At 68.9% G+C, this 57,671-nt stretch carries 20 protein-coding genes and 2 pseudogenes (1 of these 22 running past the window's edge); 9 read left to right on the forward strand and 13 right to left on the reverse strand.

Features of this window, described 5'->3' with window-relative positions:
- Nucleotides 1-36 precede the first annotated feature (36 nt).
- Nucleotides 37-903: a hypothetical protein gene (locus tag FXN61_RS07985; protein ID WP_167971743.1), complete on the reverse strand. Its 867-nt coding sequence runs from the start codon at nt 901-903 to the stop codon at nt 37-39.
- On the opposite strand from FXN61_RS07985, the gene FXN61_RS07990 reads away from it, so the two are divergent.
- Nucleotides 890-2,047, forward strand: coding sequence for a tetratricopeptide repeat protein (locus tag FXN61_RS07990; RefSeq protein WP_167971745.1), 1,158 nt, complete (start codon nt 890-892; stop codon nt 2,045-2,047). The two genes, FXN61_RS07985 and FXN61_RS07990, sit on opposite strands and share 14 nt — an antisense overlap.
- Before the next feature lie 459 nt (nt 2,048-2,506).
- Nucleotides 2,507-2,827: pseudogene (locus FXN61_RS56195) on the forward strand (RICIN domain-containing protein); the annotation flags it as partial.
- A gap of 416 nt (nt 2,828-3,243) precedes the next feature.
- Here the strand turns inward: FXN61_RS56195 and FXN61_RS08000 are convergent.
- The 9 genes and pseudogenes from FXN61_RS08000 to FXN61_RS08020 form a co-directional block, all read right to left on the reverse strand.
- Nucleotides 3,244-3,444: an MbtH family protein gene (locus tag FXN61_RS08000; protein WP_167971797.1), complete on the reverse strand. Its 201-nt coding sequence runs from the start codon at nt 3,442-3,444 to the stop codon at nt 3,244-3,246.
- Nucleotides 3,441-4,676 carry an MFS transporter gene (locus tag FXN61_RS08005; RefSeq protein ID WP_167971747.1) on the reverse strand — a complete coding sequence of 412 codons (1,236 nt, stop codon included), beginning with the start codon at nt 4,674-4,676 and terminating at the stop codon, nt 3,441-3,443. Before FXN61_RS08005 ends, FXN61_RS08000 begins: the two co-directional genes overlap by 4 nt.
- Nucleotides 4,673-18,715, reverse strand: a complete 14,043-nt coding sequence (locus tag FXN61_RS08010) for a non-ribosomal peptide synthetase (RefSeq protein ID WP_312877594.1) — start codon at nt 18,713-18,715, stop codon at nt 4,673-4,675. Before FXN61_RS08010 ends, FXN61_RS08005 begins: the two co-directional genes overlap by 4 nt.
- Nucleotides 18,716-18,729: 14 nt before the next feature.
- Nucleotides 18,730-23,400: pseudogene (locus tag FXN61_RS51640) on the reverse strand (amino acid adenylation domain-containing protein); the annotation flags it as partial.
- Between the two features lie 15 nt (nt 23,401-23,415).
- Nucleotides 23,416-26,547: a non-ribosomal peptide synthetase gene (locus tag FXN61_RS51645; RefSeq protein WP_281360367.1), complete on the reverse strand. Its 3,132-nt coding sequence runs from the start codon at nt 26,545-26,547 to the stop codon at nt 23,416-23,418.
- Nucleotides 26,457-30,980 (reverse strand): non-ribosomal peptide synthetase, encoded by a 4,524-nt coding sequence (locus FXN61_RS51650; protein ID WP_312877595.1) that lies wholly within the window; start codon nt 30,978-30,980, stop codon nt 26,457-26,459. Before FXN61_RS51650 ends, FXN61_RS51645 begins: the two co-directional genes overlap by 91 nt.
- Nucleotides 30,977-33,544: a non-ribosomal peptide synthetase gene (locus tag FXN61_RS51655; RefSeq protein ID WP_312877596.1), complete on the reverse strand. Its 2,568-nt coding sequence runs from the start codon at nt 33,542-33,544 to the stop codon at nt 30,977-30,979. Before FXN61_RS51655 ends, FXN61_RS51650 begins: the two co-directional genes overlap by 4 nt.
- Nucleotides 33,541-41,022 (reverse strand): non-ribosomal peptide synthetase, encoded by a 7,482-nt coding sequence (locus tag FXN61_RS51660; protein WP_446684932.1) that lies wholly within the window; start codon nt 41,020-41,022, stop codon nt 33,541-33,543. Before FXN61_RS51660 ends, FXN61_RS51655 begins: the two co-directional genes overlap by 4 nt.
- Before the next feature lie 64 nt (nt 41,023-41,086).
- Nucleotides 41,087-42,376 carry a serine hydrolase domain-containing protein gene (locus tag FXN61_RS08020; protein WP_167971749.1) on the reverse strand — a complete coding sequence of 430 codons (1,290 nt, stop codon included), beginning with the start codon at nt 42,374-42,376 and terminating at the stop codon, nt 41,087-41,089.
- Between the two features lie 1,107 nt (nt 42,377-43,483).
- Here FXN61_RS08020 and FXN61_RS08025 point away from each other — a divergent pair.
- Nucleotides 43,484-43,801 carry a hypothetical protein gene (locus FXN61_RS08025; protein WP_167971752.1) on the forward strand — a complete coding sequence of 106 codons (318 nt, stop codon included), beginning with the start codon at nt 43,484-43,486 and terminating at the stop codon, nt 43,799-43,801.
- A 344-nt stretch (nt 43,802-44,145) separates the two neighbouring features.
- Nucleotides 44,146-45,708 carry a S8 family serine peptidase gene (locus FXN61_RS08030; RefSeq protein ID WP_312877597.1) on the forward strand — a complete coding sequence of 521 codons (1,563 nt, stop codon included), beginning with the start codon at nt 44,146-44,148 and terminating at the stop codon, nt 45,706-45,708.
- Nucleotides 45,709-45,737: 29 nt separating this feature from the next.
- On the opposite strand, the gene FXN61_RS08035 is transcribed toward FXN61_RS08030, so the two are convergent.
- A complete protein-coding gene (locus tag FXN61_RS08035) occupies nt 45,738-45,905 on the reverse strand; it encodes a hypothetical protein (protein ID WP_167971754.1) in 168 nt (55 codons plus the stop codon).
- Between the two features lie 836 nt (nt 45,906-46,741).
- Between FXN61_RS08035 and FXN61_RS08040 the strand changes: the two genes are divergently transcribed.
- Both FXN61_RS08040 and FXN61_RS08045 read left to right on the forward strand, forming a co-directional pair.
- Nucleotides 46,742-47,137, forward strand: coding sequence for a hypothetical protein (locus tag FXN61_RS08040; protein ID WP_167971756.1), 396 nt, complete (start codon nt 46,742-46,744; stop codon nt 47,135-47,137).
- Nucleotides 47,134-47,817: a hypothetical protein gene (locus tag FXN61_RS08045; protein WP_167971758.1), complete on the forward strand. Its 684-nt coding sequence runs from the start codon at nt 47,134-47,136 to the stop codon at nt 47,815-47,817. The genes FXN61_RS08040 and FXN61_RS08045 overlap by 4 nt, the downstream gene beginning before the upstream one ends.
- A 477-nt stretch (nt 47,818-48,294) precedes the next feature.
- On the opposite strand, the gene FXN61_RS08050 is transcribed toward FXN61_RS08045, so the two are convergent.
- Together FXN61_RS08050 and FXN61_RS08055 are read right to left on the reverse strand one after the other, a co-directional pair.
- On the reverse strand, nt 48,295-53,847 hold the full coding sequence (locus tag FXN61_RS08050) for a DUF7617 domain-containing protein (RefSeq protein WP_167971760.1): 5,553 nt from the start codon (nt 53,845-53,847) through the stop codon (nt 48,295-48,297).
- Between the two features lie 409 nt (nt 53,848-54,256).
- Nucleotides 54,257-54,937, reverse strand: a complete 681-nt coding sequence (locus tag FXN61_RS08055) for a hypothetical protein (protein WP_167971762.1) — start codon at nt 54,935-54,937, stop codon at nt 54,257-54,259.
- A gap of 30 nt (nt 54,938-54,967) precedes the next feature.
- On the opposite strand from FXN61_RS08055, the gene FXN61_RS08060 reads away from it, so the two are divergent.
- The 3 genes from FXN61_RS08060 to FXN61_RS08070 form a co-directional block, all read left to right on the forward strand.
- Nucleotides 54,968-55,498, forward strand: a complete 531-nt coding sequence (locus tag FXN61_RS08060) for a hypothetical protein (RefSeq protein ID WP_167971764.1) — start codon at nt 54,968-54,970, stop codon at nt 55,496-55,498.
- A 310-nt stretch (nt 55,499-55,808) separates the two neighbouring features.
- The gene (locus FXN61_RS08065; RefSeq protein WP_167971766.1) at nt 55,809-56,366 is read left to right on the forward strand and encodes a hypothetical protein; all 558 of its coding nucleotides are present in this window, start codon (nt 55,809-55,811) and stop codon (nt 56,364-56,366) included.
- Between the two features lie 659 nt (nt 56,367-57,025).
- Nucleotides 57,026-57,671 carry the 5' portion of a response regulator transcription factor gene (locus FXN61_RS08070; protein ID WP_167971768.1) on the forward strand. Its footprint extends 35 nt past the window's final position, so only the first 646 of its 681 coding nucleotides appear in the window; it begins with the start codon at nt 57,026-57,028; its stop codon lies off the right edge, out of view.

Here is a 57,671-nt window from a genome sequence, read left to right on the forward strand (position 1 = left end):
CAAGTACCGCAAGGACTTGCCGGCCGATCTGCACTCCTACCTGCCGAGCACGGCGTGATAGTCCACCGAGGACTCCGAGCCTTTCACTCGATCGTGTTCCCTGAACCCGTTGTGGTGCCACGGCAGCTGCCAGGGGCGCCGTCGTCGTTCGTCGGCAGGCACGATGCGCTGGAACGCTTCGGGGGCCATCCGGGGATCTTCGCGATCGCCGGTCCGGGCGGCATCGGCAAGACGTGGCTCGCGTTGCACTGGGCGCACGGCAACGCGGCACGCTTCCCGGACGGGCAGCTGTTCGTCGACCTGCGGGGGTTCGCCCCCGAGGCGGCGCCGATGCCACCCGAGGTCGCGTTGCGAGGATTCCTCGACGCGCTGGGCGTAGACCGATGTCCGGCCGACCTGCACGCCCAGACCGCGCTGTTCCGCAGCCTGGTGGTGGACCGGCGGATGCTGCTGGTGCTGGACAACGCCGCCGACACCGCCCAGGTCGTGCCGCTGCTGCCGGGCGGTGAGAGCTGCACAGTCGTCGTGACCAGCCGCAGACGGCTGCCCGGCCTGGTCTCCGGGCACGGCGCCCGGCACCTCGCACTGGATCGGCTGCAGGCCCCGGAATCCCGGGCTTTGCTCACCGACCGGCTCGGCTCGGCGCGGATCGCGGCCGACCCGGCAGCGGTGGGCGACCTCATCGTCCGGTGCGACGGCTTTCCGCTGGCGCTCAGCGTTCTTGCCGGGGACGCGCTGGCCCATCCGGAGATGCCCCTGGCCAGGTTCGCCGAGGACTTGCGCGAGTTCGGTCCGGTCGCGCTGGATGAGGACGATTCCGAGGCATGCCTGACCGCTGTGCTGTCGTGGTCGCTGCGCTGCCTGTCGCCCGAGCAGCTGCGGGCGTTCGATGCTGCTCGGCATCGCGCCGGGAGCGGACATCGGCCTGGCCGCGGCGGCGGACCTGCTCGGGCTGACCGCAGTCGCGGCCCGCGCGTTGCTGAACCGGCTGGAAACCCTGTCGCTGCTCACTCGCTGCGCGCAGGGCCGCTACCGCATGCACAACCTCATCCGCGGCCACGCGGCCGTGCACGACATCGATCCGGCGCATCGCCTGGAAGCGCTGCGCCGAGTCGTCGACCACTACACCCGGACCGCGATCGAGGCCGATCGCCTCATCGACCCTTCACACGCGCTGGACCTCTACCCTCCAGACCCGTGCCGACTGTCCAGTGTGGACGACGCGACCACCTGGTTCCGCACCGAACACGCTAACCTGCTGGCCGCGCACGACACCGCGATCGCACATGACTGGCACCTCCTCGCGTGGGGTCTGACGTGGTCACTGCAGACCTTCCTGGCGCGGCGTTCGCCGATCTGGGACCGCCACGCCGTCCTGCTGGCCGCGACGGAGTCCGTCGAGCAGCTGGCCCACCCCGTACTCCGCGCGGTGTTCGTCCGGACGCTCGGCAACGTGTGTGCGGACCTCGGGCTGCACGAGGACACCGACCGGTACCTGAGCCACGCGCTCGAACTGGCGGAGGAGCTCCAGGACCCGTTGCAGCAGGCGCACGTCCACCGGGTGCTCGCCCGGGCCACCGCACTGCGCGGAGACGACGAGCGAGCCCTGGCGCACTCGGTCAGGTCGCTGGAGCTGTTCCGGATGGTGGGCGTGCCGGCCTGGACCGCCGGCGCCGCCAACAACGTCGGCTGGTTCGCCGCACTGACCGGCGACCTCGACACCGCCCGTGAGCACTGCTCGGCCGCGCTTGCTCTGTTCCGGGAGGCGGGCAACCTCCACGGCGAGGCCAACACGCTGGACAGCCTCGGCTGGATCGCCCACCGGTCGGGCGACCACCTGGAGGCCGTCGACAAGCTGGGCCGCGCCGCCGTGCTGCTGCGTTCGACGGGCAGCCTGCTCGAAGCGGCCAACAGCCTCGCCAAGCTCGGTGACCCGCTCGCGGCACTCGGCAGGTCTGGTGAGGCACGTGCGGCCTGGGAGGAGGCGGCTGAGCTGTACCGGGCGCAGGGCCGCGGTGAGCAGGCCTCTGGGGCGTCGAAGCAGTAAGCATGATCGACGAGGGAATCGGGACGCTGGCATTCAGCGGCCGGTGCTCGACCGAGGACGACCAAGATCCGGAGACGTCGCGCGGCTGGCAGTTCGGCAACGCCCAGAAGTTCGTCGAGCCGCTCGGCGGAGCCATCGTCGAGGAGTTCTTCGACGTCGGTCAGTCGCGGTCCGTGCCCTGGGATCGACGGCCCGATGCGGCGCGGTTGCTGGAAGCGCTGAAGGACCCCAACCGGGGCTGGACCGGCGTTGTGGTCGGCGAAGGCACGCGGTGTTGGTTCGGCAACCAGTTCTCGTTGATCGCACCCCGGTTCGAGGCCTGCGGAGTCGACCTCTGGGTTCCCCGAACTCGGCGGGAAGTTCGACGCCCGCAACCCATCGCACAAGATGCTGATGAGCGTGCTCGGCGGCATGAGCGAGTCGGAACGACAGCACGTACACGCGCGCGTTCGTGCAGCGATGGATGCCCAGGTGGTCAACGAGGGACGGCTGCAGCGCTGGTTTCTCGACCTCCAGACCGATGGCAACTACAAGATCCAGTCCGCTGGCACCGGACTCTGCCTCGACGTGTGGAGGGCGAGCACCGCCAACCAGGTCCCGCTGCAGCAGGGGTGGTGCAATGGCCACCCGCACCAGCGCTTCCAGCTCAGGAGAGTCGCGCACCGCCAGTTCGAGATCCGCCCGGCGCACGCACCGGACAAGTGCCTCGACGTCGCCTTCGGCAGCACCGCCGAAGGCGCTCGAGTCCAGCAGCACACGTGCGTGCGGCAGACGAACGAACTCTTCACCATCGTCGCGCCGCGAGCCACGACCTCGGGCACGGGGAGCCGTGTCCCGTGCCTGAGGTCATCTCCGACCAAGTGGCCGGCAGGACTGCTCCAAGATCGGCACCTCCGTGCAGGAGTCGTGATCGACCGATCGACTGAACTCCTGGTGCGGAATTCGGCTCGCAGTTCAGGGTGCTGGGTCAACGTTGTGCCGCCGACAGGCGACTCCGGTGGTGAACCCACCGACGAGCGCCCGCCATGGTTCCTCCTCGTTGACCGAGCAGCTCGCCGACGTGAGGTCGACGACCACCCGGATGTCCTGACCGGACCGGCTCCCGCCGCCGCTCCAGCGGCAGGGAGCCGGTCTGCGTTTCGCGGCTGGGACTCGGATCCAGTCGTTCTGGTGGTCCAAGACCCGGAAGGCCGACCTCAGGACTGGTCGGCCATCGCCTCGCGGAGGCTGCGCGGGCGCATGTCGGTCCACACTTCGTCGACGTGGGCCGTGCACTCGTCCCTCGTGCCCCGGAAGCCGTCCGGCCGCCACCCCGCTGGGATCTCGCGGTCGGCGGGCCACAGCGAGTACTGCTCCTCGTCGTTGAGCAGCACCTGGTACTGGGCGTCCTCACTCATTTGCGCGCGTCCTCTCGTTCTTCGGTCTCTTCGTGGTGCGGGAAGTTCCGCAGGCTCGGGCTGACGGTCGCCAGCAGCGCGATCAGCGCGATCGCGGTGCTGATCAGCAGGACTGTCTGGTTGCCGGGCAACGCCTCCATGAGCAGCCCGCCGAGTGCGGGGCCGGTGACGGCGGCGATGCCGAGCACCACGTTCATCACGCTGCTCAACCGGCCGCGCAGCTCGTCCGGGGTCAGCAGGAGTTGGTAGGTGCTGATCGTGATGTTCGCCGTCGGTGCCAGCAGGGCCATGGCCGCGAAGACGGCGCCCATGAGATAGCCGTTGTGGATCACGATCGCCAGCGGGCACAGGACGGCGAGTGCCCAGAACACGCCGATGATCGACAGGTACGGCTTGAGCAGGCGGTGCAGCTGGGGAGCGACGAAGGCACCCAAGATGCCGCCCGCGCCGAACATCGCGGCCATGACGCCTATTTCGCCCGACGGCACGCCGCGTTGCTGTGCCAGGGCGATGATCACGATGTAGAACGCCGTGAAGAACAGGTTCAGTCCGACCGCGCAGAACGCGATGACTCGGATGAGGCGGTGCTGCCACATCCAGTGCAGCCCTTCCTGCACCTCGCGGCGAAGATTCGACTGGGGCGGGGTTTCGCGGCTGGGGCCGGGGATGCGGATGAACATCAGGAGCAGGAACGACGCGATGTGGGTGAGGGCCTGCAGGCCGAACGGCAGCCATGTCCGCAGCGCGAACAGGAATCCGCCGAGTGTGGTTCCGGCCAGCCGACCGAGATAGCTGCGCCCCTCGTTCAACGCGATGGCGGTCGGCAGCTGCTCGTCGGACACCAGGCGGGGCAGGCTAGCCTCCTCCGCCGGCTCGAACAGCGCGGTGCAGACGCCGGTGACCACGGCCACGACGATCAGGTGCGCGATGCTGGGCGCGTTGAACCAGAGCGCGACCACGAGGCTGCCGATCGCCACCGCCTGAGCGGCTTCGCAGGCGAGCATCACCTTCTTGCGGTCCCAACGGTCGACCAGCGCGCCGGCCGGCAGCCCGGCGACCAGCTGGGCGGCCGCGTCCACGCCCAGCACGATGCCCGCGAGACCGGGAGAGCCGGTGAACGCCAGCACCAGCAACGGCAGGGCGATGGTCGTCGCGCTGATGCCGACCTCGGACAGCGCCTGACCGATCCACAGCAGCCGGTAGTCCCGGTTCTTGGTCAGCGGCCTGGTCATCGGACCTCCTTCGCGATGTGCCGCAGAGCGTCGCCGAAGTCGTGCACGACACCCTCCACAGTGGACCGGTCGTGCACGTCCGGCTGGTAGTACCAGGTGAACCCGAGCCGTCCCGACTCGACGCTGCCGACGATCTCCAGCAGGTGCGACCCCCGGTCCGCCGGGTCGGCGTCCTGCCCGATCGACCCGTGCACGGCGCGGTAGAGGCCGCTTCCCGGCTCACCTGAGGTCCCGTCCCACTGGCCGAGGTAGTTGAACGCGACCTGGGGCTCCTGACCGGCGGGCAGGTGCCCGCCGAGGTGGCGCAGCGCGCCGAAGCCGAAACCGTTGCCCGGTACCGCGCGCAGCTGGCGGCGCACCGACTTCACCAGCTCGCGCCAGCCCGGCACATCCGGAACCTCGATCGCCACCGGGAAGACCGTGGTGAACCAGCCGACCGTCCGAGACACGTCGACACCGTCGATCACCTCCTCGCGTCCGTGCCCTTCGAGATCCACGGACACCGTGCGGTGCCCGGTCCAGCGGGACAGGCTCCACGCGAGCGCGGCGAGCAGCACGTCGTTGATCCTGGTGCGGTACGCGGCGGGTGCTCCGCGGAGCAGTGCTTCGGTGTCCGTTTCGGACAGCTGCACGGACACGGATTCCCCTGGCGTACCGGGCTGCTGCTCGGTGTGGTCCACCGGCAGCGCGCACCCGCCCAGTGCGGTGGACCAGTGGTCCAGCTCGTGGTCCAGTGCGCCGTCGACGACGTGCTCGCGGAGCCTGATGGCCCACTCCCGGAACGATGTGCTCTTCGGGCCGAGGTCGTCACCTCGATACGCGATTTCGAGGTCCTCCAGCAGAACGCGCCAGGAGACGCCATCGATCACCAGGTGGTGCGCCGCGAGGAACAGGTACGGCGTCCCGCCGGTGAACAGAACGGCCTTCAGCAGTGGACCGGTCGACAGGTCGAAGCTCGCGTGGACGTCGTCGGCGATCTTCTCCATCACGGCCCACCGCTCCGGCTCGTCCACATCGGACAGATCGCGGCGCACGAGCACCCGCTGCGGCTCGACCGGTGCGTTGTGCTGACGCCAGCCGTCGTCACCTCGCACGAACCGCATGCGCAACGCATCGTGGTGCACCAGCAGCGCATCGAGCGCGGTGCACAGTGCTTCCTCGTCCGGCTCGTCGGACAGTTCGACCAGCATGGACTGGTTGTAGTGGTGCGGGTTGGCCTCGTGCGTGCCGAAGAACCAGCTCTGGATCGGGGTGAGCGGGGCGTCGCCGACCACTGGTTCTCGATCGTCGGGCTGTGCCTCCGCGACCGTGACGGCCGGTGCGAGCGCGGCGATCGTCTGGTGCACGAAGAGTTCCTTGGCGCTCACCAGGAAACCTGCTTTGCGAGCCCGCGCGACGACCTGGATCGTCAGGATGGAATCGCCGCCCAGTTCGAAGAAGTTGTCCTCGACGCCAACCGGATCCACACCGAGGACCTGGCTCCAGATGGCGGTGAGCGCCTGCTCGACCGGACTGCTCGGCGGCACGTACCGGGACCCGGTCTCCACGTGCGGCTCTGGCAGTGCGCGCCGGTCGATCTTGCCGCTGGGCGTGAGCGGGACTGCGTCGATGGTGACGAAGGCGGACGGGATCATGTAGTCGGGTAGCAGGTCCTTGAGCCACGCGCGGCAGTCGACGGGTTCGGTCTGGACGGTGTAGGCGACGAGCCGGTTGTCGCGGGCGATCACCACCGCGTCGGTGATGCCGGGGTGTTTGCGCAGTGCGGTTTCGACTTCGCCGGGTTCGATGCGGTGGCCGCGGATCTTGACCTGGTCGTCGATGCGGCCGAGGTAGTCGACGGTGTGGCCGGTGGTCCAGCGGGCGCGGTCGCCGGTGGCGTACATGCGGCTGCCGGGTGGGCCGAACGGGTTGGCGAGGAACCGGTCGGCGGTGAGACCGGGGCGGTTGAGGTAGCCGCGGGCGAGTTGGGCGCCGGCGAGGTACAGCTGGCCGGGGACGCCGACCGGTACCGGGTTCAGCCGTTCGTCGAGGATGTGGGCGGTCATGTTGGCGAGTGGTGCACCGATGTGTGGTCGAGTGCCGGTGATGCGGCAGGAGAGTGCGTCGATCGTGCATTCGGTGGGGCCGTAGAAGTTGTGGCTCTCGGTGGCCGAGGTGGCCAGCTCGGTCCAGAGCGACTCGGTGAGCGCTTCGCCGCCGAGCATCAGAACCTGGGGTTGGTGCGCGAGCAGACCGGCGGGAACCAGCTGCTGCAGCCAGGACGGGGTCAGGTCGAGGAAGTCGATCCCGTGCTCGCCGACGTAGCGGGCGAGGGCGTCGGCGTCGCGTCGGGTGTCGTCGTCGATGAGGTGCAGTTCGTGGCCGTCGGCCATGAGCAGTGGTCCTTCGAGTGAGGTGTCGAAGGAGAACACGGCGGTGGTGGCCACCCGCAGTCGTCCGCGGCCGTTGAGGAAGTCGTTGCGGTGGTTGAAGAGCAGGTTGACCAGGTTGCGGTGCTCGACCAGCACTCCCTTCGGCACGCCGGTGGAGCCGGAGGTGTAGATGGCGTAGGCGGTGTTGTCCGGCCGCAGCGCGGTCACGGGGTTCGTGTCGGGTTGCTCATCGTGTTCGATGGTGTCGAGCATGACGACCGGCTTGGCGTCGCCGAGAAGGAACTGGATCCGGTCAGCGGGAAGGTTCGGGTCGACCGGCAGGTACACACCGCCTGCTTTGAGCACCGCGAGGAACGCGATGATCATCTCGTGTGTTCGCGGGAGTACCAGTGCGACGGTCTTCTCCTGGCCGACGCCGAGGCCGATCAGGTGGTGGGCGAGCTGGTTGGCGCGGGCGTTGAGCTCGGTGTAGGTGAACCGGGTCTCGCGGAACACCAGCGCCGTCTCCTCCGGTGTGCGGACGACCTGTTGTTCGAACAGCTGCGGGTAGGTCAGCGCGGGCACGTCAACCCGTGCACCTTGCGCCACAACGACATCCGCCGGCAGCACGAGTTCCGCCAGTGGACGGTCGGGGTGTGCGGCCAGCGACTCGAGCAGGGCCACCAGGTGCGCGGCCATCCGTTCGATCGTGGCCGCGTCGAAGAGGTCGGTGCTGTACTCGACCACACCGGTCAGCAGGCCCTCGTACTGGTGGAACTCAATGGTGATGTCACAGGTCGCTGTCGTCATCGGCAGTTCGACGTCCTCGGTCTCGAGACCGGCCAACGTGGCAGCCTCGGCCGGGACGTTCTGCAGCAGCACCATGACGTCGAACAGGGGGTTCCGGCTGGTGTCGCGCTCCAGGCGCAGCTCGTCGACCACTCGCTCGAACGGCACGTCCTGGTGGGAGAACGCCTCCAGCGCGGTCTGCCGGACGTGACCGAGGAACTCGCGCACGGTCAGCATTTCGTCCACGGTGGTGCGCAGTACGAGCGTGTTCACGAAGAACCCGATGAGCCCGGCCAGTTCGGCGCGTTCACGACCGGAGGTGACGGTGCCGATGGTGATGTCGTCCTGGCCCGAGTACCTGGCGAACAACAGTTGGCAGGCGGCCAGCAACGTCATGAACAGCGTGCCGTCCGAACGCAGTCCGTCGAGTGCGTCGGTGATCTCCGCGGGTACGACGAACTCGTGCACTGCGCCCGCCGACGTGCGCACAGCGGGTCGCGGCCGGTCCGTGGGCAGCTCGAGCGGAGGTGTGCCCTCCAGCTGTCGCGTCCAGTAGGCGAGTTGCTCGGACAGGTCGAGGGTTTCTCGTTGCCACACCGCGTAATCCGCGTACTGCAGCGGCAGCGGCGGCAGCTCCGCTCCCTGGTACAACGCGCTGAGCTCGCTCGCGAGCACGCCGGTCGACCACCCGTCGGTGATGATGTGGTGCATCACCAGGATCAGCACGTGGTCATCGGCAGCGACCCGGACGAGGTTGACTCGCAGCAGCGGGCCGCGACGCAGGTCGAACGGCCGGGTGGTCTCCTCCAGCAGGATCCGGTCCAGGTCACCTTCGAGGATCGGAACGCGCACCTCGTAGGGCTGCTGCACGATCTGCACGCCACGCCCGTCCACCGAGTCGAACGTCGTGCGCAGCGACTCGTGCCGGGCCACCAGGGCCGTGAGCGCGGCCTCCAGCGCCGTCACGTCCAGCGGACCGTGCAAGCGAACCGCGGACGGAGCCAGGTACTCGATGCTGTCCGGCTCGAACTCGTTGAGGAACCACAACCGCTGCTGCGCATACGACAGCGGGAGCGCGCCATCGCGCGGCACAGCCGGAATGTTCGACAGCTCGCTCGTCTCGGCCGGGATCTCGGCGGCCAGCCGGGCGACGGTCGGGTGGGTGAACACGATGCGCGGGGACAGCTCGACGCCGAACGCCTCGCGCAGCCCGGACACCACCCGGATGCTCAGGATCGAGTCGCCGCCCAGCTCGAAGAAGTTGTCCTCGACACCGACCCGTTCGACGCGCAGTGCTTCAGCCCAGACCCGCGCCACGACGCGTTCGACCTCGTTGCGCGGCTCGACGTGCCCGACGGCGACGTCCGGGGCCGGCAGAGCGCGCCGGTCGAGCTTTCCGCTGGTGGTCAACGGAAGCCGGTCCAGCACCACGAACGCCGACGGCACCATGTACTCCGGCAGCGACCTGCTCAGTGCGGCCAGGAGCTCGGCCGGATCACGATCGCCGACGACGTAGGCGACCAGGCGCTTGACGCCGGGCTGATCCTCACGGGCCACGACGGCGGCCTCACGGACGTGCTCCCGCAGAGCGGCTTCGATCTCGCCGGGCTCGATGCGATGGCCGCGGATCTTCACCTGGTCGTCCGTGCGCCCCAGGTACTCGATCATGCCCTCGGCGTTCCAGCGAGCGCGGTCTCCGGTGGCGTACATCCTGGTTCCGGGAGGGCCGAACGGATTCGCCACAAACTGCTGCGCGGTGAGCCCGGGCCGGCGGAGGTAGCCGCGGGCGACCTGGGCGCCCGCCAGATACAGCTCGCCGGGCACACCGACAGGCACGGGGCGCAGCCCGGCGTCCAGCACGTAGGCCCGCATGTTGTGCAGCGGCCTGCCGATCACGGGCGTGCCGCTGTCGTCGACCCGGCAGGACAGCGCGTCGACGGTGCACTCGGTGGGGCCGTAGAAGTTGTAGCTCGTGGTCGCGGGTGCGCCGGCCAGCTGCCGCCACAGCGACTCACCCAGCGCTTCGCCGCCGAGCATGAGCAGGCTGGCGTGGTCGAGCAGCCCGGCGGGCACGAGCTGCTGGACCCAGGACGGCGTGACGTCGAGGAAGTCGATGCCGTGGCGGGCGACGTAGCCGACGAGTGCGCTGGGGTCCAGCCGCACCGAGTCGTCGATCAGGTGCAGCTCGTGCCCGGCCGCCATCAGCACCGGGCCCTCCAGCGAGGTGTCGAAGGAGAACGCCGCGATCAACGCGACGCGCAGGCGCGCACACGGCTTCAGGAAGTCGTTGCGGTGGTTGAAGAGCAGGTTGACCAGGTTGCGGTGCTCGACCAGCACGCCCTTCGGTTTCCCGGTGGAGCCGGAGGTGTAGATGACGTACGCGGAGTTGTCCGGCCGCAGCGCGGTGACGGGGTTGGTCTCGGGCTGATTCCCAACAGTGGCAAGCAGATCGGGCGTGACCACGAGCACGGGCCGCGCGTCAGCGAGCAGGTAATCGACGCGGTCGCGCGGCAGCGCGGTGTCCACCGGCAGGTAGACACCACCGGCCTTGAACACGGCGAGCATCGCGATCACCAGCTCGGCCGACCGCGGCAACGCCAGCGCCACCAGGCGTTCCGGACCGGCGCCCATGCTGATCAGCAGGTGCGCCAGCCGGTTCGCCCGCGTGTTGAGCTCGGCGTAGGTGAACGTGGTGTCCCCGAACACCAGCGCTGTCGCGTCCGGCGTACGGGCCACCTGGTCCTCGAACACCTGGGGGAACGTCAGGTCCGGCACGTCGAGTGCCGTGTCGTTCCACAGGTCCACCACCTGACGCCGTTCGTCATCGGACATCAGGGGCAACTGGCCGAGCGAGGAGCCGGGGTTGTCCGCGATGCCGGTCAGAAGCAGCCGCAGGTGGTTCGCGAGGCGACTCGCGGTACTCGGGTCGAACAGCCTCGGGTCGTACCCGACTTCGAAGCACAGCCCGTCGTCGAGATAGGCGCTGAGCGTCAGCGGGAGGTTCGTGGTGTCCACGGCGTCGACACCGGTCACCCGCAGATCACTGGTCGTGGCGGCGGAGTCCAGCGGGTAGTTCTCGAACACCACGACGCTGTCGAACAACGCGGTTCCGCCGGCCAGGTCGCTGCAGCCGTGCAGCTGCGGCAACGACACGAAGTCGAAGCGCCGCGACTCGGTCTGCTGCAGCTGAAGGTCCCGGAGCCAGCGCAGCACCGGCTCACCGCCGCCGGCCCGGACGCGGGTCGGCACCGTGTTGATGAACATGCCGACCATCGACTCGACGCCGGGCAGTTCGTCCGGGCGACCGGACACCGTGGTGCCGAAGACGACGTCGGGCTCGCCGGAGTGCCGGGCGAGGAGCAGTCCCCAGGCGCCCTGGATGATCGTGTTCACCGTCAGGCCGTTCTGCCCGGCCAGCCGGTTCAGGCGGTCCGACTCGGCGGAGGTGAGCTCGACGCGGACCGACTCCGACGACTCCGTGTGGTGCGCTTCGGGGCGGCGGTCGTACGGCAGTGGAGTGGGCGACTCGACACCGGCGAGCACGCCGCGCCAGTACTCCTCCGCCTGCCCCTGGTCCTGGCGGTCGAGCCACGCCAGGTATTCGTGGAACGGCCGGCGGGCGACGAGTTCGGGCCGCCTGCCGCGCACCTCGGCCGCGTACAGCTCGCACACCTCGGCGAACACCTCACCGGTGCTCCAGCCGTCCAGCAGCACGTGGTGCGACGTCCAGATGACCAGAGCCTCATCCCCGGCCAGCCGGATGATCGTCACGCGCATCAGCGGCGGCGTAGTCAGGTCGATGCCGAGCGCGTGATCCTCTTCGATGATCCGCCGCACGTCGTCGGGCCGATCGACATGCTGCACCGGCACGGTGACCTGGTTGTGGACGACCTGCAGCGGCCGGTCGACACCCTCCCACACCACGCTCGTGCGCAGCACCGGGTTGCGGTCCACGACCCGTTGCCATGCCCGGCCGAGCGCCTCCGGGTCGGACACCCCGGACAGGCGGAGCTGCAGCTGGTTGAAGTAGGCGTCGCCGGTGTCCACGAGGCTGTGGAACACCATGCCCGCCTGCAACGGGGTGAGCGGGTAGATGTCCTCGACTGCGGGGCCGGCGATCCGGTCGACCTGCTCCTGGGTGAGCCGCGCGAGCGGGAAGTCAGATGGCGTGCGGCCGAACGCGCCCGGCTGGGCGCAGTGCTCGACGATCTCCCGCAACGCCACCAGCATCCGCTCGGCGACAGTGCGGATGGTGCTGTCGTCGTGCACGTCCGCGGAGTACGTCCAGCCGAGCTCGAGCTGCCCGTCGGCGACGATGCCGACGATGTCGATCAGGCAGGTGCGCTCACTGCTCGGGTCGAGATCCTGCCCCGGCACGTCGTGCCACGCCCGGTAGAAGCCGTCGGCCTCCGCACCGTCCCACTGTCCGTGGTAGTTGAAGCTGATCTGCGGTGCGGGGACGTCGCGCAGTTCTCCCTTGAGGTAGCGCAGCGCGCCGTAGCTCAGGCCGCGATGGGGAACGGCGCGCAGCTGTTCCTTGACGGACTTGAGGGTGCTCGCCCAGTCGTCGGGGATGATCAGCGCCACCGGGTACTCGATGGTGAACCAGCCAACGGTCCGCGACACGTCGACGCCGTCGAACAGTTCCTCGCGACCGTGGCCCTCCATGGCGACGAGGACCTGGTTGCGCCCGGTCCAGTCAGCCAGTGCACGGCCGAGTGCGCTGAGCAGGACGTCGTTGATCTGAGTTCGGTACACGTCAGGAACGTGATGCAACAACGCGTCGGTGTCCTGTGCGCTGAGCCGGACCGAGATCGTGCGTGCGGAGTCGGCGGTGTTGACACCGGTGCGGTCCACGGGCAGGTCCGCCGCGTCGGGAATCGCGGCCCAGTAGGCCATGTCGGCGGAGAAGTCGTGCTGGAGGAGCCAGTGCGCCCAGTACCGGAACGACGTGGTCGTAGGGGTCAGTGGTCGGCCGTGGTACGCCGATTCCAGGTCGTCGAGGAGGATGCGCCACGACACGCCGTCGATCACCAGGTGGTGGACGGCCAGCAGGAGTTGCTTGCTGTGCCGGGACAGCACGGCCTGCAGGAGTGGGCCGTCGGTGATGTCGATGGCCGTTCGAGGGTCCACATCGGACTCTTCGGCCACCCGGAAGATCTCGGCTGTCTCCTCCTGGACGACGTCCTGCGTCCCGTCACGGAACCGCATGCGCAACGCTTCGTGGTGCGCGACGACCGCGTGCACGGCGGCGCGCAGTGCGTTCTCGTCGACGTCCGGGGGCAATTCGACGCAGACGGACATCGTGTAGTGCCCGGTGATGCCGGAGTCGGTGAAGAACCAGCGCTGGATCGGGGTGAGGGGTGCCGGGCCGTCGATCGTGCGGTGCTCGACCGGTGCGGCGGTGCCGGTGGGCAGTTCGGCGATCGTCTGGTGCAGGAAGATGTCCTTGGACGTCAGCTTCAGTCCCGCTTGCCGGGCGCGCGACACGACCTGGATGCTCAGGATCGAGTCACCGCCGAGCGCGAAGAAGTTGTCGTGGACGCCGACCTGCTCGATGCCGAGCACGCCGGCCCAGATCTCGGCCAGCCTGCGTTCGGCGTCGGTGCGGGGTGCCGTGTATGTGTTCTCCGCCTGCAGATCAGGTTCGGGCAACGCGCGCCGGTCGACCTTGCCGCTGGGGGTGAGCGGCAGCTCGTCGAGCGCGACGAACGCCGCAGGGATCATGTAGTCGGGCAGATGGGGCTTCAGCCACTCGCGGTGCTCGACCGGTCCGGTTTGGACGGTGTACGCGATGAGACGTTTGTGGCCCTTGTCCGTGCGGGCGGTGACGACGGCGTCGGTGATGCCGGGATGCTTGCGCAGCGCCGTTTCGATCTCGCCAGGCTCGACGCGGAACCCGCGGATCTTGACCTGCTCGTCGACCCGGCCGAGGTACTCGACGGTGTGGTCGGTGGTCCAGCGGGCGCGGTCACCGGTGGCGTACATCCGGCTGCCGGGCGGGCCGAACGGGTTGGCGACGAACCGGTCGGCGGTCAGTCCAGGCCGGTTGAGGTAGCCGCGGGCGAGCTGGGTACCGGCCAGGTGGAGCTGGCCAGGAACGCCGACCGGAACGGGGTTGAGCCGGTCGTCGAGGATGTGGGCCGCGAGGTTCGCCAGCGGCCCGCCGATGACGGGACGGTCGCCGAGAACACGGCACTGGAGTGCGTCAACTGTGCACTCGGTCGGGCCGTACAGGTTGAAGCTGTCGATGCCCGGTGTCGCCGCCAGCTCACGCCACAGGGTGTGGGTGAGTGCTTCGCCGCCCAGCAGCAGCACCTCCGGCCGGTGGTCGAGCAACCCCACCGGGATCAGCTGCTGCAGCAAGGACGGCGTCAGGTCGAGCACGTCGATGCTGTGCGTGCCAACGTAGTCGACCAGCGCGTCGGCGTCGCGCCGGGTGTCGTCGTCGATCACGTGCAGCTCGTGGCCGTCGGCCATCATCAGCACGCCTTCGAACGAGGTGTCGAACGAGAACACCGCGGTGAGCGCAACGCGTAGCCGGTCGCGCCCGTGGAGGTAGCCGTTGCGGTGGTTGTGCAACAGGTTCGCGAGGCCGCGGTGATCGATCAGCACGCCCTTGGGCCGGCCGGTGGAGCCGGAGGTGTAGATGGCGTATGCGGAGTTCTCCGGCCGCAGCGTCGGTACCGGATTGGTGTCGGGCTGTGCGCCGTGGTCGATGTCCCTGAGCACGACGACCGGACTGGCGTCGTCGAGGATGAACTGGATGCGATCCGCGGGCAGGGTCGGGTCGACCGGCAGGTACACGCCGCCCGCTTTGAGCACCGCGAGGAACGCGATGATCATTTCGTGGGTGCGCGGCAGGACGAGCGCGACGATCCGTTCCGGGCCGACGCCCTGCGCCATCAGATGATGGGCGAGCAGGTTGGCGCGAGCGTTGAGCTCCGCGTAAGTCAGCCTGGTGTCGCGGAACACCAGCGCGGTCTCGTCCGGCGTGTGCTCGACCTGTCGCTCGAACCACTGGTGGTAGGTCAGGTCCGGAACGTCGAGCTGGTCACCCTGTGCGGCAACGAAGTCCGCGGGCAGGCGGAGATCCGCGATGGCGCGCCGCGGATGTCCCACGATCTGACCGAGCAACGCGACCAGGTGCGTCGCCATGCGCTCCATCGTGATGGCGTCGAACAGGTCGGTGTTGTACTCCAGCGCACCGCGGAGCTGTCCGCCGTCCTCCTGGAACTCGACGGTGATGTCGCAGGTCGATGTGTCGGTCGGCAGCGGCTCCTCCGCGACCTCCAGGCCGCGCAGCTCGGGCGGCCGGATCTGGTTGTTCTGCAGCATCACCATGACGTCGAACAGCGGGTTGCGGCTGGTGTCACGCTCCGGCTGCACCTTGTCGACGACTCGTTCGAACGGCACGTCCTGGTGCGCGAACGCGTCCAGAACCGTGCTACGGACGTCGCCGAGCAACTCCGTGAAGCCGCGCCGCCCGTCGACCTGCGAACGCAGCACCAGGGTGTTGACGACGAACCCGACGAGCCGCTCGAGCTGTGGGTGGTCGCGGCCGGACACGACGGTGCCGACCGCGATGTCGTCCTGACCGGTGTACTTCGCGAACAGCACCTGGCAGGCCGCGACGAGCGTCATGAACAGCGTTGTGTCGTTCCGCAGGGTTTTGAGCGCTCCAGTGATTTCCGCGGGCACGACGAACTCGTGCACCGCACCCGCGTCGGTGCGCACCGCGGGGCGTGGCCGGTCGGTGGACAGCTCCAGTGGCGGCACGCCGGCGAGCCGGTGCTGCCAGTAGCCGAGGTGGTCGTCCAGTTCCGCGTTCTCCCGCTGCCACACCGCGAAGTCCGGGTACTGCACGGCGACCTCGGACAGCGCGGATCCGTTGTAGAGCGCGGAGAGCTCCTCGACGAGCACACCCAGAGACCAGCCATCGGTGATGATGTGGTGCATGTCCATGACGAACACGTGCTCGTCGGGACCGACCCGCACCAGCCGCGGCCGGAACAGCGGGCCGGTGCGGAGGTCGAACGGCAGCACACCGTCCTCTTCGGACACAATCGGCACGCGCACCTCGTGGGGCGGATGCACGACCTGCACACCTCGCCCGTCGACGGAGTCGAACGTCGTGCGCAGCGACTCGTGCCGAGCAACCAGCGCCGTCAACGCCCGGTTCAGCGCGTCGACGTCCAGGCCACCGCGCAACCGCACGGCGAACCGTGTCGTGTACTCGGTGCTGTCCGGCTCGAAGTCGTGCAGGAACCACAACCGCTGCTGGGCGAACGACTGCGGCAGCACACCGTCGCGCGGTATCGGTTGGATGCTGCTGACCAGGCGGGTTTCCTCGGCGACCGCGGCGGCCAGAGCGGCGACAGTCGGGTGGGTGAACACCGCGCGTGGGGAGATGTGCGTGCCGAACGCCTCGCTCAGCCGCGACGACACCCGGATGCTGACGATCGAGTCACCGCCGAGGGTGAAGAAGTTGTCCTCGACGCCGATCCGTTCGACGCCCAGCACCTCGGACCACACCTTGGCGACCACGCGTTCGGCCTCGGTTCGCGGTGCGATCTGACCACCGGAGAACTCCGGCGCAGGGAGTGCCTTGCGGTCGAGCTTTCCGTTGCGTGTCAACGGCAGCTCGTCCATCAGCACGAACGCCGATGGCACCATGTGATCGGGCAGCGACGTCGCCAGGAACGCGCGCAGGTCGCCGGGGTCGTCCGCGACCACATAGGCAACCAGCCGCATGACGCCTGGCTGGTCCTCGCGCGCGATGACGGCGACGTTCGTGACCTGTGGGTGGGCGTTCAGCGCCGCTTCGACCTCGCCCAGTTCGATGCGGAAGCCGCGGATCTTGACCTGGTGGTCGGCACGGCCCAGGTACTCCAGCTCGCCGTCGCGCCAGCGGACGAGATCACCGGTGCGGTACATGTGTTCGCCGGGTGCGCCGAAGGGGTTGGCGATGAACCGGTCCGCGGTGAGTCCGGGCCGGTTGAGGTAGCCGCGAGCCAGACCCGCACCTGCCACGAACAGTTCGCCCACCGCTCCCGGCGGCACGAGGCGCAGGTCGCTGTCCAGGACGTACGTGCGGAGATCGGGAATCGCCACGCCGATGGTGCTCGCGGTCGCGTCCGCGGCCGAAGGAGCGTTCAGCGCGAGGTACGAGACGTGCACGGTGGTCTCGGTGATGCCGTACATGTTGACCAGCACCGGCTGGTCGTCGGGATGCGCGGCGTACCAGTCGCCGAGTCTCCGGAGGTCGAGTGCCTCACCGCCGAAGATGACGTACCGCAGGTTCAGGTCGGTGTGGTCTTCGCGCAGCAGCTGGTAGAACGCGGACGGCGTCTGGTTCAGCACCGTCACCTGCTCGTCCGCCAGCAGCCGCACGAAGTCACGCGGCGATCGGGAAACCTCGTGCGGCACGACCACGAGTCGTCCACCGTGCAGCAGCGGTCCCCAGATCTCCCAGACGGAGAAGTCGAACGCGTAGGAGTGGAAGAGCGTCCACACGTCGTGTTCGCCGAAGCCGAACCAGTGCTGGGTGGAGGTGAACAGCCGGACGACGTTCGAATGCGGGATCACCACGCCCTTGGGCCGGCCGGTGGAGCCCGAGGTGTAGATGACGTAGGCCGGGTTGTCCGGCGCCAGCGCGACTTCAGGTGAGGTGACGGGCAGGTCAGCGCAGTCCACACTGGACAGAACGGTGACCGGGCCGGTGTCCGCCAGCATCGCGTTGATCCGGTCTTCCGGGTAGTCCGGGTCGATCGGCAGGTACGCCGCCCCCGACTTCAGCACGCCGAGGATCGCCACGATCATCTCCAGCGACCGCGGCAGCAGCAGCGCGACATACCGTTCCGGGCCGGCACCGAGCCCGATCAGGTGGTGCGCCAGCCGGTTGGCGCGGGCGTCCAGCTCGGCGTAGGTGAGGCTCGCTCCCTCGCACGTCACGGCGACGGCGTCCGGAGTCAGCGACGCCTGTGCCGCGAACAGTTCCGGGATGGTCGCCTGGACCTGTGCGGTGCCGGTGCCGTTCCACTCGACCAGCAACCGGTGCCGCTCGGTTTCGCTCAGCATGGGCAGCTCGCCGAGCATGCGCTCGGGTCCGTTGATCATTGCCGTGAGCAGCGCTTCGAGGTGGTGAGTGAGCTGCTCGACGGTGCGCGTGTCGAACAGCCGCGGGTCGTAGGCGACCTCGACGTGCAGCCGATCGGCGAGATGGGCCCGGATGCTCAACGCGAAGTTCGTCGCCTCCATCCCGCTCACCTCGGTCACCCGGAGACCGGCCGCGGTCGTGGTGTCCTCGTCGAACGGGTAGTTCTCGAAGACGACGGCACTGTCGAAGAGGGTCACGCCGGTCAGGTTCTGCAGCTGTGCCAGCGAAACGAAGTCGAACTGCCGTGCCTCGGTCTGCGCGACCTGCAGATCACGCAACCACGACAACACAGTCCGGGTTCCCGAAATGTGAGTGCGGGTGGGCACCGTGTTGATGAACATGCCGACCATCGACTCGACGCCCGCCAGATCGGCCGGGCGGCCGGACACCGTCGTGCCGAAGACGACGTCGTGCTCACCGCTGTACCGGGACAGCAGCAACGCCCACGCGCCCTGCACCAGGGTGTTCACGGTCAGCCCGTGCTGCTTGGTCATCGCGTTCAACGCCGTGCTGCCGACGGCGATCCGCACCGACTCGGACGACTCGGTGCGGTGGGCCTGCGACGGCTGCCGGTCGTAGGGCAGGGGAGTGGGCGACTCGACGCCGTCGAGCACCGTGCGCCAGTACTCCTCGGCCTGCCGCTGGTCCTGGCGCCCCAGCCAGACCAGGTAGTCGCGGAACGCCGCCGCGTCACCAGCCGTGGCGGGCGCCCCTGCACGATTCCCGCGTACTGCTCGCACACCTCCTCGAAGATCTGCCCCATGCTCCAGCCGTCGAACAGGAGGTGGTGCGCTGTCCACACCAGCACGACCTCGTCACCGGACACCCGGACGATCGTGGCGCGCATGAGCGGCGCGGTGCGCAGGTCCAGTTCCTCCTGGCCGGGGATGTCGCCGTCGGTGTAACGCACCGGGACGGTGGCGCGGGAGTACACCACCTGCAACGGTTGCTCGACCCCTTCCCACACGGGTGCGCTGCGCAATGCGGGCGTGCGGTCGACGACCCGTTGCAACGCCTTCCCGAGCGCCAGCGGGTCGGTGACACCGGCCAGCCGCAGACAGGACCGGTTGTGGTAAGTGTCGCTGTCGACGAGGCTGTGGAACAACATGCCTGCCTGCAGCGGGGTGAGCGGGTAGATGTCCTCGACCGCGCGGCTCGCGATCCGGTCGACCTGGTCCTGCGTGAGCCGGGCGAGCGGGAAGTCGGACGGCGTGCGGCCGAAGGCGTCCGGATGGGCGCAGTGTTCGACGATTTCCCGCAGCGCCACCATCATCCGCTCAGCGAGGTGCCGCACAGTCTGCTCGTCGTGCACGTTCTCGCTGTAGTGCCAGGTGAGTTCGAGCTCGCCATTCGCCACGAGTCCCGTGACGTCGATCAGATAGGTGCGCGGCGATTCCGGCGTGATGTCCTGGCCCGTGTCGTCGCGCCCGCCACCGCCATCCCACTGGCCGTGGTAGTTGAAGCTGATCCCCGGCTGGGGCGCGTCTCGCAGTTCCCCGTGGAGATAACGGAGTGCGCCGTAGCTCAGGCCGCGGTGCGGCACCGCCCGCAACTGCTCCTTGATGGACTTGATCGTCTCGGCCCAGCCGTCCGGGACGGTGAGGGTCAGCGGGTACTCCGAGGTGAACCAGCCGATGGTCCGGCTGAGGTCGGCGCCGTCGATGATCTCCTCGCGGCCGTGGCCCTCCATGCCGATGAGGACCCGGTCGCACTGCGTCCACTCGGACAGGACCCGGCCGAGTGCGCTGAGCAGCACGTCGTTGATCTGCGTGCGGTAGACGTCCGGGACCAGGCGCAGCAGTGCATCCGTCTCGGCGGACCCGAGCTTGAGCGAGACCGTGTGCGTCGAACCTGCGGTGTTCGGACCGGTGTGGTCGACGGGGAGGCCGGCGTCGCCGATGCCTTGCCAGTACGGCAGATCGGCGGAGAAGTCGTGTTCGGCCAGGCGGCATGCCCACTCGCCTAACGAGGTGGTCGTGGGAGGCAGCGCCCGTCCTTCGTAGGCAGCCTGGACGTCTTCGAGCAGAATGCGCCACGAGACGCTGTCGATCACCAGGTGGTGCACGGTCAGCACCAGGTGGTTCCCGCGTAGCTCGGCCCGCAACAGCGGTCCGTTCTCGATGTCGAGCGCATGAGTTCCGAAGACGTCAGCGGTCTCTTCCGGAACGACGTCCTGCACGCCATCGCGGAACCTCATCCGCAACGCCTCGTGATGCGCGACGACCGTTCGCACGGCACGGCGCAGCCTGTCCTCGTCGACGTCCTGCGGCAGCTCCATGCCCAGCGACATCGTGAAGAGCCCGCTGATGCCCGAGTCGTCGAAGAACCAGCGCTGAATCGGGGTGAGCGGCGCCGGGCCCTCGACCGTGCGGTGCTCGATCGCTGCTACCGCGCCGGTGGGTAGGCCGGCGATCCTCTGGTGCAGGAAGATGTCCTTCGACGTCAGGCGCAGCCCGGCCTGGCGGGCGCGGGACACGACCTGGATGCTCAGGATCGAGTCCCCTCCCAGCGCGAAGAAGTTGTCCTCCACGCCGACCCGGTCGACACCCAGCACGTCGGCCCAGATCTCGGCGAGCACCCGTTCGGAGTCGGTGCGTGGTGCGGTGTAGGCGTCCTGCCGCAGGTCGGGTTCGGGCAACGCGCGCCGGTCGATCTTGCCGCTGGGCGTGAGCGGGACTGCGTCGATGGTGACGAAGGCGGACGGGATCATGTAGTCGGGCAGCAGGTCCTTGAGCCACGCGCGGCAGTCGACGGGTTCGGTCTGGACGGTGTAGGCGACGAGCCGGTTGTCGCGGGCGATCACCACAGCGTCGGTGATGGCGGAGTGTTTGCGCAGCGCGGTTTCGACTTCGCCGGGTTCGATGCGGTGGCCGCGGATCTTGACCTGGTCGTCGATGCGGCCGAGGTACTCGACAGTGCCGTCGGTGGTCCAGCGGGCGCGGTCGCCGGTGGCGTACATGCGGCTGCCAGGCGGGCCGAAAGGGTTGGCCGGGAACCGATCCGCGGTCAGCCCCGGCCGGTCGAGGTAGCCGCGGGCGAGTTGGGCGCCGGCTAAGTACAGCTGGCCGGGCACGCCGACCGGCACCGGGTTGAGCCGGTGGTCGAGGATGTGGGCTTGGAGGTTGGCGAGTGGTTCGCCGATGTGGGGTCGAGTGCCGGTGACGCGGCACGACAGTGCGTCGATGGTGCATTCGGTGGGGCCGTAGAAGTTGTGGCTCTCGGTCGTTGAGGTGGCCAGCTCGGTCCAGAGCGACTCGGTGAGTGCTTCGCCGCCGAGCATGAGGATCTGTGGCCGGTGGCTGAGCAGCCCGGCCGGGATGAGCTGTTGCAGCCAAGATGGTGTCAGGTCGAGGAAGTCGATGTGGTTCTGTCCGACGTAGCGGGCGAGGGCGTCGGCGTCGCGTCGGGTGTCGTCGTCGATGAGGTGGAGCTCGTGGCCGTCGGCCATGAGCAGTGGTCCTTCGAGTGAAGTGTCGAAGGAGAACACCGCGGTGGTCGCCACCCGCAGCCTGCCGCGGTCGGCGAGGAAGTCGTTGCGGTGGTTGAAGAGCAGGTTGACCAGGTTGCGGTGCTCGACCAGCACACCCTTCGGCACACCGGTCGAGCCGGAGGTGTAGATGGCATAGGCGGAGTTGTCCGGACGCAAGCCGGTCACCGGGTTGGTGTCCGGTTGTTCGCCGTGTTCGATGGTGTCGAGCACGACGGCCGGCTTGGCGTCCCCGAGCAGGAACCGGACCCGCTCGGGTGGCAGGGTGGGGTCGACCGGTAGGTAGACACCTCCTGCCTTGAGCACCGCGAGGAACGCGATGATCATCTCGTGGGATCGCGGGAGTGCCAGTGCGACGGTCTTCTCCGGGCCGACGCCGAGATCGATCAGGTGGTGGGCGAGCCGGTTGGCCCGAGCGTTGAGTTCGGCGAAGGTCAGCCGGATGTCGCGGAACACCAGCGCCGTCTCCTCCGGCGTCCGTTCGACCTGCTGCTCGAACAGCTGCGGGTAGGTCAGCGCGGGCACATCGAGTCGTACACCGTGTGCCACAACAACATCCGTGGGCAGAGCGGTCGTCGCCAGCGTGCGCTCGGGACGGCTCGTGACGGCGTCGAGGAGAGCGACGAGGTGGTTCGCCATCCGCTCGATGGTGCTCGCCTCGAACAGGTCGGTGTTGTACTCGATTGCACCGGACAACTGGCCGTGCTGCTCCTGGAACTCCAGCGACAGGTCGAACGTGGCCGACCGGCCCGGCACGTCGACCGGCTCGGCCCGCAACCCGGTGAACCCTGGCGTCTCGGGTGTGGCGTTGTGCAGCAACACCATCACGTCGAACAGCGGGTTGCGGCTCGGGTCGCGGTCGCGCTGCACCGCGTCGACCACCCGGTCCAGCGGTGTCTCGTCGTGCGCGAACGCGTCCAGCACGATGCCGTTCACCCGATGCAACAGCTCGCGGAACGTCAGCCGGTCGTCGACCTGCGAGCGCAGCACCACGGTGTTGACGAAGAAGCCGACGGTCCGCTGGACCTCCGGCCGGTTGCGGCCGGACGTGACGGTGCCGACCGCGACGTCGTCCTGGCCCGCGTACCGCGCGAGCAACACCTGGCAGGCCGCCACGAGACCGGCGAACAAGGTCGTGTCGGCGGACCTGGCCAGCTCAGCGAGGCGAGTGGTGACGCCGGCGGGCACCGTGAACCCGTGTGTCGCACCGTTGGACGTGCGCACCGCAGGCCGGGGCCGGTCGGTCGGCAGCTCCAGCGGTGCGACACCGGACAGCTGCCTGATCCAGTACGTCAGCGCCGCGTCGGACGGGCGCTTCCGTTGCCACGCCGCGAAATCCACGTACTGCACCGCGACCGCGGGTGGTTCGGTGCCGTTGTAGAGCGCGGCCAGTTCGTCCAGCAGCACGCCCATCGACCAGCCGTCAGTGACGATGTGGTGCGCGGTGAGAAGCAGGACGTGATCGTTCTCCGCGACGCGCACCAGCAGGGCGCGGAACAGCGGACCGTGCCGGAGGTCGAACGGCCGGGAGTACTCGGCCAGGAGCACCTCGTTCAGGTCATCGGTGAGGTCCGTGACCGGCACCGGCAGCTCGCCGGCCGGATGCACCACCTGCACCGGCTGCCCGTCCAGCTCGTCGAACGTGGCGCGCAACGACTCGTGCCGGGCGTACAGCGTCCACAGGGCATCGGTCAGTCGTGGCACGTCCAGCGCTCCGGACAGCCGCAGTGCCAGGCCGCTGTTGTATTCGGCGCCGCCGGGCTGGAACTCGTGGAGGAACCACAGCCGCTGCTGCGAGAACGACAGCGGTAGTGCGCCGGAGCGGTCGGCCGGCGCGATGGTGTCGGACTGCCCGTTTTTCCCGGCCAGCCTGCGCCGCAGCTGCTCCCGCAGGTCCTCCGGTAGCGCGGAGATGCGGCTCTGCTTCGATGACGGCATTTGTTCGCGTCTCCTTCAGAGTTCCGGTGTGTTGCCGTCACCGAGGGCAACCTGTTCCAGTTCCAGCAGGACCAGCTCCTCGACCAGCTCCGCGAGCGCGGCGACGGTCCGCGTGGCCAGCACGTCCCGCGGCGTCAGTGCCACGTCGAACACCGCCATCGCCTTCGACGAGACGTGCAGGCTACGGATCGAGTCGCCGCCCAGCGCGAAGAAGTTGTCCTCGACGCCGACCGGTGCCACGCCGAGCACCTCGGCCCAGATGCCGGCGAGCACCTGTTCGGTGTCGGTGCGCGGCGCCACGTACTCCGAGACCGTTGCACCGGTCGGGTCCGGCAGTGCTGACCGGTCGAGCTTTCCGTTCGGTGTCAACGGGAAGCTGTCGAGCAACACGAACGCCGACGGCACCATGTAGTCCGGCAGGGACTGTTCGAGGTGCGAACGCAGCTCCTCCACCGACGGATGGTTCCGCGACGGCACCAGGTAGGCGACGAGTCGCTTGTGCCCGTCGTCCTCGCGTGCGACCACGACGGCGTCACCGAACGCGCGCAGAAGAGCCTCGATCTCACCCAGCTCCACCCGGAACCCGCGGATCTTCACCTGGTGGTCGGTCCTGCCGACGAACATCAGCTCGCCGTCCGGCGTCCACTTGACCAGGTCGCCGGTGGCGTACATGCGCTCGCCCGGCGTTCCGTAAGGGTTGGGGAGGAACCGTTGTGCGGTGAGTCCTGGCCGGTTGAGGTAGCCGCGGGCGAGGCCGGCTCCGGCCACGTACAGCTCGCCGGGCACGCCGACGGGCACCGGCTGGAGATCACGGTCCAGCACGTACGTCCTGGTGTTCGGGACGGGTTTGCCGATGGGCGGAACACCGATCTGCGACAGCGGTCCGCTCCAGCTGGTGACCACAGTGGACTCGGTCGGCCCGTAGGCGTTGATCATGCGCCGGCCGGGTGCCCAGCGGTGGACCAGCTCGGCGGTGCACGCGTCACCGCCGACGACCAGCGTGCGGAACCGGGGAAGTGCGGCAGCAGGCACCGTCGCCAGCGCCGCCGGAGGGATCAGCGCGTGCGTGACCCCGAACCGCTCGATCACCTCGGCGAGGTGCTCACCGAGCAGCGGACCGGGTGGCGGCACGACCAGTGCCGCTCCCGCGGGCAGTGACATGCACAGTTCGAGCACTGAGGCGTCGAAGCTGGGGGAGGAGAACTGGAGAACGCGGTCGCCCGGCTGGACCTGGAAGTGGTCGATCTCCGCGGCGGAGAAGCTCGCGAGACCCTGATGGGTCACGACGACGCCCTTCGGCTTGCCGGTCGATCCCGAGGTGTAGATGACGTACGCGGGCTGTGCCGGCAGTGGCCGGACAGCGACCGGACCGTCCTCAGTGGAGTGTTCGGCGGCGGCGATCTCCTCGGTGACGACCAGCACCGGCTTGGCGTCGCCGAGCATGAAGGTGATGCGCTCCGCCGGGTAGTCGGGGTCGATCGGCAGGAGCGCCGCGCCGGTCTTCGCCACGGCGAGCTGGGCGACCACGATCTCGACCGAGCGCCGCAGTACCAGCGCGACGATGCGCTCGGGGCCTGCGCCGCGGAGGATCAGCCAGTGTGCCAACCGGTTCGCGCGCCGGTCCAGCTCGGCGTAGCTGATCCGGGTGTCGCCGGCGATCACCGCGGGCAGGTCCGGTGTCCGCGCGACCTGTGCCTCGAACAGCTCGGCCAGCGTGGCGGGCGCGACATCGACCGCGGTGTCGTTCCACTGGACGAGCAGCTGCGTCCGTTCGCTCTCGGGCAGTACCTCGACCTGTTCGCTGGGCAAGGATTCGAGCAGGTACACCAGATGCCCGGCCATCCGCTCGATGGTCGCCGCGTCGAACAGGTCCGGGTCGTAGCCCAGCTCGATCGACAGCCGCGCACCCGGACTGACCACCACGGTGAGCGGGTAGTTGGTCGTCTCGAACGCCTGCAGCTCCCGCAGCCGCAGCCCGTGCGTCTGCGCGGCCTCGTCGTTGATCGGGTAGTTCTCGAACACCACGATGCTGTCGAACAGGTTCACACCGCACCAGTTCTGCAGCTGCGCCAGCGACACGAAGTCGAACCTGCGCGCCTCGGCCTGTGCGTCCTGGAGCTTGCGCAGCCACTCCACGACGTCGCTGTCGCCGACCTGGACCCGCACCGGCAGCGTGTTGATGAAGATGCCGGTGATGTCGTCGACGCCGGGAATGTCGGCGGGACGGCCGGACACCGTGGCGCCGAAGCACACGTCGCGTTGCCCGCTGTAGCGCGACAACAGCAACGCCCACGCGCCCTGCACGACCGCGTTCAACGTCAGCTGCCTGCGCTTGGCGAACTCGTACAGCCCGCCTGGGTCCACATCGAGCACCAGCCATTCGGACGAGCGGGTGGTGTGGGTGGCGGCGGGCATCCGGTCGTACGGCAGGGCGGTCGGCGTGTCGAAGCCCGACAACACCTGCCGCCAGTGCGCCTCGGCCTGGATTTCGTCGCGACGGCTCAGCCAGTCGAGGTAGTCGCGGAACGCAGGGCGGTGTGGCAACGGCGCCCCGGCGTGCGCGGCGAACACGTCGGTCAGCACCTGGAAGACGCTCCAGCCGTCCAGCAGCACGTGGTGGAACGTCCACAGCACCTGCACCTCGTTGCCCGGCAAGCGCGCGAGCGTCACCCTCATCAGGGGCGCCTCGCCGAGGTCGATGCCTTCGGCGCGGTCGCGGGCGAGCAACGCCGGTAGCTCGTCCTCCCGGTTCGCGGTGGTCCAGTCGAGGTGGCGGACCGGCACGGTGACCGCCCGCCGCACCACCTGCAGAGGTGTGTCCTCCCAGACGATCTGGCTGCGCAGCACGGGTGTCTGGTCCACGACCCGCTGCCACGCCGCGGCGAGCACTCGCGGATCGGGCACCCCGCCGAGCACGAACGTGGCCTGCTCGAAGTACAGGCCCTGCTCGCCCTGCGACAACCCGTGGAAGACCATGCCCGCCTGCATGGGCGTGAGCGGGTAGACGTCCTCGACGTCCCGCCCGTCGCCGGCGATCCGGTCGACCTGCTCCTGGGTCAGCCCGGCCAGCGGGAAGTCGGACGGTGTGCGCCCACCGGCGTTCTGCTGCGCGCAGTGCCGGATGATGTCGCGTAGTGCGACAAGCATGCCCTCGGCCAGGTCGCCGATCGTCTCCTCCCGGTGCACGTTCGCCGAGTACGACCAGGTGAGCCGCAGGCAACCGTCCTCGACGGCACCCGCCACGTCGAGCAGGTGCGGCCGATGGGCGTCGGGGCTGATGTCCGAGTCCAGCGCGCTCGTCCGGCTCCAGAGCCGGTCGCCCGCCGAAACCCCGTCGAACTGCCGAGGTAGTTGAAACTGATCGACGGGAGTTGCGGGAGCACGGTGTCGGCGAGGTACCGCAACGCGCCGAAACCGAGGCCGTGGTGCGGCGCCGCGCGGAGCTGTTCCTTGGTGGACTTCAGGGTGGTGGCCCACTCGTCGGTGGTGCCCAGCGCGATCGGGAACATGGTCGTGAACCAGCCGACGGTGCGGGACAGGTCGATGCCGTCGAAGACGTCTTCGCGGCCGTGGCCTTCGAGGTCGACCAGAACGCGGTCGTGCCCGGTCCACCGGCACACCACCCGGCCGAGCGCGGCCAGCAGCACGTCGTTGATCTGCGTGCGGTAGACGCCTGGCACGTCCTGCAACAGGGCCCTGGTCTCCTCGGGCCCGAGGACCACGCTGATCGACCGCGCGGAGTTCAAGTCGTTGGCGCCGTGGTGATCGACCGGCAGCCCGGTCTGCCCCGTGACGCTTCGCCAGTAGTCGATCTCGTCGTCGAACCCGCCTGCGGTGACGTGCTCGGTCAGCCGGTGCGCCCAGTCGTGGAACGACGTCGTCTTCGGACCGAGGTCGACGGGCTCACCGTGAACGGCCTGGCCGTAGGCGGTGGCCAGGTCCTCCATCAGGATCCGCCACGAGACTCCGTCGACCACCAGGTGGTGCGCCGAGAGACGAAGCTCGTCCCCTGCCATGGTGGCGTGCAGCAACGGACCGGCGGCCAGATCGAACTCGCCGTCCTGCCACACGTCCGCGGGCTCGACCGGCACGTTGTACTGCCGCCAGCCGTCGTCGGTGCGGGTGAATCGGATGCGCAGCGCGTCGTGGTGCGCGAGCAACGCGTCCAGCGCGGTGCGCAACGCGGCTTCGTCCACGTCCGGCACCAACGTCAGCGTGACCGACTGCTCGAACCGTTCCGGCCGCACCGGGTTCACGGTGAAGTACCAGTGCTGGATCGGCGTCAGCGGCACGTCACCGACCACGGGTCCCTGGTCGATCCGGGCGGGCTCGGTGGTGGTGGCGTGTGCCGCCAGCGCGGCGACCGTCCCGTGCCGGAACAGGTCGCGCGGGGTGAGGCCGAGGCCGGCCTGCCGGGCGCGGGACACGACCTGGATGCTGAGGATCGAGTCGCCGCCGAGCTCGAAGAAGTTGTCCTCGACACCGACTCGTTCGGCGCCGAGCACTTCGGCCCAGATGCGTGCGAGCACGGTCTCCGCCTCGGTCCGCGGCTCTGTGTAGCCGGTACCGCTGTCCCAGGTGGGTTGGGGAAGTGCGCGGCGGTCGAGCTTTCCGTTGCGGCTCAACGGCAGCTCGTCGAGCGTGACGATCGCCGACGGCACCATGTAGTCCGGCAGCGCAGCGGCGACGTGGTCGCGCAGCGCCGCGGTATCGGCGTCAGTGACGACGTAGGCGACGAGTCGCTTGTGGACACCGTCGGCGACGACCACCACGTCGCGGACATCGGGGTGCGCGCGCAGCACGGTCTCGATCTCGCCGAGCTCGATGCGGAAGCCGCGGATCTTGACCTGGTGGTCGGTGCGGCCGACGAACTCGATGACGCCGTCGGGCCGCCACTTCACGATGTCGCCCGTGGCGTACATCCGCTCGCCAGCCAAGAGCGGGTTGGCGATGAACGGGTTGGCGATGAAGCGCTGCGCGGTGCGGCCGGGTTGGCCGAGGTAGCCGCGTGCCACCCCGGCGCCCGCGATGTGCAGTTCACCGGCGATGCCCGGTGGCACCGGCCGCAGCCGGTTGTCGAGCACGTAGACCTGCATGTTGTCTTGCGGATGGCCGATGGGGATGACGTCCGGGACCGGTTCGCTGATGGTGTGGTGGGTGGCGAAGGTGGTGGTTTCGGTGGGTCCGTAGCCGTCGACGACGGTGATGCCGGGGCAGGCGTCGAGTACTCGGCGGACGGCCGTGGCGGGGACGATGTCGCCGCCGGTCCACACCTCGCGGACGCCGCTCAGGCAGTCGGGTGCGTCCTGGGCGATCAGCCGGAACAGTCCCGCGGTGAGCCACAAGCCGGTGACGTCGTGCTGCTGGATCACCCCGCGCAATGTGTGCACGTCGAGATCCTCGGGTGGTGCGACGACGACTTGGCCGCCGTGGAGAAGCGGCACCCACAGTTCGTAGGTGGAGGCGTCGAAGGCGAGTGGTGAGTGCAGTAGCACGCGTTCGTGTGCGCCGTTGCTGAAGCAGCGGTCGTGTGCCAATGCGACGACGTCGCGGTGCCGGACAGCCACGCCCTTGGGTGTGCCGGTGGACCCCGATGTGTACATGACGTAGGCGAGGTTGTCGGGATGCAGCGGCACATCCGGAGCCTTGTCGCACACATCGGATCCGATGACCACTGTGCGTCCACTGTGGACCAGTCGGCTGACGTCATCGGTGACCAGCACCGGCGCACCCGCTTCGGTGAGCACCAGTCGCATGCGGTCGGCCGGTGCGCGGACGTCCAGCGGAACGTAGGCACCACCGGCCTTGACGATGGCCAGTTCCGCGACCACCACGTCGATCGAGCGGTCCAGGAGCAGACCGACGGGTTGGTCGGGGCGGACGCCGGCGCTGATCAGCCGGTGGGCGAGGTGGTTGGCGCGGGCGTCGAGTTCGCGGTAGGTCAGCGACTCGTCGCCGCGTACGGCGATGGCGTCCGGAGTGCGCCGGACTTGTTCGGTGAACAGAGCGGGCAGGGTGGCGCCTGGTACGTCGTTCGCGGTGTCGTTCCACGCCACGAGCACCTGGTGCCGTTCGGCGTCGGTGAGCAGCGCGAGCTCGTCCACCGGCAGGGATGGGTCCTCGGCGATGCCGGACAGCAGCATCTCCAGGTGCCCGGCCATCCGTTCGACAGTCGTGACGTCGAACAGGTCCGGGTCGTGGTCGAGCGTGACCGACAACGCGTCGCCGGGCGAGACCACGACGGTGAGCGGGTAGTTCGTCGGCTCCAGGTCCTGCACCTGGCGCATGTGCAGGCCGTGCGCGGCGAGCGCGTCGGCGTCGAACGGGTAGTTCTCGAACACCACGATGCTGTCGAACAGGTTGGTACCGCGGGAAGTCTGCAGCTGCGCCAGCGACACGAAGTCGTACCGGCGTGACTGCGACTGGGTGACCTGGATGTCGTGCAGCCACGACAGGACGTCCCGCGCACCGTCGACGAGCATCCTGGCCGGCACGGTGTTGATGAACATGCCCACCATCGACTCGACGCCGGGCAGGTCGGCAGGGCGGCCGGACACGGTGAGGCCGAACACGACGTCGCGCTCACCGCTGTACCGCGACAGCAACAGGCCCCACGCGCCCTGCACGGCCGTGTTCACCGTCAGGCCGTTGCGTGCGGCGACTTCACGCAACCGCGCGGACTTCTCAGGTGACAGCGTGACCCGGACCCGTGCGGTGGACCGAGTTCGGTGTGCCTCCACCGGCTGACGGTCGAACGGCAGCGAGGTCGGCTCGTCGAAGCCGGACAGCACCTCGCGCCAGTAGGCCTCCGCCGCCTGCTGGTCCTGCTCGCCGAGCCAGCGCAGGTACTCGCGGAACAGCGGCCGTGCCACCTGCCGTGCCGCGCCACCTCGGGTGAGCGCGGTGTACTGCTCACACACCTCGCCGAACACCTGCGCGGCGCTCCAGCCGTCCAGCAGCACGTGGTGGAACGTCCACACCAGCAGGATCTCGTCGTCCGGCAGCGTGATCACGGTCAACCGCATCAGCGGCGCCGTGCCGAGGTCGATCCCCGCGGCGCGGTCGCGGTCGAGCAACGCCGCCATGTCACCGTCCGATTCGCGCCAGTCGAGGTGGGCGGTCGGCAGGTGCACGGTGCGGCACACCACCTGCAGCGGCTCGGGCACTCCGTCCCAGACGACCCGGCTGCGCAGGATCGGCGTCCGGTCCACCACCCGTTGCCACGCGACGCCGAACGCGTCCGGGTCGCGCACGCCGCACAGCCGCAGCCGCACCTGGTTGAGGTAGGCGCCACCGTCGTCGACCAGACCGTGGAACACCATTCCCGCCTGCATCGGTGTGAGCGGGTAGATGTCCTCGACGTCGGCGTCGGCCAGCCGGTCCACCGCCTCCTGGTCGAGCCGGGCGAGAGGGAAGTCGGACGGTGTGCGTCCACCCGCGTCCGGTCCGGCGCAGTGTTCGACGATGTCCGCGAGCGCGGTGACCAGCTCCCCGGCCAGCCGCCGCACGGTGGACTCGGCGTGTATTTCCCTGCTGTGGTACCAGGTGAACTCCAACTGTCCGTTGTGGAGGAAGCTCACCACGTCCAGCAGGTGTGCGCGGGCTTCGTCGGGGTGGCGTCGCCGCCGAGTCCGCTCAGCCTGCCCAGGTGGTTGAAGCTGACCTGCGGTGCCTGGTCGAGCACGGTGTCCGTGAGGTACCGCAACACGCCGTAGCCGAGACCGTGCAACGGGATGGCCCGCAAGTCTTCCTTCACGGTCTTGAGCGCCTCGCCCCAGTCGTCGAACGTGCTCAACACGACCGGGAACAGGGTGGTGAACCAGCCGACCGTACGCGAGAGATCGACGCCATCGAGGAACTCCTCGCGGCCGTGCCCCTCGAGGTCGACCAGCACGCGATCGTGCCCGGTCCACCGGCACAGCACCCGGCCCAGCGCGGTCAGCAGCACGTCGTTGATCTGCGTGCGGTAGACGCCTGGCACGTCCTGCAGCAACGCTCGTGTCGTCTCGGCATCGAGCCGCACCCTCACCGTGCCCGTGGTGGCGATCGTGTTCGCGCCATCGCCGTCGACCGGCAGCGTGGTCTTGCCGCGCACCGACCGCCAGTACTCGACCTGGTCGTCGAACCCACCTGTGCGCGCATGCTCGGTGAGCCGGTGCGCCCACTCGCGGAACGACGTGGTCTTCGGGCCGAGGTCACCGCCGCGGTACGCGGTCTCCAGGTCCTCCAGCAGAATCCGCCACGAGACACCGTCGACCACGAGGTGGCGTGCGACCAGCCGCAGTTCGTCGCTGGACCGCACGACGTCGAGCCCGCCGCCCACCGGTGGGTTGTGCTGACGCCAGCCTTCCTCGGTGCGTTCGAACCGCATGCGCAATGCGTCGTGGTGCGCCACGAGGACCTCGACGGCCCGGCGCACGGCGTCCTCGTCGAACTCGACCGGCACGGACTGGGTGAACTCCTCGGGCCGCTCCGGGTTCGTGGCGAGGTACCAGCGCTGGATCGGGGTCAGCGGCACCTCGCCGGTCACCGCGTCCTGTTGCGCGGTCACCGGCGAGGTTTCCGACAGGCCCACGACCAGCGCGGCGATCGTGGGCCGCTGGAAGATCTCGCCCGGCGTCAGGTTCAGCCCGGCCTGGCGGGCGCGGGACACGACCTGGATGCTGAGGATCGAGTCGCCGCCGAGCTCGAAGAAGTTGTCCTCCACCCCGACCCGGTCGACGTCGAGCACCGCCGCCCAGATCTGCGCGAGCGTGTCCTCCCGTGCCGAACGCGGTGCCACATAACCGGAGCCGGACGTCCAGTCCGGCCTGGGCAGCGCCTTCCGGTCGAGCTTGCCGTGCACCGTGAGCGGCAGGCGGTCCATGGCGACGAACACCGACGGGACCATGTAGTCCGGCAGCATCCCGCTAAGGAACTCCCGCAGGCCGGAGGTCTCTCCGACCACGTAGGCGACAAGACGCTTGCGTTGCGCGTCGTCGTGCAGCACGACGACGACCGCCTCGGCCACCCGGTCGTGGCAGGTCAGCGCGGCCTCGATCTCGCCGAGCTCGATGCGAAAGCCGCGGATCTTGACCTGGTGGTCGGTGCGGCCGACGAAGATCAGTTCGCCGTTCGGTGTCCACTTGACCAGGTCGCCGGTGGCGTACATGCGCTCGCCCGGCGTTCCGTAAGGGTTGGGCAGGAAGCGTTGTGCGGTGAGTCCTGGCCGGTTGAGGTAGCCGCGGGCGAGGCCGGCTCCGGCCACGTGCAGCTCGCCGGGCACGCCGACGGGCACCGGCCGGAGTTCGTTGTCCAGCACGTAGACCCTGGTGTTGCGGATGGGTGTGCCGATCGGTGGCGTGCCGCCCGGTGACAGTGGCGCGCTCCAGCTGGTGACCACTGTGGACTCGGTCGGGCCGTAGGCGTTGATCATGCGCCGGCCGGGTGCCCAGCGGTGGACCAGCTCGGCGGTGCAGGCGTCACCGCCGACGATCAGTGTGCGGAACGAGGGGAGATCGGTGTCGGGCACGGTGGCTAGCGCCGCGGGCGGGATCAACGCATGCGTGATCGCGTTCTCCGCCAGCACGTCGGCCAGTTGCTGACCGACGAGAGCACCGCGTGGTGGCACGACCAGCGCCGCTCCCGCGGGCAGTGACATGCAGAGTTCGAGTACGGAGGCGTCGAAGCTGGGGGAGGAGAACTGGAGGACGCCGTCGCCGGGCCGGACCTGGAAGTGGTCGATCTCGGCCGAGGAGAAGCTCGCGATGCCCTGATGGGTCACCACGACACCTTTTGGTCGGCCGGTCGATCCCGACGTGTAGATGACGTACGCCGGATGCGAGGGCAGCGGCCGGACACCGGTTGGCTCGTCCACTTCGGACAGATCTGCCTCGGCGAGGGTGTCCGCGGTGAGCACGAGGACGGGCTTGGCGTCGTCGAGCATGAACGTGATGCGCTCGGCCGGGTGGTCGGGGTCGATCGGCAGGAACGCGGCTCCCGCCTTCAGGACGGCGAGCTGCGCGACGACGATCTCCACCGAGCGCGGCAGCTGGAGTGCGACGATCCGTTCGGGGCCCGCGCCGTGGCGGATCAGCCAGTGTGCCAACCGGTTCGCGCGCCGGTCCAGCTCGGCGTAGCTGATCCGGGCGTCCCCGGCGATCACCGCCGGGAGGTCCGCGTCCGCGTGACCTGTGCCTCGAACAGCTCGGCCAGCGTGGCGGGCGCGACATCGACCGCGGTGTCGTTCCACTCCACGAGCACGCGACGCAGTTCGTCGCCGGTCAGCATGGGCAGGTCGAGCACCGCGCGCCGGGGATCGTCCACGATGTCGCCCAGCAGCATCAGCAGGTGGCCGGCGAGCCGTGCCACCGTGTCCCGATCGAACAGGGCCGGGTCGTAGCCGAACGTGAAGCCGAGCTCGTCGCCGGGGTAGGCGACGACGGCGAGCGGGTAGTTGGTGACCTCGATGCCACCCAGCTCGCGCACACCGAGCCCCGCGGCCGGGTAGTTCTCGAACGCCACGATGCTGTCGAACAGGTTGACCCGCTCGGGCAGGCCGGTCCAGGTCCGCATCCGGTTCAGCGGAACGTGTTCGAACCGCCGTGCCTCGCTCTGCGCGGCCTGCAGCTCCATCAGCCACGACCGCACGCTCTGTCCACTGTGGGCGTCAACGCGCACGGGGATCGTGTTGATGAACAGGCCGACGATCGACTCGACCCCCGGCAGGTCCGTGGGACGCCCGGACACCGTCGCGCCGAAGCAGACGTCGCGCTGGCCGCTGTACCGCGACAGCAGCACCGCCCAGGCGCCCTGGACGACGGTGTTCACGGTGAGCCCGTTGGTCTGCGCGAACTCGCGCAGGCCGGTAGACCGCTCGGACGGCAGGTGCACCCGCACGTACTCCGTGGACTCGGCGCTGTGCGTGTCCATCGGCTGCCGGTCGTACGGCAGCGCCGTCGGCTCGGTCAGGCCCCGCAGCACGAGCTGCCAGTGGTCGTCAGCAGCCTGCTGGTCCTGTTCTCCCAGCCAGGTCAGGTAGTCGCGGAACGGGCGCCGTGCAGCCGGCTCGCCGCGCAGCACCTCGGACAGCACCAGGAACAGGCTCCAGCCGTCGAGCACGACGTGGTCGAAGGTCCACAGCACCTGGACCTCGCCGCCGGGCAGCCGGGCCAGCGTGACCCGCATGAGCGGTGCCCGGCCGATGTCGATGCCCTCGGCGCGGTCACGGGCGAGCAGCGCCTGCAGTTCCTCGTCCCGGTCCGCCTCCGTCCAGTCGAGGCGGACGATCGGCACGGTCGCGGTCCGCCGCACCACCTGCAGCGGCTCGTCCACGCCCTCCCACACCACGTGTGAGCGCAGCACTGGTGTCCGGTCGACGACCCGTTGCCAGGCCTCGCTCAGCACGTCGACATCGCCGTCGACGACGAAGGTGATCTGCTGGAAGTACGCCACCGATCCACGGCGTGCCATCCGGTGGAACACCATGCCCGCCTGCATCGGCGTGAGCGGGTAGACGTCCTCGATGTCACGGCCGTCGCCCGCGATCCGGTCGACCTCCTCCTGGTCGAGACGCGCGAGCGGGAAGTCGGACGGCGTACGCCCGCCGGTTCCCGGCCGCGCGCAGTGCTCGACGATCTCCCGGATCGCGCCGATCATCTCGTCGGCGAGGCGGTGCACCGTGGCCTGCTCGTGCACCTCTTCGCTGTAGAACCAGGTGAACTCGAGACAACGGTCGTCGACCCGGCCCACGACGTCGAGCAGGTGCGGCCGTGCCGCGGCCGGGTCCGCACTCAGCTCCAGCTGCCCGTGCAGCCCGCGGTAGAGCCCGCCGGTGGACAGGTCGAAATGGCCGAGGTAGTTGAAGCTGACCTGCGGTGCGCAGCTTCCGCCGATCAGGCCGTAACCGACGCCGCGCCGCGGCACGGCACGCAGCTGTTCCTTGACCGACTTCAGCACCGTGCCCCAGCCGGCACCGGACACGTCGAGCGTGACCGGGAACATCGCGGTGAACCAGCCGACCGTGCGGGAGACGTCGCCGAGGAACTCCTCACGTCCGTGTCCCTCGAGCTGCACCTGAACGCTGTTCCTCCCGGTCCACCCCGACAACACGCGGCCGAGCGCGGTGAGCAGCACGTCGTTGACCTGCGTGCGGTACGCGCCCGGCACGTCCTGCAGTAACGCCCTCGTCTCGGCGGCGTCCAGCCGCACGGTGACGGCTCGGGTCGACGCGACGGTGTTGGCGCCCGTGCCGTCGACGGGCACCGGCAACGGCTCCATGTCCGCCCAGTACTCGCGTTCCTCTGGCAGGACGGGCAGCTCGGTCAGGTGGCGCGCCCAGTCGCGGAACGACGTGGTCTTCGGGCCGAGGTCACCGCCGCGGTACGCGGTCTCCAGGTCCTCCAGCAGAATCCGCCACGACACGCCGTCCACCACCTGGTGGTGCGCGGCGAGGAACAGCACGGTGCCGTTGAAGAGCGCGGCCTTGAGCAAGGGGCCTGTGCCGAGGTCGAAGCTCGCGTGCACGGCGTCCGCCGCAGTCCGAATGTCGTCCACAGTGGACACCGTCAGCACGTCGGAGTCTGTGACAGGGGCGTTGTACTGCACCCACTGCCCGTCGACCTGCCGGAACCGCATCCGCAACGCGTCGTGGTGGTCGAGCAGCGCCCGCAGTGCCGCACGCAGGGCCTGCTCGTCGACGTCGCCGGTGAGCTCCAGGAACAGCGCCTGGTTGAAGTGCTGCGGCCGCCCGGTGTTGGTCTCCAGGCCCCAGCGCTGCATCGGGGTCAGCGGCACCGGGCCGGTGACCGGGCCCTGCTCGGTCCGCTCCGGTTCGACCGGGGTGAGGTGAGCCGCCAGCGCGGCGATGGTCTGGTGCAGGAAGACGTCCTTCGACGACAGGCCCAGCCCGGCCTGCCGTGCCTTCGACACGACCTGGATGCTGAGGATCGAGTCGCCGCCGAGCTCGAAGAAGTTGTCGTCGACACCGACTCGTTCGGTGCCGAGCACGTCGGCCCAGATCCGTGCGAGCACGGTCTCCGCCTCGGTGCGGGGTGCCACGAAACCGGCGTCGCTGTCCCAGGTCGGTTGGGGTAGTGCGAGGCGGTCGAGCTTTCCGTTGCGGCTCAACGGCAGCTCGTCGAGCGTGACGATCGCCGACGGCACCATGTAGTCCGGTAGCGTCTGCGACACGAAACCGCGCAACTGAGGGGCCGAAGGCGTCACACCCGGCGCTGCGACCACGTACGCGACCAGTCGCTTGTTCCCGGACGTCTCCTGGACGACAGCCACCGCCTCGGCGACCGTGTCGTGCCGCAGCAGCGCGGCCTCCACCTCACCCAGTTCGATGCGGAATCCGCGGATCTTCACCTGGTCGTCCGTGCGGCCGAGGTACTCGATCTCGCCGGAGTTGGTCCACCGCACCACGTCACCGGTGCGGTACATGCGCTCGCCGGACGAGAACGGGTTGGCGATGAAACGTTGCGCGGTCATGCCAGGCCGGTTGCGGTAGCCCCGCGCCAGGCCGCGACCGCTGAGGAACAGTTCACCCGGCACACCGATGGGCACAGGCCGCAGGTGGTCGTCGAGCACGTAGACCTGCATGTTGTCTTGCGGATGGCCGATGGGGATGACGTCCGGGACCGGTTCGCTGATGGTGTGGTGGGTGGCGAAGGTGGTGGTTTCGGTGGGTCCGTAGCCGTCGACGACGGTGATGCCGGGGCAGGCGTTCAGCACTCGCCGCACGGCCTGCGCGGGCACGACGTCGCCGCCGGTCCACACCTCGCGGACGCCGCTCAGGCAGCTGGGAGCGTCTTGGGCGATCAGCCGGAACAGGCCTGCGGTGAGCCACAGACCGGTGACGTCGTGCTCCTTGATGACGTGGCCCAGCGAGTCGGCATCGAGATCGATCGGCGGGGCGACGACCACTTGGCCGCCGTGGAGGAGTGGTGCCCAGAGTTCGTAGGTGGAGGCGTCGAAGGCGAGTGGTGAGTGCAGCAGTACTCGTTCGTGTGCGCCGTTGCGGAAGCACCGGTCGTGTGCCAGGGCGACTACGTCGCTGTGCCGCACAGCGACGCCCTTGGGGGTGCCTGTGGAACCCGACGTGTACATGACGTAGGCGAGATTGTCCGGGTGTAGTGGCACGGCCGGGTCTGTGTCACACGCGTCGGACCCGATGACGACTACATGTCCACTGTGGACCAGCCTGTCGGCGTCGTCGGTGACCAGCACCGACGCACCCGCTTCGGTGAGTACCAGTCGCATGCGGTCGGCCGGTGCGCGGACGTCGAGCGGAACGTACGCACCACCGGCTTTGAGGATCGCCAGCTCCGCGATCACCACGTCTGCTGAGCGGTCGATGAGCAGGCCGACGGGCTGGTCGGGGCGGACGCCGACGTCGATCAGCCGGTGCGCGAGGTGGTTGGCGCGGGCGTCGAGTTCGCGGTAGGTCAGCGGCTCGTCACCGCCTACGGCGATGGTGTCCGGGGTGCGCCGGACTTGTTCGGCGAACAGGGTGGGCAGGGTGGCCTCCGGTACGTCGTGTGCGGTGTCGTTCCACGCCACGAGCACCTGGTGCCGTTCGGCATCAGTGAGCAGCGCGAGCTCGTCCACCGGCCGGGACGGGTCCTCGGCGATGCCGGACAGCAGCATCTCCAGGTGCCCGGCCATCCGCTCGACGGTCGCGGCGTCGAACAGATCGGTGTTGTACTCGATCGCGAGGTTCAGCCCGTCGCCCCTGGGCAGGAACTCGATCACCAGGTCGAACCGGGCCGACGGCCGCGGCAGGTCGTGTTCGCGGATGTGCAGACCGTTGATCTCACGTGGGTGGACCGTCGCGTTCTGCAGCACGACCATCGCCTGGACCAGCGGGGTGCGGCTGGGGTCGCGTTCCGGCGCAAGCGCCTCGACCAGCTGGTCGAACGGCAGCTCGTCGTGCGTGAACGCTTCCAGCACGGTTTCCCGCACCGCGGCGAGAAACTCGTCGAACGTCTCCGATCCATCCACAGTGGACCGCAGTACGACCGTGTTCACGAAGAACCCCGCCAGTCGCTCCAGCTCCGCGCGGTTGCGGCCGGAACTGGCCGTGCCGACGGCGATGTCGCGCTGGCCGCTGTAGCGGGCCAGCAGGACCTGCACCGCCGCGATGAGCGTCATGAACAGGGTCGCGCCGCGTTCGCGGCTCCCGGTCGTCAGCGCCCGCACCAGATCGGCGCCGAGGTCACGGCGGTGCACCGCGCCGGCGGTGGTCCGCAGACGTGGCCGCGGCCGGTCGGTCGGCAGGTTCAGCACCTCGAGCCCGGCCAGCTTGTTCTCCCAGTAACGCAGGTGTTCGGTCTGGTCCGTCAGCCGCTCGCGCTGCCACACCGCGAAGTCCGGGTACTGGATCGTCAGGGCGGGCAGCTCGGCGCCCGCGTAGAGCTCGGCCAGTTCGTCCACCAGCAGCGACACCGACCATCCGTCGGTGACGATGTGGTGCTGGCACAGCAACAACACGTGCTCGGCCGGCGTGACCCGGACGAGGACGGCCCGCGTCAGCGGTCCGCGCCGCAGGTCGAACGGGCGGCGCAGCTCGTCGGCGAGCACGTCGTCCACCGCGTCGGCCGTGGTCGCCTCGACCACGCGCAACGGGATGTCACTCGTCTCGGCCACGAGCTGCACACCTTGACCGTCGATCGAGTCGAACGTCGTGCGAAGCGACTCGTGCCTGCTCACCAGCGCGTCGAGCGCCGAACGCAGCGCGACGAGGTCGAGCGGTCCGGAGAGCCGCAGACCGACGCCCGTGTTGTACTCGACGCCGCCCGAGGTGAGATCGTCCAGGAACCACAGCCGTTGCTGCGCGGGAGAAAGCGGCAGCGTCATCCCGCGGGGTGCACGGACGATCCGGTCCTCGTCCGCTGTGGACAGTGGCGCGGGCAGCAGTTCGGCGAGCGCGCCGAGGGTGCCTGCGTCGAAGATCGTCCGCAGGGTCAGGTCGACGCCGAAGCAGGCGCGCACCCGTGACAGGACCTTGGTGGCCAGGATGGAGTCGCCGCCGAGGCCGAAGAAGTCGTCGTCGACACCGACCTGGTCGATGCCCAGCAGCTCCGCCCAGATGCCGGCCAGCAGCCGTTCGGAGCCGGTGCGCGCCGCCGTGCGGCCGGCGGTGAATGCCGCGCCGGTCGGCTTCGGCAGGGCCGATCGGTCGAGCTTTCCGTTGGGACTCAACGGAAAGCGATCAAGGAGCACGAACGCCGACGGCACCAGGTGACTCGGCAGGCGGTCGGCGACGAACCTGCGCAGTTCGTCGGGTGACGGCCGCTTTCCGTTGGCCGGAACCAGGTATGCCACCAGCCGCTTGTGGCCGTCGTCCTGCCGGGCGAGGACGACGACCTCGCCGAACGGGCGCAGCGCCGCCTCGATCTCGCCGGGTTCGACCCGGAACCCGCGGATCTTGACCTGGTGGTCGGTGCGGCCGACGAACTCGAGCTCACCGTTCGCGTTCCAGCGAACCAGGTCGCCGGTGGAGTACATGCGTTCGCCCGGCGCCCCGTACGGGTCGGCGATGAACCGGTCGGCCGTGAGTCCTGGGCGGTTCAGGTACCCGCGGGCGAGGCCGATGCCGCTCACGTGAAGCTCACCGGGCGTACCTACCGGCACGGGGGCGAGGTTCTCGTCGAGGACGTGGACCTTCGTGTTCCAGATCGGTCTGCCGATCGGGGGCACGCCGCCCGGCGACAGCGGGTCGCTCCACGTCGTGACCACCGTCGACTCGGTGGGGCCGTAGGCGTTGATCATGCGGCGGCCCGGTGCCCACCGGTCGACCAGGCCGGCCGGGCAGGCGTCGCCGCCGACGATCGGCCCGCGGAAGCACGGGAGATCGGCGGCGGGCACGGTGGCCAGCGCCACCGGCGGAACCAGGGCGTGCGTGATCCGCTGCTCGGCCAGCACGTGTGCGAGATGCTCACCGAGCAGTGGTCCCGGTGGCGGGACGACCAGCGCCGCTCCCGCGGGCAGTGACATGCAGAGTTCGAGTACGGAGGCGTCGAAGCTGGGGGAGGAGAACTGGAGGACGCCGTCGCCGGGCCGGACCTGGAAGTGGTCGATCTCCGCGGCGGAGAAGCTGGCGATGCCGCGGTGGGTGACGACGACGCCCTTGGGTGTGCCCGTCGATCCGGAGGTGTATATGACGTAGGCGGGGTGCGCGGGCAGCGGCCGAACGCCGGTTGGCCCGTCCTCTGTGGACAGTGCTGCCGCCTCGACCAGGTCATGGTCGACCACCAGAACGGGTTTGGCGTCACCGAGCATGAACGCGATGCGCTCCGGCGGGTAGTCCGGGTCGATCGGCAGGTACGCGGCACCGGCCTTCAGCACGGCGAGCTGTGCCACCACGATGTCCGCGGAGCGCGGCAGTGCCAGTGCGACGATCTTCTCGGGACCCGCGCCGCGGCTGATCAGCAGGTGTGCCAGCCGGTTCGCCGCCGCGTCGAGCTCGGCGAAGGTCAGCTCCCCGCCGGGATGGATCACCGCAGGAGCCTCCGGCCGCGTCCGCGCCTGCGCCTCGACGAGTTCGGCGAGCGTGGCCCACGGGACGGGACGATCGGTGCCGGTGCATGCCTCGACAGCGGGCGGAGCGAAAGTGTCGGGAGAAGCCATTGATGGCAACACCTTTCAGCGCGCATGCGGCGGCACGGCGGATTGATCGCGGGACCGCGATTAAGGAATTTTATGTTTAGAAGTCGACGCGGGCGGCTGTGCGGCCGGTTATCTGAATACCGTGAACCCGCTGCACGTCGTCAGGCAGGAAACGGCCGGCCTGCACGAACTCGCCCGTCCAGGGGTCGTTGATCGAGAACGCCAGGCCCTCATACGGGATCAATTGCGCGGAGAGTTCACCGTCAATGGTCAAGCGGAGCCCATCGCCATCCGCTATCGCGATCGAATACTCCGTGTCACCGTTTCGGTAACGTCCCGCACAGGCCGCTGGTGGCGGTATTGGCCGGGGTGAGCCGGAAAGCGGCTCGTGATCGCCGACCACCAGTCCCGCCGACCGCAGCTCCGGGATGAGCTGTTTCCACATCTGGTACCCGGAACTCGAATTGGTGGTCAGGGCGACCACGGTGCCGCTGTCCGGCTGAATTCGCAGGTGGCACGACGTGCCATCGCCCATGCCGTCGTGCCCGAGCCACGTGCCGCCGTACACGGCGAGACCGAGGCCCCAGCCTTCGGCGAGGCCGAACGGGTCGGCGCCGGGCTGCGGTTTGTGCATCGTCGCCAGCGCGTCGGCGGAGATGATGCCGCCGTCGCCGGGGAGGTGCATGCGGCCGAAGGTGACCAGGTCCAGTGCGCTCATGGCCAGTGCGCCCGTTGCCGCCTCGGCGTCGGCCAACGACTGCTCAACCGGCCTGATCGCGCCGGTGGCACGGTTCACCGTATGGCCTGTGGCGACCTGACGAGGGGTGTCGGCGCGGCCGACGAACGCCGGCGTGATGCCCAGGGGGCGGAGCAGCAACACCTCGGCTGCTTCGGCCCAGGTCATGCCGGTGACCAGCTCGACGAGGTGCGCCACGATGACGTAACCGACGTTGGAGTACGAGAAGCAGGTACCCGGTGGCAGGACGGGGACGAGTGCGCAGCAGTCCTGCAGGTGGCGCCGGGGCGAAGTGGCGTCATCCGGTTCGAAATCGCTGGTCAGCCCACCCGTGTGGCTGAGCAGGTGGCGGAGCGTCAGTCCGGGGGACAGGCGCCGCAGTTCACTGCTGTGTTCCATGACGGGCGTGTCCAGGTCGAGATCGCCGTCTGACACGAGCGCCATCGCGAGTGTGGCGGTGAACGCCTTCGTGACGGACCCGATCGGGATGGCGGTGTCGCGCTGCACGGTCAGGGCGCTGCCGAGCTCGGTCACGCCGAACTCCCAGGTCAGCGTTTCGCCGCGGTGGTGGATGGTCAGTTGGGCGCCGGGCACCTGGCGTGTCTGGGCGGTGCACTTGAACCGGCGGGAGATGATGTCTGTGTCGAACATGTTGATCTTCGAACCTTTCCGGGGTGGCTGGTTCGAAAGCGCGCTGGCGGCTGTCGGTCCCGTTGGTCAGACGTCACGACGTGGGCGGCGGCGTGACGAGCCGGCGGTTCGAAGGCAAAGGGCTGCCGCGGTTATCAACGAGGTGTGAAGTCATGTAGGTTTCAAAACTTGTGAAAGTTGCCGCTAGGCGCGGAAGCCGGTCGGCGCTCATCGTTCCTCGTCGTGTTCCCCAGGATGCCTGACAGGGTCGAGGTGCGTCCGGACTTGCTAGCCGGGCCGCGTTGGGGAACGCATTCTGGCTCCTTCGGTTTCGGGGATCGGTTCTTTGTTGCATCGTTTGGCGTCAGACTTAAGTTGACATCAGCCATCATAACGCGGGGGACCGCCAAACGGAGGATTCGGCCCGAATCAAGGCGGCTGGCGCGGGTGATCTAGACTGAGATAACTCGCTGTTTGTCGACCTTTCGCCGAGAATCACCCGAACGGGGCGTTTGGACTTCATCGTCTCGTAAAGTCGTGACAAGTTGATGCGAGGGTCGTTCGCGTCGAAGATTTGTAGTGAGTAATGTTGCCGGGAAATCCACGCCTCGTGGAATTCGTCCCACCTGCCGGCTGCTGGTCCATTGAGGACGACTGCGCAAAGCAATGGCCGCCGCCGACGGAGTGTCGGCGGCGGCCTGTTGTGCACGGAGGGAGGAGTGTTCGGGTCCCTCAGGTGGCCGTCACGTTCGTGACGCGACAGATCAGCCCGATCGAGCTGTGCAAACGGATGGTGTCACCGGGAGACGGTCACCGAACTGCAGCCAGCTCGACATGCGTACCCAGCCACCGTCGGTCAGGCCGCGTGGTGGCTCGCCGTCCTCGAGGCACGGTGCCAGATCTGCGAGGTGAACCGCTTGCTGAACACGTCCACGCCGCCCTTGCTGGTCGCCATCACCGTCGCCCTTCTTCCGCCACCTCCGGCAGAACGACATCCACGAAGGTCCGGTCGGATTCGCCTCCCGCGCAACAGGTTCTGCGCGGCGGTCAGCGACTCCGGGTACCAGTAGGCCGCTGCTGATCACCGCGGGAGATCCTGCGACGGCACGAGCCGCTGCGCACCGGTTCGTGAGCGTCGACAGTCGGGTGCGGCAGCGGATCCTGCGGTCGGTGGACTTGTCGCTGAGCCGCGAGGTGTCCGACGAGCCGTTCGACCTGGCGCCGCCGCCTGCTGCGGGCCGCGCCGACCGAGAGCGGACCGGACGAGCACGTGCCCACCCCGGCCTCGCACCATTTGGTGTGCGACGGCTGGTCGTTGCCGGTCTGCTCCGCCGAGCTGGTGTCGGTCCACTGTGGACTCGGCTGTGCTCGAACGGTGTGCGCGCTTGGGCCGCCGACGCGGGCGTTACACCGTTCATGGTGCTGCTGGCCGGTTCACAGTGTTGATGCACCCCCACACCGGTCAGCGCGACATCGCGATCGGCGTGCCGGTGGGATGTTCGTCGGCACACCGATGATTCGGTCCGCAGTGCTGGCGGCTCCTAGCAGATGCGGTTGGTCATCCGGGGTCGACGCCTTCGGCCGGTCTGAGCAGGGTTGCACGGCGATGCGGAACGTCAGCGTCACTGGAGCCCGCGCCAGGCGAGGGAACGATGGTGACCATCGTCCTTCCGGTCGACTCCGAGGCGGAATCGCCGCAACCGTAGAGCAACCGGGTGTGACCGGGTCGCGCTACTCGGGACCCGGAACCTTGTGACATCGAAACGGTGGATGTGCACAAGGGAGCCTCAGTGATCACAACTCGTGTGGTGGCGGCAGCGGCGGCGTTCGGTGTCGCGGTGCTGGGTCTGCTCGGCGCCGGTGGCGTGGCGAACGCGTCGGCCGCGGAGGGTGAGATCCGGCCGGTGCCGGGTGCCCGGGTCGTGGGCGACCGCTACATCGCGGTGTTCAAGAACAGCACCGGCGGCACGGGCGCGGCCGGCGAGGTGGCGGGCCGGTTCGGCGGCCGGTTGCGCTCCACCTGGTCGTCGGCTCTGCACGGCTTCTCCGTGGAGATGACCGAGGCGCAGGCCCGCCGGCTGGCCGCGGACCCCCGCATCGCCTACGTGCAGCCGGTCACCGAGGTCCACATGAGCGACACGCAGTCCGGCGCCACCTGGGGCCTGGACCGGCTGGACCAGCGCGCGCTGCCGCTGGACACCAAGTACAGCTACACCACCACGGCGGGCAATGTCACCGCCTACATCCTCGACACCGGCATCCGCACCAGCCACGCCGAGTTCGGCGGCCGGGCCAGTGTCGGGTTCGACGCGATCGGCGACGGTCGCAACGGCCAGGACTGCCAGGGTCACGGCACGCACGTGGCGGGCACCGTCGGCGGCACCAGGCACGGGGTGGCCAAGCAGGTCAAGCTGGTCGCGGTGCGGGTACTCAACTGCCAGGGCTCCGGGACCAGCGAGCAGATCGTCAACGGCATCAACTGGGTGACCCAGAACGCGGCCAAGCCCGCGGTGGTGAACATGAGCCTCGGCGGCGGCGCGAACTCCGTGATCGACCAGGCGGTGCGCACCTCGATCGCCTCGGGCCTGACCTACGCGGTCGCCGCGGGCAACGGCAACGCCCAGGGCGTGCACCAGGACGCCTGCACGGTGTCCCCGGCACGGGTGGCCGAGGCCATCACCGTGGGCGCGGTCGACAAGACCGACACCAAGGCCTCCTTCTCCAACTACGGCACCTGCCTGGACCTGTTCGCCCCTGGCGTGTCCATCACCTCGGCAACCTTCGCGAGCGACACCTCCACCGGCGCGATGAGCGGCACCTCGATGGCCACCCCGCATGTCGCGGGCGCGGTGGCTTTGCACCTGGCGGCCAACCCGACCGCCACTCCCGTGCAGGTCCACAGTGCACTGGTGAACGCGGCCACCACCGGCTCCGTCCTCAACGCCATGACCGGTTCGCCGAACCGGCTGCTGCACACCGGCGTGGTCGCGACTACGCCGGTGGTGCCGTCGGCGTTCACCTCGACGACCGATGTGGTGATCCCCGGCACCGGTACGGTCACCAGCCCGATCACGGTCTCTGGCCGCACCGGCAACGCCCCGGCCGCCCTGAGGGTGACCGTGGACATCAAGCACACCGCACGCGGTGACCTGACCATCGACCTGGTCGCTCCGGACGGCAGCGCCTACCGTCTGCTGACCGCCAAGGAGGCCGACTCCACCGACAACCTGGTGGCTCCCTACACCGTCAACGCCTCCAGTGAGGTCGCCAACGGCATCTGGCAGCTGCGGGTGCAGGACGTGTACCGCGTGATCGACACCGGCTACATCGACTCGTGGGAGCTCACCTTCTGAAGTGGATTCTCCATTCGCACTACTGCCGGCTACCCCAGCACGACCATCCGCGAGGGCTTGGTGACCTTCTGCCTGGGCAGCTTCCAGCCGTCCACTGCCATCGCGGCGGTGGGGAAGGCGCCCATGCGCTTGCCGGTCTCGCGCTCGGGTTCGTCGGGGCGGACGAGATCGGGTTCGCCGGGCGGGTAGCGGACCACTCGTCGTAGGAGATGTCCGCGACGCGCAGCAGGCCGGTGTCGCAGGTGATGTCGTCCTCGATGACGGTGTGGTCGATGAGCTCGCTGTCGATCACGATGGTCCAGCCCTGTTCGGCCCACCGGGAGACGCGGCCCTCGGTGTGCTCATCCAGGAACTCGACCGCCGGCGCACACAGCAACGGCCTCCGCTCCGAGCGCACTTCGCCGAACAGCGGACGGACGATGTCGTCCCGCTGCTACGGCGCGAGGATGAGGGCCTGCGCTTGGCCGGCACGCGGGAAACAGAAGTGGGTGCCGCGTTTGCGGCAGCGGCGCCGCCCACCCTGACGTCGATGGCCTGACGATCGCTCGGCGTCAGGCCGAACCTGGACGGCGAACGGGAGGAAGGTGCGTTCAATGCTGCAGTGCTGGCGGCGGGTGTGGGTTGAGTGTGACGACGACTGGCCTCGAAGGGCTGACGCCCATCGGGTGCGTCTGGGGTCCGAGGACGACATGTCGTGACGAGCCTGGCTTGTTGTGTGCCCCTATCGGTTGATATTGATCAACTATCGAGTTGATCTCCTCGGTCGCCGCAGGATTCTTTGCTTTGTTGTGGTTGGATCGTCGCGCGATGCGATCGACTGTGCTTGTCGATATTCCTCGGCAGATGGTTCTTGTGTGCGTCTGGTGAGGTTCATGGTGCGGAGGAAGACTGAGAGCGCTCTGCATCCGATCTGTTGGTAGCAAAACAATTCATGAGCTGTTCCTTTGGAGTGATCTTGGCTGAACGACACGACCCGCCGCTGTTCTTACGCATGTGGTGGAGCATGCCGACCTGGTGTCGCATTGCGCCTGTCGTGGGTGGCACGCTGCTCGCGCCGATGGCACTGCTTCCCGTCGCGGTGCCGTGGTCGTCATCCCAGGTGCCGGATGTCGGCGCTCCGGCGACGCCGAGTACAACAATCCCGGTGCCGTCGAGTCCTTTCGCTGTGGCGGACATCGAGTCCCCTGGTGCCGTCACGACGATCACCAAGGTCACGACGACACCGTCGCCCGCGGTGCCACCGACACCTGCGCCGGCCGCGCCGGCCCAGCCCCCGCAGCAGGCCAATCCACGCGACGACGCCATCGGCACCGTGCACACCGGATCGCCGTGTTCCTCGCAGGGGGAAGTGGCTCAGGCGTACGCGGACAGTGCCCCGACGGTGTGCGCGATCGCCGGGGACGGCACGCTGCGGTGGAGGAAGGCGTGACCGTCCACACGTTGGTGGCCAAGGCCGGTGCTGGTGCGCTGCGCGTGATGCAGAACGGTCCTGGCGCCTATCACTGTCCGGCCGGACACGGCGCGCTGCGGGTGTGGCCGGATGAGAACGCACCATCCGAGCTGAGCCTCGTGTGCACCCGGTGCGGTCACCGGATCATGGTGGACGCCGCGCTGATCGAACTGGCCGAGAGGGACGCGGCGACAGTCGAGGTGACCGAGCCGGAGCCGATGGTGCGGTTGCCCGGCGGTGCCGCGCCGCGCGGTCTTGGCCCGGACGGCACGGTGCGCACGACCGGTTGGGTGCAGCTCGGGAAGCTTCGGGTGAGCTCTGGGTTCTGCGCGGCGCAGGCGGCGTTTCTCGCCACCGCGCCACTGATCCAGGTGATCCCGTGGATATCGGTCGTCGCGACGCCGCTGGGCTATCTGGCGTGGAAGTTGTGCAGCACGACGTGGTTTCCGGCATCGCAAGCGGTGAACGTGCGGCGCGTTCGGGTCGAAGAACTCACCGCAGGGCAACAGATCCGCCTCTATGGCGCGGCTGGCCCCGTGGGCGAGGTGAGCGCGGTGGCCGCGGACGCGGCAGGACGGATCCGGCTGCGGATGGTTGGTGGCCGTGAGTTGCTGCGACGGTCCGGGCAACTGGTGTGGCAGGTCGACCTGCGGAACTGAGGCAATCCTGCGGCGGTCCAGCGCGGTGGGAACTGACGACACCTTTGTTTCGTCACCAGGTGCCGAGGCTGACTTCCATGTCGGTGGGTAGCCGTTGAGCCGGTGCCGCTGTTGATCACCAGACGGTTGCCGTACAGGTCGTCTGGTTGGCCACGGCGGTGCCGTCGACCTTGTTGTGGTTGCCTGCCAGGAAGATCTTTCCTTTTGGGGGTGAACACGATGCCGGTCAGGGTGATGTAGTTGCCGGTGCGCCTGACAGCGTTCTGGCCGCACGCACCCGTGCCCTTGTGGCTGAAGGCGGTGATGTTCACGTCGGCGATGTCGATCTTGCCTTCGGTGTGGTGGATCCTCGGGGCGATGGTGCCTGCGGTGAGGTATGCCCTTTTGCCGGAGCCAGGTCTCGTTGATGGTGGTGCCGCCGTCGCGTACCCACAGGTCAGCGCAACCTGACGAAGCACCACCAGCCGCCTCTTGCCCCTAAGCACGCCTCCGGGCGTACAGCCGCAGGAGCATCCCCGATCCCGCCAGCAGCAGGCCGATGGCCACCAGGAGCCAGACGTCGCTGCCGGTCACCACGAGCGGCGGGCTGGTGGGTGGTGCGGACGCCGATGACATTTCGGTACCCGCCGAGTCGGGACGGGTCACGACGGGCGGGCCTCCTCCGGGCAGCGTGTATGTCGCGGTGGCCGTGTTGACGACTGCCTGCGTCAGTCCCGCGGTCGCGCAGTGCACGGTCTTCTCGGCACCAGAGGGCAGAGCGAAGGCGTTCGCGGCGCAGCCGGGCTCGACCGAGTCCTGCACCGTCACCTCGCCGAGGTCGACCTCACCGGTGTTGACGACGGTGACACGCCAGTGAGCAGTCCCGCCACTGTGGATGGTCACCGTCTCGCCCCAGCTGTCGCAGGCGGCCGCGTCGCCGGTCAGGCAGACCTCTTTGCGCACGTTCAGGTCGGCCACCCGCACCGACGCATCGTCGGGTGGAGTGGCGAGCGGTGGAGTGGCGGCTGGCGCGCCGGGTGGCACGTACCGTCCGGTCACGGTGTTCGTCATCCCTGAGGTGACGTTGGTCGTCGAGCAGGTGAACGACGCGGACACGCCGGCAGCGAGGTCGATGCCGTCGATCGAGCACGACGGCTCGACACCGTCGTGGAGCGCGATCCCGGTGAGGTCGACTTCGCCGGCGTTCGTCACCGTGATCCGCCAGCGCGCCGTGCCGCCCCGCTCGACGACGTGGTCGTCAGCCCACGGCCCCTTGCCCGTCTCCGCGCACTCCTCCGGCACCGCTGACTGACAGATGTCCTTGCGCACCAAGAGGTCGGATACCATCGCGGTCGCGTCGGCCGGAGCGGTGATGGTCGGTGCGGTGTCCGGTGGTGACCCCGGCGGCACGTACTGCGCGGTCACCGCGTTGGTCGTGTTCTTCGTGAGGTTCGTGGTCGAGCAGTGGATCGTCTTCGACGCGTTCGCGGCGAGGTCGAACGGCTCCGTGGCACACGATGCCTCGGAGGGGTCGTTCAGCACGATGCCGGTCAGGTCGACGTCGCCGGTGTTGGTCACGGTGATCCGCCAGCGCGCCGTCGCGCCCCTCGGCACGGTCGCCGAGTACACCCACGGGCCCGTATCGCACTCCGCCGCGGTCAGCGCGGCGCAGATCTCCTTCTCCACATGGAGATCCGCGATGCTCACCTCCGCGACGGCTTCCGTGGTCACTTCCTCCGGCCAGCCCATCATTCCGAACGACGCCGTGGCCTCGTTCTGCACACTTTCGGTCACGTTGGCGGTCGAACAGTAGAACGAGGCCGACGCACCCGCGGCCAGATCGAACTCCGCGTCGCAGCCCGGCTCGGTCTTGTCGGTCAGGGTGATACCGCTGAGGTCGACGTCACCGGTGTTGGTGGCGGTGATCCGCCAGTACACCGACGAGCCGCTCGGAATGTTCGCGACGACCCCCCACGGTCCCGGACCTCCTGGGCCGCAGTGGGTTTCGCTGGATGCCGCGCAGACTTCCTTCACCAGCGTCAGGCCGTACACGTTCGCGGTCGCGCCGTCCGGCGGCGTCACCACCGGTTCGGTGCCCGGCGGAGCACCCGGTGGCGTGTACTGCGCGGTCACCGTGTTGGTCGTGTTCTTCGTGAGGTTCGTGGTCGAGCAGTGGATCGTCTTCGACGCGTTCGCGGCGAGGTCGAACGGCTCCGTGGCACACGATGCCTCGGAGGGGTCGTTCAGCACGATGCCGGTCAGGTCGACGTCGCCGGTGTTGGTCACGGTGATCCGCCACTGCGCGGTCGAACCCGTCAGCAGGCTCGCCGTGTCGCTCCACGGACCGTCGTCGCAGTCCGTTTCGGTGCAGATTTCTTTGGCCACAGCCAGGTTCGTCACGATGACCGCCGCCGAGTCGGGTTCGGTCGTCGTCGAAGCCCCGGATCCCGGTGGCGCGTACTGCGCGGCGACGGTGTTCGTCAGGCCCGCCGTCACGTTGGCCGTCGAGCAGTAGAGAGTCTTCGTCGCCCCCACTGCCAGGTTGAACGCGGCTTGTTCGCAGGTCGGCTCGTCCTCGTCGGTCACGGTGATGTCGGTGAGGTCGACCTCACCGCTGTTGGTCACGGTGATACGCCAGTGTGCGGTCGATCCGCTGGGCAGGTTCGCCGTCTCAGCCCACGGACCGATGGTGCCCGAGCAGTCCACAGTGGTCAGTGATGTGCAGACTTCCTTCGCCACGGCCAGATTCGTCACGTTCACCACCGCCGAGTCCGGTGACGTGGTCAGCAGGCTTCCGCCCGGCGGCTTGAACGTGGCTGTCACGGTGTTGGTGACGCTCTCCGTCACGTTCGTCGTCGAGCAGTAGAACGACTTCGACTCGCCCGCGGACACGTCGAAGGACCCTGCAGCCGCCGCGCAGCCCGGCTCGGCGGCGTCGTTCAGCACGATGCCGGTCAGGTCGACGTCGCCGGTGTTGGTCACGGTGATCCGCCAGCGTGCGGTGAAACCGCTCGGGATGTTGGCCGTCTCCACCCACGGCCCGCCTGAGGCGCAGTCCTCCGCGGTGCGCGAGGAGCAGACTTCCTTGGCCAGCACGAGGCCGAAGACGGTCGCTGTCGCGTCGTCCGGAGCGCTCACGATCGGCGTGGTGCCCGCGGGAGCACCTGGCGGCACATACTGTGCGGTCGCGGTGTTCGTCTTGTTCGTGGTGAGGTCCGCGGTTGAGCAGTAGAACGACGTCGACGCGCTCGCGGCGAGGTTGAACGGTGCTGCGACGCACGATGCCTCGGCGGGGTCGTTCAGCGTGATCGCGGTCAGGTCGGCTTCGCCGGTGTTGGTCACCGTGATCCGCCAATACGCGGTGGAGCCGGTCGGCATCGTCGAGGTGTCCGCCCACGGACCGGCACCACCAGGGCCGCAGTCCGTGCCGGTGCAGATCTCCTTGGCCACGGCCAGGTTCGTCACCCGCACCGACGCGGAGCTGGGCGCTGTGGTCGTCTCAGCCCCGCCCGGCGGGGTGAACGTCGCAGTCGCTGTGTTCGTCCGGCCCGCCGTCACGTTGGCCGTCGAGCAGTAGAAGGACGCTGACGCTCCCGCGGCCAGGTTGAACGGTGCTGCGACGCACGATGCCTCGGTGGGGTCGTTCAGCGCGATGCCGGTCAAGTCGACGTCACCGGTGTTGGTGGCGGTGATCCGCCAGCGTGCGGTCGCGCCGCTCGGCAGGTTCGCCGTCTCCACCCAGGGGCCGCCCGAGGCGCAGTCCGCCGCGTTCAGCGAGGCGCAAACCTCCTTCGTCAGGGCCAGGCCGTAGACGTTCACGGTCGCGCCGTCCGGCGCCGTCACCACCGGCAGGGTGCCCGGCGCCGCGGCCGGCGGCACGTACTGCGCGGTCACCGTGTTCGTCTTGTTCGCCGCGACGTTCGCGGTCGAGCAGTAGAACGCCAACGTCGCATCCACCGCCAGGTCGAACGATCCCGCGGCGGTCACGCAGGACGCCTCACCGCTGTCGTTCAGCGTGATCGCGGTCAGGTCGGCTTCGCCGGTGTTGGTCACCGTGATCCGCCAATACGCGGTGGAGCCGGTCGGGAGGGTACGGTTCTCCTGCCACGGCCCGATTCCTCCTGTGCCGCAGTCGGCGGGTTGAGCCGACCCGCACACGTCCTTGGCGACGGTCAGGCCGGACACCCGCACGCGCGCGTCGTCCGGCGGGGTCACGACGGCCGGCGTGCCCGCCGGGGAGCCCGGCGGCACGTACTGCGCGGTGACGGTGTTCGTGCTGCCCGCGGCCACGTTCGTGGTCGAGCAGTAGAACGAGGCGGATGTGCCGGCGGCCAGGGAGAACGTTCCCGCCGCGGTGGCGCAACCGGGCTGGGCCGCGTCGTTGATCGTGACACCGGTGAGCTCGACACTGCCGGTGTTCGTCACCGTGATCTTCCAGCGGGCAGTGGTGTCCGCCGGGATCGTCGCGAGCTCTGCCCACGGCCCTGCCCCGCCCGCTCCGCAGTCCGCCGCGACGAGCGAGGAGCAGACCTGCTTGGCGATCGTGAGCGCGTGCACGTCCGCGCGGGCGGTGTCCGGTGCGGTGTCGATCGGTGTCGTGCCCGCTGGTGAGCCGGGGGGTACGAAGCGAGCCGTCACGCTGTTCACGAGCGCCGCGGTGAGGTTCGGTGAGTTGCAGTGGAAAGTCGCTGTCTGGCCCGCGAGCACCGCGAACGTCCCCGCCGCGGTCGCGCACGCCGGTGTCGCCGGGTCGTTCAGCGTCGCGCCGGGAATGTCCACAGTGGTCGGATTGGTCACACGGATGCGCCAGTACGCCGTGCTTGCCGCGGACATCAGGGTGTTCTCCGCCCACGGGCCGGCGCCGCCGGGGCCGCAGTCCACCGGTGCGCTGGAGGCGCACACCTCCTTGACCACGTTCAGAGTGGGCAGCGGAACGGAGAACGCGACCTGCTGGGCGAGGTAGGAGTCGCCGGTGGTGTTGAACTCAAGGTTGAGATCGGTCGCTCCAACGGGAAGCGTGCCTGGCGGCAGCGTGAAGTCCTTGGCGTCGACGGAGAAGTTGTTCGGGGTGTTGGGATTGACCTGTCCATCGGCGCTGTCGACGAAGAAGTTCCCCGTGCCGGTGCCGGACGGCTCGGCGACCGCGATCCCGTTGACGAGGAACTGGTCACCGGAGATGCCCCAGTCGCCCTCGTAGGCCGTGACACCGGCGCGCAGCGGGCCACCGGGGTACCGGAAGCCGGTGATCGGCACCGTGGTCGGGGGTTGCAGGCTGTCCTGGCGGACGTGCCCGTCGTAGACGAAGACCTCGCGCGGCACCGGCGCATAGGTCGGCTCCGGTTGCGGGTACTTGTAGACGAGGGTCAGTGACCAGCCGCCGAAGCAGTTGTACCCCTGTGGCGTCCAGACGTTGCCGACCGTCATGGTGAGCGGAGATCCCGTAGCGGCGGCGGAGAACAGGGACGTGATGTTGGCCGACGCGCTGTAGTACTGGGCCTCCGTCGGTTCGGCAGGCGGCTCGTTGACGAACGTCTGGGCGGCTACGGAGACGGCTGCACCGCTGCCCACCCGGATGCTCACGGGCTGCGTCTGCGGCGCCCCGGGAGGGGTGATCGCGAGCTGGCCCGCGACGAGGGCGTTGCCGCTGCACAGCGGCGAGATGACCAAGCCGTCCCAATCGGTGTAGAGGCCGGTGTTGCCCGCCCAGTAGAGGCGGGCGTAGTCGATCGTCGCGCCGGGCGGAATGGTGAGGCTCGCCGAGCTGGAGTTGAACGTCGCCGCGCTCGTGTCGACATCGGCCCACGCCATCTGGTACTCGTCGTTGACGGCGTTGGGATCTGTCCGGCTGGCGCCGTCCGCGCACACTGCCGGGGTGAACGGCGACGGCGCAGCTGGGCACCTCGTCACCGTGTTGCCGATGATGTTGAAGTCGCCGTAGACGACCTTGTTGTACACCTGGGTGAACGGGGTGATGACATCGGCCGCGGCCGAGCCGGCCGCCGCGGTCGCCGAGCCCGCACCCAGGACGAGGACGATGAGCAGGCGTGTCATGGACCGAAGCATGCGGAACTCCCCTGTGCGCGCATGTCCCGCCTCCGGTTCCGCCGACCCGGCGGTCGTGTGGACTCGCACACAGGTACAGACCTGAGAACGATCAGCGGATTACGGCGGCGGAAGTCACCGCAACAGGTGAACTCTTCGTGGGCAGGCCGTCGGCTCGGCGAACCTGTTACGGCTCAAGGCGCTTTCCCGTCAGTGGTGGCAGATGCCGCGGCCGGCACCACTGCCGTGACTGGAACACCTCACTCCAGCACCGATCTCGCGCGCACCGCTCCCAGTGCTGTGACCGGCAACCTTCGCCGCGTCTTCCGGCGCTCAGCAGGGCGGGATGCGCCCGTTTGACCGTCGAACGCGGGGCAAGGCCGCCGGTCACGGCATCAAGGCCTGCGTCCGCTGGCAGTCAGTTCCTCAGGTCGACCTGCCAGATCTGTTGTTCGGGACGTCGCAGAATCTCCAGGCCGCCGACCATCCGAACCTTGAGATGTCCTGTCGCACCCGTGGTGACACTGCTCACCTCGCCGACTGGACCGGCTGTGCCGTACAGGCGGATCTGTTGTCCCGCGGTGAGTGCCGCGATCGGGACGCGTCGCGTGTTGACGGCCCGCGAGGCCGGTCGCCACCTGGCGCCGAGCCTCCAGGCCAGGTAGCCGATCGGTGGCGCGACGACCGGTACCAGTGGCGCCAACGACGCCAGCGGCACAGCGGCGGAGAACGCGGCCAGCGCCGCCAGGAAGCCCGTGGGGATCGGCATGTTCCCGAACTGCACCCAGCCGGTCGTGCGCACCGTGCCGTCGGGGCGAAGGCCGCGCGGCGCGATGCCGTCGGGCAGCCGCACGACCGGAGGCTCCTCAGGCCGTGCGGCCGGCTCGTCCTCAGTGGACCGGTGGGGCGACATGCCGTCCACCGTGGCGCGGTGTCCGCACGTCGTGCAGACGAGGCACATGCCGGACGGCACGTCGGCGTCTGGCCACACCCGCAAGGCACCGTGCCCTGCCGGACAGCGGTGGGCGCACGGGCCGCGCTGGAACGTGTGCAGCGCACGGGCCTCGGCGCCGTCCATGCGGTTGTCGTCGACGCTCATGCGTTCCTCCCGCGGAGTGAGTCACCCTGGATGACCGCGGACGTGTCCGGCTCGCCGGTGAGGTACGCGCTGGTCTCCTCGGAGACCGGCGACGGAAGTCCACTTGGGATGGATGCATCCGAGGTGTCGTCGTGGCGCGGCGGGAGGTCGGCGGTAGGTGCTGCAGGGCCTGGCGGCGGCGTCCACGTTTCGCTGCTGGCCGGGATGGTGTCGGCGGCCTCCGACGACCTGCCGGCCTCCGACGACCTGGTGCCTTTCGTGGCGGAAGCACTCGACCCGGCGGAGTGCGAAGCAGGAGCCGGGGAGTTCGGCGCGATCGGACTTGCCTCGTCGGCAACGGCTAACGGACTGACCGGGGCGAGCGGCGCCGTCGGGCTCGCGGGACTCACCGGTTCCACAGGAGACACAGGAGCGAGCGCGATGTCCGGCACGTGGTCTGACGCCGGTGGTGTGGACACCGGCATCAGCACGATTGGCGCGAGCAGCGTGCCGCCGAGCACGGGCAGCAGGCGGGACCAGTTCGGGATGCTCCACCACATGCGCAGGAATGCCGGTGGCTGATCGGGTAGCTGAGTCAAGATCACTCCAGAGGGACCGCGGGGCTGTGTTTGCCGCCTGTGAGGTCGATCGTGGAGGGCTCAAGCGGTGTTATCAGATCACGAGATGATCACTCTCTTGAGGGAAGTTGATCCATTGTGGACGGGCAAAGGGTCGCACGATCAGGTGAGGACGACCGAGAACCCGCAATCCGAGGCGCCCGATGCGGTCAGGGGGGAGTTGAGAGTTCGCCGTGCAACGGGTGGAGGCCCGCTCGATGACCGATTCCCGTTCCGTCCCCGTGAGGGGCAGCCGTCGGTGGGTGGCGTCCGCGATGGCTTTCGTCGCAGCCCTGACGATCACGTTGGCCGCACTCCGCTGGTCGGATCACGACGTGGTCGTGACCGTGGACGACGGGATCGAGGTGGTCACCGAGAATCTCTCGACCACGTATCGGGTCAGGGTCGCCAACAACACCGACCAGCGGCTCGACCAGCTCGAAGTGACGCTGACGACGCCGTCGCCGCTCGTGCTGGGACCGGCGGGCAGCGGCCCGGCGCAGGCGCCCACCGAGACGAAGTGGCTCGTCGACGTCGCCGAGGGTGCGACGGCACAGGTCGAGCTGGGAGTTGTCGTGGGAACGGTTTCCGCCGGGACGGACATCACGGTGATCGCCTGTGCCTCGGCCGCGGGCAGGTCGGTGGCCTGCGGAGCCGACGTCAACCGCGGGGCGACCGCGGTGAAGGACGAGAGCGGCGCCCCTTTGCTGGTCACGTTGATGATGTGGTGGCAGCTTCTGCTGGCCGCGCCGGTCGCGCTGCTTGTCGTGTTCGCGGTGTGTCGGCCGCGCAGGCGAGGGAACGAAGCCCGCGGACGGCGTGAGTCGTCGTGATCGGGTGGCGGTTGCTGCGAGCGTGTCTTGTCACGCCCCTCCTCTCAACGGCACCTGTGCCCGCGGCGGGAGAGCCTGACAGGGTGACCGGTGAGCAGCTCGACGTGTCGTCCGAGAACGCCGTTGACGCGACAGGACTGCCATCGCACGACTTCACCTTCACCGTGCGAGGGCCCTCGGGAGTGGTGACCCGGTGACGAGTCGGTGCACCTGGCCGGGGCTCACAGCCGCGGAGACGGGCGTCCGGCCGGTCGGGGGTCTCCGTCGAGGGCGCCGGTTGTCCGACGGTCGGCTGCCGAGACGGGTTCACCTGGCGGATGGCGGTTCGAGACGGGCAACGGTTCGCCGCGTACGCCGGCAGCGATCGGCTGGTCGCGGCGGACAGATCGTGCGGTTGCGTGCGCAAGGTGTTGTTCGAGCATCCCGCTGCCGCTGTCTCCGCGAAGGCGATCCGCTGGGACGGTGCGACGACCGGGGCGCGACCGTCACTGCGGCAGAACCCGGTGATCAGCGGTTGCATGGTTTTGCCTCCACATTTCCGGAGCCACTCGAATGAGCGGATACGCGGCGGTGGCGCGCAGGTGAAGCAAACGCCAGGGCATGCGACCTGTTCGATCGCTTGGCGTTTTCGAACCGAACATCGATCAGGGGTTGAACAAATGGGTGCAGGTTCGGGGGAGATATCGCTGGTGGGAGACGGCCGCACGCGCCCGCTTCGAATCGCGCTGCTCGAATCGCTGCCGCTGCTGCGACACGGTGTGCAGACGATCGTCTCGGCGCATCCCGCTCTGGAGTGGGTCGATGCGGTGAGCAGCACTCGCGACACCGTCGAACTGTGCGAGTCAGCGCGTCTCGACGTCGTTCTCGTCACTTCCGCCAGCGATCCCGGCTGGAACCGTTGCCAGCTGCTGACCCGTCTGTTCAGGGACCTCACCGTGGTGGCGCTGCTCGGCCGGGAGGCTCGCACCCCCGACACCATCGCCATGGCCCGCATCAACGGTGCCCGAGCACTGGTGCCGCTGGACGCCGATCCCGACCGGTTGGTGAAGGCCATCACGGCGGGGGCGACAGTCGGTCACCACATCGACTCCGCTCTCGCCGTCTTCGCCACCTCGGTGGAAGGTGCGCGGACGGCGGGCGGAAAGTCGCTGTCGCGCCGGGAGTTCGAGGTGCTGCAGCTCATCGCGGAAGGGCGGACGGCGGTGCAGATCGCGCTGCGGCTCCAGATCACCGCCGAGACCGCGCGCACACACGTCAGTCACATCCTGCGAAAGCTGGACGCCAGGGACCGCGCGCACGCCGTGG

This window comes from Lentzea indica (genome assembly GCF_012184385.1).
In the GTDB taxonomy this organism is placed as follows: domain Bacteria; phylum Actinomycetota; class Actinomycetes; order Mycobacteriales; family Pseudonocardiaceae; genus Lentzea; species Lentzea indica.

Excerpts from the sequence above, each read along its gene's own strand:
- FXN61_RS07990 (WP_167971745.1), top strand. The coding sequence starts at position 890 with ATGCTGCTCGGCATCGCGCCGGGAGCGGACATCGGCCTGGCCGCGGCG.
- FXN61_RS07985 (WP_167971743.1), bottom strand. The coding sequence starts at position 903 with ATGCCGAGCAGCATCGAACGCCCGCAGCTGCTCGGGCGACAGGCAGCG.
- FXN61_RS08000 (WP_167971797.1), bottom strand. The coding sequence starts at position 3,444 with ATGAGTGAGGACGCCCAGTACCAGGTGCTGCTCAACGACGAGGAGCAG.
- FXN61_RS08005 (WP_167971747.1), bottom strand. The coding sequence starts at position 4,676 with ATGACCAGGCCGCTGACCAAGAACCGGGACTACCGGCTGCTGTGGATC.
- FXN61_RS51645 (WP_281360367.1), bottom strand. The coding sequence starts at position 26,547 with ATGCTTGTCGCACTACGCGACATCATCCGGCACTGCGCGCAGCAGAAC.
- FXN61_RS08020 (WP_167971749.1), bottom strand. The coding sequence starts at position 42,376 with ATGTTCGACACAGACATCATCTCCCGCCGGTTCAAGTGCACCGCCCAG.
- FXN61_RS08050 (WP_167971760.1), bottom strand. The coding sequence starts at position 53,847 with ATGACACGCCTGCTCATCGTCCTCGTCCTGGGTGCGGGCTCGGCGACC.
- FXN61_RS08055 (WP_167971762.1), bottom strand. The coding sequence starts at position 54,937 with ATGAGCGTCGACGACAACCGCATGGACGGCGCCGAGGCCCGTGCGCTG.
- FXN61_RS08060 (WP_167971764.1), top strand. The coding sequence starts at position 54,968 with ATGACCGCGGACGTGTCCGGCTCGCCGGTGAGGTACGCGCTGGTCTCC.
- FXN61_RS08065 (WP_167971766.1), top strand. The coding sequence starts at position 55,809 with ATGGCTTTCGTCGCAGCCCTGACGATCACGTTGGCCGCACTCCGCTGG.